Annotated in this window: 27 protein-coding genes, 1 tRNA gene and 1 pseudogene (2 of these 29 running past the window's edge); 10 read left to right on the top strand and 19 right to left on the bottom strand. The window is 65.3% G+C overall.

Annotated elements, in window-relative coordinates:
* The 10 genes and pseudogenes from HG800_RS12385 to HG800_RS12340 form a co-directional block, all read right to left on the bottom strand.
* Positions 1 to 773, bottom strand: the 5' portion of a protein-coding gene (locus tag HG800_RS12385; RefSeq protein ID WP_169977152.1) for a DUF1501 domain-containing protein. It extends 706 nt beyond the left edge of the window; 773 of the gene's 1,479 nt are visible here — the first part of the coding sequence; it begins with the start codon at positions 771 to 773; its stop codon lies beyond the left edge, outside the window.
* 40 nt (positions 774 to 813) lie between these two features.
* On the bottom strand, positions 814 to 3,630 hold the full coding sequence (locus tag HG800_RS12380) for a DUF1553 domain-containing protein (RefSeq protein ID WP_169976943.1): 2,817 nt from the start codon (positions 3,628 to 3,630) through the stop codon (positions 814 to 816).
* 218 nt (positions 3,631 to 3,848) lie between these two features.
* Positions 3,849 to 10,220, bottom strand: a complete 6,372-nt coding sequence (locus HG800_RS12375; RefSeq protein ID WP_169976942.1) for a hypothetical protein — start codon at positions 10,218 to 10,220, stop codon at positions 3,849 to 3,851.
* 344 nt (positions 10,221 to 10,564) lie between these two features.
* Complete coding sequence (locus HG800_RS12370; RefSeq protein WP_169976941.1) at positions 10,565 to 11,539, bottom strand: amidohydrolase family protein; 975 nt, start codon at positions 11,537 to 11,539, stop codon at positions 10,565 to 10,567.
* Between the two features lie 194 nt (positions 11,540 to 11,733).
* Positions 11,734 to 12,195 carry an alkyl hydroperoxide reductase gene (locus HG800_RS12365; RefSeq protein ID WP_206352244.1) on the bottom strand — a complete coding sequence of 154 codons (462 nt, stop codon included), beginning with the start codon at positions 12,193 to 12,195 and terminating at the stop codon, positions 11,734 to 11,736.
* A complete protein-coding gene (locus HG800_RS12360; protein WP_169976940.1) occupies positions 12,192 to 12,539 on the bottom strand; it encodes a DoxX family protein in 348 nt (115 codons plus the stop codon). The genes HG800_RS12365 and HG800_RS12360 overlap by 4 nt, the downstream gene beginning before the upstream one ends.
* Before the next feature lie 440 nt (positions 12,540 to 12,979).
* Positions 12,980 to 16,219, bottom strand: coding sequence for an efflux RND transporter permease subunit (locus HG800_RS12355; RefSeq protein ID WP_169976939.1), 3,240 nt, complete (start codon positions 16,217 to 16,219; stop codon positions 12,980 to 12,982).
* Positions 16,220 to 16,300: 81 nt separating this feature from the next.
* Positions 16,301 to 17,593, bottom strand: coding sequence for an efflux RND transporter periplasmic adaptor subunit (locus HG800_RS12350; protein ID WP_169976938.1), 1,293 nt, complete (start codon positions 17,591 to 17,593; stop codon positions 16,301 to 16,303).
* A gap of 623 nt (positions 17,594 to 18,216) precedes the next feature.
* Positions 18,217 to 19,733, bottom strand: a pseudogene (locus HG800_RS28410) (type I restriction enzyme endonuclease domain-containing protein); the annotation flags it as partial.
* Between the two features lie 207 nt (positions 19,734 to 19,940).
* Positions 19,941 to 20,014, bottom strand: a tRNA-Met gene (locus HG800_RS12340).
* A gap of 741 nt (positions 20,015 to 20,755) precedes the next feature.
* Here HG800_RS12340 and HG800_RS28215 point away from each other — a divergent pair.
* The 6 genes from HG800_RS28215 to HG800_RS12310 all read left to right on the top strand — a co-directional run bounded on the left by HG800_RS28215 (position 20,756) and on the right by HG800_RS12310 (position 36,801).
* A complete protein-coding gene (locus tag HG800_RS28215; RefSeq protein WP_315852025.1) occupies positions 20,756 to 24,073 on the top strand; it encodes a BRCT domain-containing protein in 3,318 nt (1,105 codons plus the stop codon).
* Positions 24,070 to 30,585, top strand: coding sequence for a HEAT repeat domain-containing protein (locus tag HG800_RS12330; protein ID WP_169976936.1), 6,516 nt, complete (start codon positions 24,070 to 24,072; stop codon positions 30,583 to 30,585). The genes HG800_RS28215 and HG800_RS12330 overlap by 4 nt, the downstream gene beginning before the upstream one ends.
* Positions 30,582 to 32,480, top strand: a complete 1,899-nt coding sequence (locus HG800_RS12325) for an SWIM zinc finger family protein (protein ID WP_169976935.1) — start codon at positions 30,582 to 30,584, stop codon at positions 32,478 to 32,480. Before HG800_RS12330 ends, HG800_RS12325 begins: the two co-directional genes overlap by 4 nt.
* A 59-nt stretch (positions 32,481 to 32,539) precedes the next feature.
* Positions 32,540 to 33,409: a 16S rRNA (cytosine(1402)-N(4))-methyltransferase RsmH gene (gene rsmH, locus HG800_RS12320; RefSeq protein ID WP_169976934.1), complete on the top strand. Its 870-nt coding sequence runs from the start codon at positions 32,540 to 32,542 to the stop codon at positions 33,407 to 33,409.
* 35 nt (positions 33,410 to 33,444) lie between these two features.
* Positions 33,445 to 34,764, top strand: a complete 1,320-nt coding sequence (locus HG800_RS12315) for a reverse transcriptase family protein (RefSeq protein WP_169976933.1) — start codon at positions 33,445 to 33,447, stop codon at positions 34,762 to 34,764.
* A gap of 261 nt (positions 34,765 to 35,025) precedes the next feature.
* Complete coding sequence (locus HG800_RS12310; RefSeq protein WP_169976932.1) at positions 35,026 to 36,801, top strand: FHA domain-containing protein; 1,776 nt, start codon at positions 35,026 to 35,028, stop codon at positions 36,799 to 36,801.
* Positions 36,802 to 36,838: 37 nt separating this feature from the next.
* On the opposite strand, the gene HG800_RS12305 is transcribed toward HG800_RS12310, so the two are convergent.
* A complete protein-coding gene (locus tag HG800_RS12305) occupies positions 36,839 to 37,093 on the bottom strand; it encodes a zinc-ribbon domain-containing protein (RefSeq protein ID WP_169976931.1) in 255 nt (84 codons plus the stop codon).
* 166 nt (positions 37,094 to 37,259) lie between these two features.
* Here HG800_RS12305 and HG800_RS12300 point away from each other — a divergent pair, with 166 nt between their 5' ends.
* Positions 37,260 to 38,393: an NAD(P)/FAD-dependent oxidoreductase gene (locus HG800_RS12300; RefSeq protein ID WP_169976930.1), complete on the top strand. Its 1,134-nt coding sequence runs from the start codon at positions 37,260 to 37,262 to the stop codon at positions 38,391 to 38,393.
* A 19-nt stretch (positions 38,394 to 38,412) separates the two neighbouring features.
* Here HG800_RS12300 and HG800_RS12295 read toward each other — a convergent pair whose 3' ends face one another.
* Both HG800_RS12295 and HG800_RS12290 read right to left on the bottom strand, forming a co-directional pair.
* Positions 38,413 to 39,795 carry a DUF1501 domain-containing protein gene (locus HG800_RS12295; RefSeq protein WP_169976929.1) on the bottom strand — a complete coding sequence of 461 codons (1,383 nt, stop codon included), beginning with the start codon at positions 39,793 to 39,795 and terminating at the stop codon, positions 38,413 to 38,415.
* Positions 39,796 to 39,962: 167 nt separating this feature from the next.
* Positions 39,963 to 41,315: a sulfatase family protein gene (locus HG800_RS12290; protein ID WP_169977150.1), complete on the bottom strand. Its 1,353-nt coding sequence runs from the start codon at positions 41,313 to 41,315 to the stop codon at positions 39,963 to 39,965.
* A 344-nt stretch (positions 41,316 to 41,659) separates the two neighbouring features.
* Between HG800_RS12290 and HG800_RS12285 the strand changes: the two genes are divergently transcribed.
* Positions 41,660 to 43,543 (top strand): thiamine pyrophosphate-binding protein, encoded by a 1,884-nt coding sequence (locus HG800_RS12285; RefSeq protein WP_169976928.1) that lies wholly within the window; start codon positions 41,660 to 41,662, stop codon positions 43,541 to 43,543.
* A 124-nt stretch (positions 43,544 to 43,667) separates the two neighbouring features.
* On the opposite strand, the gene HG800_RS12280 is transcribed toward HG800_RS12285, so the two are convergent.
* The 4 genes from HG800_RS12280 to HG800_RS12265 form a co-directional block, all read right to left on the bottom strand.
* On the bottom strand, positions 43,668 to 44,468 hold the full coding sequence (locus HG800_RS12280) for an SDR family NAD(P)-dependent oxidoreductase (RefSeq protein ID WP_169976927.1): 801 nt from the start codon (positions 44,466 to 44,468) through the stop codon (positions 43,668 to 43,670).
* Between the two features lie 21 nt (positions 44,469 to 44,489).
* Positions 44,490 to 45,539, bottom strand: coding sequence for a sialidase family protein (locus tag HG800_RS12275; RefSeq protein ID WP_169976926.1), 1,050 nt, complete (start codon positions 45,537 to 45,539; stop codon positions 44,490 to 44,492).
* A gap of 776 nt (positions 45,540 to 46,315) precedes the next feature.
* Entirely contained in the window at positions 46,316 to 47,656 is a 1,341-nt protein-coding gene (locus tag HG800_RS12270) for a hypothetical protein (protein WP_169976925.1), read from the bottom strand.
* Between the two features lie 180 nt (positions 47,657 to 47,836).
* Positions 47,837 to 49,303, bottom strand: a complete 1,467-nt coding sequence (locus tag HG800_RS12265) for a hypothetical protein (protein ID WP_169976924.1) — start codon at positions 49,301 to 49,303, stop codon at positions 47,837 to 47,839.
* A 694-nt stretch (positions 49,304 to 49,997) separates the two neighbouring features.
* Here HG800_RS12265 and HG800_RS12260 point away from each other — a divergent pair.
* Positions 49,998 to 51,323: a lactate racemase domain-containing protein gene (locus tag HG800_RS12260; protein WP_206352242.1), complete on the top strand. Its 1,326-nt coding sequence runs from the start codon at positions 49,998 to 50,000 to the stop codon at positions 51,321 to 51,323.
* 125 nt (positions 51,324 to 51,448) lie between these two features.
* Complete coding sequence (locus HG800_RS12255; RefSeq protein ID WP_169976923.1) at positions 51,449 to 55,261, top strand: CHAT domain-containing protein; 3,813 nt, start codon at positions 51,449 to 51,451, stop codon at positions 55,259 to 55,261.
* A gap of 42 nt (positions 55,262 to 55,303) precedes the next feature.
* Here HG800_RS12255 and trmB read toward each other — a convergent pair whose 3' ends face one another.
* Positions 55,304 to 56,155: a tRNA (guanine(46)-N(7))-methyltransferase TrmB gene (trmB, locus tag HG800_RS12250; RefSeq protein ID WP_169976922.1), complete on the bottom strand. Its 852-nt coding sequence runs from the start codon at positions 56,153 to 56,155 to the stop codon at positions 55,304 to 55,306.
* Between the two features lie 99 nt (positions 56,156 to 56,254).
* Positions 56,255 to 57,671: the 3' portion of a DUF7133 domain-containing protein gene (locus HG800_RS12245; RefSeq protein WP_169976921.1), read on the bottom strand. Its footprint extends 2 nt past the window's final position; 1,417 of the gene's 1,419 nt are visible here — the last part of the coding sequence; only part of the start codon is in view: it crosses the right edge, with 1 base visible at position 57,671; the stop codon is at positions 56,255 to 56,257.

The raw sequence follows: 57,671 nt of genomic DNA, 5'->3' as shown, positions 1-57,671 counted from the left end.
AGCAGGGCATCACGTGCGGCAGTGTCGGTCTCAACCGACACGTCGTTCGGGCGAGCAAGATGGCTGACCGGCTTGGTCGTGCTGAAGGGGGTTCCCTGAAAGGCGGCGGGAAGGAAGCCGTTGGCCCAGTTGTTCGGGCCGGACTGGGGCATCCCGCGAGGATCCTCGATGGCGACAAATGCAGGGAGTTCCTGGTTTTCGCTGCCCAGTGCATAGGTGAGCCACGAGCCCATCGACGGAAACCCTTCCGTCGTAAACCCAGTGGACATGACATTCTCGCCCGGCCCGTGCGTGTTCGACTTCGTGGTCAGGGCGTGGAGGAAGCAGAGGTCGTCGGCCAGCTCCCCCAAATGCGGCAAGAGGTCGGAGGTCATCTTGCCCGACTGTCCGCGAGGCCGGAATTTCCAGAGCGGCGCAGTCAGATTTCCGTTTTCTCCCTGAAACGAGACGAGCCGCTCGTTGCCCGGCATCGGCTTACCGTCGTACCGGATCAAATCCGGCTTGTAATCAAACGTATCGACGTGACTGAGAGCCCCTGCCACGAACACGACGATGACGTTCTTCGCCTGCGGCTCGAAGTGCGAAGGGCGAGGAGCGTGGGGGCGTCTCGGGTCGATCTGGGGGCGGTCAGCAGACTCACTGGCGGCGAGCAGACGGTCTTGCGCAAGCATCGCAGCCATCGCGATCCCGCCGAGTCCGTCGAATGTTCTGGAGAGGAAGCTGCGTCGATCGAGCAAGCGGAGGCCGCTGAGTGACGGTCGGAGTTCGGGCATGGCGACGCTCACGAGGGGCAAGACGCTCATCCTGCAGAAATCAATCGATGAGCAAAAACGCGTTGGTGTTCAAGAGCACGCGACAGACCTGATCCAGGCCGTGTTCCTGGCCGAGCGACAGGAGTTGCTCTGCCTCGAGCTCGGTCGGGGGTCGACTCAGCGCGAGCTGGACGGCCCGATCGATCTGATCGGCGAGGTCCGCCCCGACTTCAGCCCGGACTCGATCCGCGAAGCGACCGGCCTGCCGCATGACGAAGGTGCTGTTCCAGAGGCTCAGGGACTGGATTGGCGTGATCGACTGCGTTCGCTTCGGCGTCATCTGGCCGGCGTCGGGGCAGTCGAACGGGCCGAAGACATCAACCGCCTGCATCCGGATCTTGATCGCGTAAATCATCCGACGCCAGCCGGAGGGATCGTCATGATCGACGGGGATGTAGTCCGACAGCCCTCCCCGTTGATTGAAGAAGTCGAATCCAAGTCCGGTCATCTCTCGATTCAACGAACCGCTTACGAGCAGGATTGCATCGCGGATCGCCTCTCCTTCCAGGCGTCGGGGAGGGAAGCGCCAGAGGAGGCGAGCATCGGCGTCGATCGCGAGCGCATTGTCCCGAGGGGTGCTCTCCTGACGAAAGGCACTCGACGAGAGGATGATGCGGTGCAGATGTTTCACGGACCAGCCGCTCTGAATAAATTCATCGGCCAGCCAGTCGAGCAATTCCGGATGCGAAGGCGGTTCTCCCATCCGGCCGAAGTCGGAGGGAGAAGACACCAGGCCAGTGCCAAAATGATGTTGCCAGATGCGGTTGACCATTACTCGGGCCGTCAACGGGTGATCGGGGCTCGTCAGATGCCGAGCGAGGGCCTCGCGGCGCTGACGATCTTCCGCATCGGTCGAGAGTTCAAGTGAGCCAAGCACGGTGGGGGTATTCGGCTCCACCTCCTCCTGACGTTGCATCGGATCGCCCCGGCGGAGTAAATACGTTGGCTCCGGTGCGACGAAGCTCCCGGCAAAGACCTGGGGGCCGGCGGCCAGTCTCCCCTGTTCGGCCCTCCCCTCGCGAATCTTCGCCACGAGGGAGACGAGGCGTTCGACCTCCTCAGGCGAAAGGCCGTCGATGGTGATGTCGGCGGCGGCGCGGCGGTCCTCCTCATGGAGCATCCGGGTGCTCGTGTCAGCAACCGTGATCCAGGAACCATCAGGGCTGCGCACCTCGATTTCATAGGAGACCGGGAAGCCGTCGAACCCACGTCGCCAGACAATGCGGTCAATCGTCACCGCCTCGGGCAGATCAATCTGAGCCCAGGCCGGTCCAGAACGCTCGGCGATCCAGGGAAAATACCCCTCGGCAATGGACCTGCCGTCGATCAGGTTGTCAGGGTGCCGCGTCTGGTTTTCCAGGGCGAAGCTGGACGCCGATGCCCTCCCGCCTCGATCGGCCAGGGCAACGTTGACCGATTCAGTCTCGGCCGACCAGGCCTCCAGTTCTTCGAGCGACGCTCGACCGCCGTTATGGGTAGCTGCAACGGCGATCCGGAGGGCCGTGGCCTCGATCGGCTCGAAACGCTCCTCGTGCGACTCAGGGGTGACCGACGGTTGTAGGCCGAGCGACGATCGCTCCGCGTCGAGTTCCTCACGGAGCCGCGCGACCGTCTCGCCAATCTCAGAGGCCTGGGCCATCCAGCGATCGTTTTCAGGGCCTCGGAAGCGACGATCTGCGTAGCGGAGCCCGGAAAAGACGGCCTGAAAGGTGTAATAATCGCGCTGGGTGATGGGATCGAACTTATGATTGTGGCAGCGGGCGCAGCCGACCGTTAGCCCGAGGAACGCCTCGCCGACGGTCCGGACCGATTCGTCTAGCTCGTCCTGGCGAGCTTGCCGCATCGACTCCTCATCCTTACCGATCTGCCCCGGCAGGTTGGCCGGTCCGGCCACGAGGAACCCGGTGGCAGCGTCGATGCCGATGGTATCGCCGGCAAGCTGCTCGAAGACAAACTGGTCGTAGGGCAAATCGGAGTTGAACGCCTCGATCACCCAGTCGCGATACGGCCAGGCGTTCGGCCGAGCGGAATTCGTCTCAAAGCCCCAGGTCTCGGCCCATCGGATCACGTCGAGCCAGTGCTGCGCCCAGCGCTCGCCGTAGTGGGGACTGGCGAGCAGGCGATCGACCAGGCGATCGGAGGCGTCGGGCGCCTTGTCGCGGAGGAAGTCATCCACCTCCTCGGGAGTCGGCGGCAAGCCCGTCAGGTCGAGGCTCAGGCGACGAATCAAGGTTGCGCGATCGGCCTCGGGAGCGAACCCAAGCCCTTCGGCTTCGAGCCGATCAAGCAGGAAGGCGTCGATCGGCGACCGGACGCGATCGTTGTGAGCGACTGCGGGGGGCTCGGGACGCTCAATCGGCTTGAAAGACCAGAAGTCGGTGTCTTCCTCGGAGAGGATCACGGTGCCGGGCGGTGGAATCTCCTCCGGTTCGGGGCGGAGAGTTGGCGCCCCGGCGTCGATCCACGCGGCGAGGGTGGCTTTCTGATCGGCAGAGAGCTTGGCGTCTCCGGGGGGCATCTCGTCGGCCTCGACCCGATGCCAGAGGAAGCTACCGTCGCGGTCGCCGGGCACGATTGCCTCGCCGGTCAGGCCGCCGTCGATCATCGTACGGACGAAGCGGAGGTCGAGCCCTGCCTTCGGACGTTCTTCCTCGCCGTGACAGTGAATGCAATGCTCGCGGAGGATCGGGCGAACGTCACGCTCGAAGCTCACCGAAGGTGCTTCGCGAGTCTCATCCATGAGGGCCGCCGCCCCAACCGAGGCCGAAAGCAGGGCCGAGGCCACCGAGACGATCGCAACGCACCATCGAACGGGCATGGCGGCGTTCTCTCCATCGCGAGAAGGTGGATTAAGTGGCGACTCGGTCCAGAGCACGCCAATCGCGTCGACTCACCACTGACTTCGGGCGAGCTTGGGAAACGTTCCCATGTCAAACCCAAGTTTAACCGTGATGAGCGTCAGGGAGCAACGCGGCAGGACATCGGAGCGGAGGAGATCGCACCAGCGCCTCCACCGCTCCGATCACACCAGACGCGTTACGCTTCCCAGCCTTTGAGGCGTTCAACGACCTCCATTACGTCTCGCCTCCGCTTCTCGAACAGGGCGAAGGCCGCGAGGATGAGAATCCCGGCCACGATCCCGCTGGCGGCCCAGATCCAGGTCTGACGCAGATCAACCGCGGCGTACCAGATCATGGCGAAGATCGACAATCCCAAAAACGCCAGGCCCAGGAACAGGAACCCCCGGACCCGAAGCGCGATCCCGGCGAAGATGCCGAGCAACGACAAGCCACCCAGGACCAGAGGGAGCCACGGGTCCTGCGCCACGCCATTGAGGATCAGGTCGGCCGTCGAGGAGAGATACACGGCCCCCGCCGCCACATGCCGCACCGAGGCCGATTGCGCCGCGCTGAGTCGATCGCGGCTCAGATACGCCCCGACCAGCACACAGAGCGCCGGCGGGACGATCCAGAATTGCGGGTGCTCCAGCAATCCGAATCCCTCGCGACGGCCGAGAACCGTCCAGAGCCCCGCGTTGAACGCCAGGGCTGCTACGGCTCCGAAACCGATCGACGACCGCAAGAGGGCGAGCGCCGCATACACGCCACCGGCCAGGACAAAGAAAACCGTGTCCTCTCCCGGCGTCGGCTCCAACCAGAAAGCGCCGAGCAACGGCAAGACGGGCAAGACCGCCCCGGTGCGCTCCAGGGGGTCAGCCAGCACAAGCCTCCCCTGGCGTCGGAACAGCTCTCCCAGGCCCACCCCGGTGAACGCCAGGCCGATCACGATCAACGGCCAGTAGCGGGCAAAGATGCCCGTGAACAGCCAGGGCATCGTCAGTCCCAGGTGCAAGGCCAGCAGGGCAAGCAACCCTTCCGCCCCGTAGACGTAAACCGTCCTCCGAGACTCAGGAAGCCCCAGGGGGTCGCGACCGGGGACGATCGCCGCGATCAGGCTTGCGACCACTGCCCCCAGCAGCGTCACCGCGACGGCCACGAGCCCCGGGGCCGAGATCGCCACGGCCGACCCTTGAAGCTTCGCGAACAGCTCTCCGGCGATCACCACAAACAGGGCCACCGCCGCCAGGCCCAGCAAGGGCGCCACCAGGCGTTGGGCGGCTCTTGCCCAGTGAACGGCTTGGGGGGCGAGCTTGACCAGCCCGACCCCGTATCCGGTGGCTGTCGCCAGCAAGGCGACCATCACGGCGACGCCTCGATCGAGCACGACCGTGGCCGAACCGGGATCGATCCAGGCCCATCCCCAGGCCACCGCCCCCGCCGAGCCGAACCCGAGTGCCGTGGCCCGGACGATCGATCGCCGTTCTCCCCTCGCCAGCAAACCCACCGCCAACGCCGTCGCCAAGGCCGCCTTCCCTGCGGAGAATCGTGGCACGAGATCCGGATTGGTGACGACGACCCCGAAGGCGAGCCCCACCACCACCGCCGACAGCGTAATATTCGCCGGAATGAGCCAGCCGAGACCAGCGTCCGGGTCGCCAGGCTCGTCGGATCGCGGCACGCTCAGGCGGTCGCCGAGGCGTCGGAAGCCGGTTCGGGCGCTCCAGAATGCCCCGGCGATCACCGCGTACACCGCCAGGATCACCGCGCCGATCCAGGCGAGCATCGATCCGGGCAGATCGAACCCCGCGACGAACCAACCCGCTGCACAGAGCCCGAGCAGGTAGAGGCCGGCCACCTCGGACCGGGATCGTTCATCCCAGAACCCGGCCGCCAGGGCGATCCCCACCACGCCGATCGTCACCGGCCAGGCCAGGCCCAGCGTCGGCCCGTCCCAGCCGCCTCCCGCATCCCCCAGCACATGGAACAGCACCATGACAGCAAGCACCAGCACGGCGCTCCAGGCCGCGAACCGGTGAAAGGGGACCACCCCGCGACGCCATTCGAGTGCTCGGGCCGGTCGTATCGCCCAAAGCTCAATGAAAAGCCAGAGCGGCACCGGCAGCGCCAGAGCAATCACATTGATGATCACAAATCCATGAACTGATCCCCGGAGCCAGGCTCCCGAGTCTTCGAACCACCAGAGCGTGGTTGCCAGGTTCAGCAAGAGTCCGGCCACGTACAGAAACCCTCTGCCCGCCGACCATCCTGCCAACGCCGTAGAGAGCACGACCGAGGCACCCAGGCCACCGACCGTCCACCAGAGCGGGTGTTGGGGGTCGCTGTCGTAGGCTCGCAGAGCGAACAGGACGATCACTCCGGTCGTAATCGCGGTCCAGCGGGTCACTCCCTTGCCACGACCTTCGAGCGGCACCGCCGCCCGCAAGCCGCGCCGATTCCAGGCGATCAGGAGCAGTCCACCGGCCGTGACTGTCTGAACGATCATCATTGCGTGGTAGGTCAGCCAGTTGCCCGCATCGCTCCGAGCCGTTCCAAAGGCTAGCAGCGCACCGACCGTCAGCGCCCCGGGTGCGATCTGGTCGATCGAGAACGACAGGGCAGCTCCCTTCGCCTTCCCGAACACCGCACCGAGGGTCAAGAGCACGGCGAGCCAGCCGACCGGATCGGCAATCGCCTCCCGAGCGGGCATTGGCAACGGCTTGACGAGCAAACCGAACCCACCGACCAGCACCACGAGCCCGATCAACGCCACTGGCAAGGCGACCTGCACCGCCAGCGCGGTCCCTCCAGACGCCGGCAGCTCCTGGTTCCATCGTCGCCGACCGACCTCAACTGCCCCCATCCAACCGATCGCATACGCCGAACCGACAATCGCATTCATTTGCGCCAGCCGAAGCCAGAGCATTGGATCGTTCGGCACTGTCGGCACGGTCCCTGAGAGCAAGAGACCGACCGTCGCTCCGAAGCTCAAGAGTAGGCCCCCGGCCAGAGCAAATTCTGACGATCGCTCCCGAATCGCATAGCCGACCAGTGTCAGGGCCACCAGCAGGATCGGCGGCGCGTACGACCCCGCCAGACCAATCCGTCCGAAGAACGACCCTGGCGACGGGCCGAGAATGGGATCGCCCCTCAACACCGAGCCAACCACCAGGGCCGACACCGACACCAGCGCCAAGGCCCCCATCGCAATCATCAGGCCGCCGGCGACCCGCATCACCCCCGATCGGGCCGATTTCTCCTTCGACTCCCACATCCTGGCTATCGCAAGGCTCAAACTCCCAAGCAGGGCCAGCACGATGAACACCACACCGGCCAACTCCCACAGATCCGACAGGTCTGAATCGATCGGATGCACCCAGAGGGCCGCGCTGGCGACAAACGAGGCCATCGCCATCACAGGAAGGGCGGCAATCGCCACCACCAGACCAATCGCCATTGGCCCGAGCCCACCGAGCCGCTCTGGCTCGATCCGCCAGCCGATCCGATCAGCCACCGAGCCCAGCCACCCCCGAGCCCAGATCGGCACCGAAAGCACCAGCAACGCCATCGCTCCTCCCCATCGCAGAGCCGAGGCCACTGCCACGTCTCCTTCCCAGCGGCCCGCCACCAGGGGGACGGCCATCGAGGCCACGAGCATCGTCCCGAGCAGGTCGAGCCTCCGGAACCGCTCCCACTGCCCGAGCACGAGCGTCAGCAGAACCGATCCGAGCAAGAGCCACGATCCCAGGCCAAGCGCCGCGTCATGGGCGATCCCAGGAAGTTCGAATGCCCGGGCCGCCGGCACAAGCCGTCCCTCGATCGTCTCGTACCCTCCTTGAAATGCCGCGAAGTCGGCAAAGATGCGCGGTGAGAGTTCTTGAGCCACCCCCGGCACCACGCCGTACACGGCCAGGCCGACCAGCACCCCCACGGCACTCCAGAGCGCCAGTCGGTCGAACGTTGGCCAGGAGGGCTCCATCAGCCTTCGGAGCGCGACCAGGCGATCCGACTTCGCCCACCGCTCGGCCACCGCTCGAATCCCGATTCGCACGCCGACCCAGCCCAGGGCGAACAGGGCCAGAGCGATCCCCTCGGACTGAAGGGTGCGCGGATCGAGCCAGAGCGTCGTTTCATCGACGAGCCAGGAACGCTGATCCGCGAACCACGGACGCCCTTCAATCCAAGACGCCACAGCGAAGCCAACCGATCCGGCCATCGCCGCCTGGAACGCCCAGAACATTCCCGGCGACACAAACCGCCAGGCCAGCACTCCCCAGACCCCCGAGAGCCAGAGCAGCTGCACCGCCAGATCGATCGGCGCGGCCGTCGGCAAGAGCCAGACCAGGCGAACCACCACAGCCACCGAGGTCAGGAGGGCGGAGCGCACAAGAGCGCCCCCGATCAGTCCAAAGTCGCCGGTTCCTCGCCATCGGCGACCGAGCATCGTCGGCACCAGCGCGGCGATCGTCGCGTGTCCGAGCAGGCTCGACGACCAGGGCAACGCCAGTCCCCACGCCTCGCCGTACCGGAAGACAAACCCCTGAACCAGAGCCGCGAGCATCAATCCCGAACCGATCCAGCTCAGGGCGACCGGCTCCGAGACCCTGCCCAGACCGCCCGCCGAGGGCATCCGAGACGCCACGACCGCCCCGAGCATTGCCCCGATGGCCAGGGCACCATAGGACCACGTCGCGCCGGTCGGATCGCCTGGTACTCCCAGGCCGTGCCACGTCACCAGCCCCACCCCAAGCAAACCGGCCAGAACCGAGACAAGGGCAATCGCCCGGGCTTCCAGGGTCCGACCGAGGCGAATGACTCCCACCACCACCGCCTCGAACAGCAAGGCAATCCCCACCAGGGCCGAACCGCTTCCGGCAGAGGTTAACGCCGCCGCCATTTCCGCCGATTCGCCTCCGGTCCAGGGCAACTCGCCGGTGATCACCAGCGTCACCACCACCCCCGCCAGGGCGAGCGAGGCCCCCGCGAGCGCCAGAGCGGCAGGCAAGTCGAAGGCCAGAGCGATTGCCACCAGCACCGCGGCATTGACGGCGGCGACCACGGTGATCCCCGCCGGTTCGGGCCAGGCCAGAGCTACGCCGCCAAGCATCACCAACGCCCCGGCCACGGCGATCGACCCACCTGCGATCCGATGCACGACCATTGACGATGACGCCCGTCTCCATCCCATCAGGCCCGCTGCCAGGCTCGGCATGCCGGCCAGCGGAGCCAGTACGGCCAGTTGACGCAGCACGCTCACGGTCGATCCTGACCGTTGCAACAACGCCCCGATCGCCACCGCCGCGGCGAAGGCCGTCAGCCCGAGCGTTCGAAAAAGACGATCGGCCGACGCCTCATCAAATTCCAGGGTGCGACGCTCCGCGAACATCCCCCCGAGGGTCGCCCCCGCATGAGCCAGCAAGGGCAGAGCCCCGATCACCAGCAGCCACATCCCCTCCAGGCCCGATCGCCCCCACCAGCCGACCGCCAGAATCGCCGCCGACGGTACCACCACTCCCATCGCCGTCGCCCAGGGAGTCGACGCCCGGATCGCCTGCGACCCTTTTCCGATCAACACCGCAAAACCTGTGAGTACGACCAGCTCTCCGACAATCAACGGAAATCCGATCCCGTCCGTACCCCGGGCCAGCACAACCGTCAGCACGCTGAGCGGTACGAGCAAGGTCGCGATCCCCAGCAACCCCCCCGCCGTCGTCGCCAGGCCCCACCGCCGATCGGCATGACGACCGACCCCGAAGAACGCCGCCACCACCCCATTCGCCAGCGCAAATCGGAGAATCGGCCGCTCGGCGATCCGGTCCCAGTAGCCGATCACCAGCGCCAGCGAACAGCCGACGATCAAGAGGCCGCCGACCAGCTCTCCCCATCGGATATTCCGCTCTTCCATGAACGCCGCAAGCAAACCGCCGAGGCTTGACCTGCGTTCCGTCGTTGCGGGCTCCTCGGATGCGGCCACGGAAGCGGACGCCGGCTCCACCTGCTTCGCCTCGCGGTAGGCCCGAACGCGGGCTGCGACATCTGGTCGGGGAGTGATCGCCTCCTGAGACGTTTCCGACACCAGAGGGAGTTCTGGCTGGGCTGGCGCGATCGGCCCCGGAACGGGCTCGTTTCTCTCGATCGGAGCCGGAGCGATTGGTCGGGGCGTCTTGGCAGTCGATGGTGCTTTCGCAACATCGGCCGACGGTTCCGTAAGCTGTTCCCACTCGGCAATCAATCCCTGCGCGATGCGATCGCTGTCCTCGGCTGAGAGCAAGCCAACCTCTCGGTAGTGACGAAGCCGCTTCAAGAGCCGTCCGACCAGCGCCCGGGTCTGTCGGGAATTCCCTGGAGTTGGAGGGTCCGGCCATTGGCAGACGAGACAGCCGCGACCATTCGGCCGCACCTCCCAGACTTCTCCGCATTGCGGGCACAGCGGGATCGTGATCGGCTGCAACCGCTCCGAGCCAATTGCCCTTCTGATCGCCCGGACGATTGCACGAACTGCCACCCAGATCCCGTGTCCTACAAGAGCGATGATCACCAGCAAGATCAGGATCCAGATCAGCTCGTCCATCGCTCGTATCCCTCTCTCACAATCCCAACTCCGATCTCGGAGTTGGTCGGGTTGCCACCAGCTCCGATCCGCCCTCGCTCGTGAGCCAATCGCGGTTCACCGTGTCTTCGTCTTCGGAAGCTCGCGCACGACACTCCTGAGCGCAGACAGCCGCATCACCCCCTTTTTCTGTCAATCGAGACAGAAGACGTGCCACCACCAAGTGCCTTCGAAGGGCTTCAGACGAGAAATGACGGAAACGCCCACGTTCTCAGGAGAGGACTCCATTCCTCTCCAAGGGACTCTGAATCGTGATCACGGCGGCTTCGCCTGATCCCCAGGTAATCCCGAGTCGCACGTCCTGGTCAACCAACCAGACGATAGACCCTTATCGCGTTGTCGTGGAACAACTTCTTGCGATCGGTCAGGCTGCGATCGGCGACCACGACCTTCAGGGCCTCGGTCCACTGGCGAAGGCTGGCGGCTCGGGTGCAGACGGGCCAGTCTCCTCCGAAAACCACGCGATCGGGGCCGAAGCAATCGAGGACGTGGGTGATGATCGGAGCCAGGTCATCCGGAGTCCAGGTCTCCGGGTTGGCCGAGGCGACAATCCCCGAAACCTTGCAGACCACGTTCTCTCGCTCGGCCAGCTTCGCCAGATCGTCTCGCCAGGCGGAATGGTCGGCCGCCTGGACGTTCGGATTCCCGCAGTGGTCGAGAATAAAGAACGTGTCCTGACAGGCATCCACGAGCTGGGCTCCATCGCGCAGCTCTCCGGATCGCATACAGAGGTCGAAGCTCAAGCCCCGATCCCCGAGCAGCCGGATGCCTCGGATGAACTCCGGCTCCAGGCACGTTCCCGGCGGCGTGCCCCCACCATGAAGCACCTGACGGACCCCTTTGACCTCCGGGCTGTCCCTGAAGTGATCGAGATAGGCTTCGAACGCGTCGGACGCCGGCCTTCCGCCAATGACGGCACCGACGAGCGGCTCGCCCCCTCCTCGGCAGAGATCGACCACGTACTCGGCCTCGGCCACATGCTGCGCCGGGTCGACGTCTACCTCCATGTAGACCCCTTTGACCACGTTCAACCCTTCGGCGGCCTCCCGGTAATCGTCGGGCAGGTAATTCCGGGCCAGGGGACCGCCTCCCTCTAGCCAGGGCAACCGAAAGCGGCCGAGATCCCAGAGATGCACATGCGTATCGACAATCGGCACGTCCCCCTCGCTCGGGCGAGCCACCGGGCCCTCGTCACCCGAGGCCTCGGCCCGTCCTCCCAGCCGTGCGCCGCAGGCGGCCAGAAACGCCGCACTTCCCAGGAATCGTCGTCGGTTTGTCATCGTCCGCCGCTCCCCGATCGTTGCCGGTCGGGCCGGAAAGGAGAGACCACGCCTCGCCACTGGTGGCCGACCCGGGCCCAGGGCTCAGCCCTCGTAATCGCTCATCCTACCACCGAACCGACCAAGTTCCGAGGACTCACATTTCTCGAGGGAAGAGACGGAGAACGATGATGAATTTCCACCCGGGAAGGCACTCAGGTCGCCTCGACCACTTCCGAACGGGCCAACCCTCGCCGACCTCGCATCCCGTCCTGATATGCTCCCCACAAAATCAATGCGAAGGGAATCCACCACACCAGGTCGTTCGAGAGCAAGATCGCCCCAAACTTCAAAGGGAGCGATCCCTGCCATAACGCCTGAGCAAACCCGATCGGCCCAAACACCTTGCCCAGGAAACCCACCAGCACGATCGGCCAGTGCCGATACGGATCAAACGCCGCAATGGCATAGCCAATGCCGTAAACCCCCACGATCATCCCGATGCACTGCCACAGTTCCGGATAATTCGGCGCCTCCATCCCGGCCCAGGTAAACAGGGCACTCGGAAAGAGCACCGCCCAAGCTCCGAACACCAGGTTGTACGCTGCCGCGGCCAGCAGCCACCCCTTCATCCAGGCGGCTCCGGACCGCGGTCCCTTGTCCTCTGGTCTGATCATCGCTGCTGCTCCTCCCAGGTCAGTCGATAGGCCGCGGCTACGAAGACCGCCTGAAACACCAAACGCCCCCACAGCAGGGCAGGGTCTCGAATGCCAAACATCTCGATCCCGTTCCAGGCCACATGCACGTGGGCCGGCAGAATCGCCACGAAATAGGCCACCAGGCACCACGCCGTGAGCTTCCGGAGCCGAGGCACCCACAGCCCCACCGCCGCCGCCAGTTCCAGCACCCCCGTCACATAAATGATCGTCAGATGCCAAGGCAAATACGGCGGCATCGCCGGCTTGAAGACGTTCGGAGCAATCAGATGCACCACCCCGGCCACCGCCAGAATGCCGCTCATCACCCCTCGGATCCGCTGCTCCATCATCCCCCCCAACCGTCATCGAAATTCCCACTCCTTCGTTATGCACCTCCCGTCCAGTCCCCCCCCAATCCCCCCCTGATCTCGCCGAGATCGCCTGGGCTTGGCCGACTCTACCCGAAGCCGTAAAGGCTGGCATCCTGGCGATGGTCCGCGCCTCCTCGGGTGGAAAGGAGATGCGATGAGCCGTTCTCGATCCCGAGCGCGTGCGTCTTCTCCTCGAAGCGCTTCGAGCCGACACATACATCGAGACCGCTTGCCAAGCGACCGGGATCAGCCGAAGCACGCTGCACCGATGGCTGGAGTGAGGACGATCAAGATCCCCTCGATCGAGCGTTTCGACGGGAGTACCGGGACGCATCTGGCTGGCTGGGGAGTGACCGTGACCGGTCGAGCGTTGGCCGAGGACGGCGGCCGGCTTAGGAGGACAAGACCGGTTCCGACCGATCCGCCTCGAGGCTCGGCTCCTCGGACCGGGCCGGGGCCGGTCGACGACGGAACAACCCGCTGAGGTCATCCAGGTAGGAATAGATGACCGGGACGGCCAGCAGCGTGAGCAGCAGCGACATCATCTGGCCGCCAACGGTCAGCACGGCGATCGACCGCCGTTCCTCGGCCCCCGGCCCCGTGGCGATAAGCAGCGGCAGCAGGCCGGCCACGAAGGCGACGGTGGTCATCAGGATCGGCCGCAGGCGGTCCCGGTTGGCCCGGATAATCGCATCGTACCGATCGAGACCCTGGGCCCGGAGCACGTTCATGTGATCGACTTGCAGGATTGCCGCCTTCTTCACCACACCGAAGAGGACGAGGATCCCTAGCGCCGAGTAGACGTTCAGCGTCTCCCCGCCCCAGGCCAGGCTGAGCAGGCCAAAGGGGATAGCCAGCGGCAGCGAGAGGAGGATGGTGAAGGGGTGAATCAAGTGCTCGTACTGCGCGGCGAGCACAATATACATGAAGACGAATGAGAGGACGAAGGTCCATCGGAAGTCGTCGAAGGTGCGCTCCAATTCCCGACCGCCGCCGAGGACTCGGGTCTCCATCTCGGGGGGGATGCCCATCTCGACGGCGGCGGCCTGAAGGGCCTCGATCCGGCCGCCGAGCGAGTAGCCGGGCGCGATGTTGGCCCGGACGGCGACCATCCGCTGGCGGTCGAGGCGGTCGATCCGGGCGGCAGCGTTGCCGATCCGGAAGGAGACGACGTTGTCGATCCGGGTCAGGACCGGTTCGGTGGGGGCCTCCCGGGCGGCCGAGGCGACGCCCCGGCGGTCGATGCTGGGGTTGGCCCTTACGAAGAGCTGCGAGATGGACTGGACGTCGCTCCGGTCGACGCCGACGAGCCTCAGCTCGACGTCGTAGGCGTCGTCGACCGTCTCGTCGCGGTACCGGGAGACGCGGTCGTCGCCGCCGACGGCCACGCGGAGCGTGTCGGCGATCTCCCTCACGTCGACGCCGAGCACGGCAGCCCGCTCCCGCTTGATGTCGACCAGCAGCTCCGGCTTGTCGAGTTGCAGGGTAGTCGTCAGGTCGACAATGCCCGGGATCTCCTCGGCTCGTGCCTTCAGGGCGTCGGCGAATGCGGCCAACTGGAGCAGGTCGGGGCCGGTGATCGAGAAGTCGATGTCGACCGGAGCCCCCTGGCGCAACGAGGTCAGGTTCCGCACCGAGACGCGCACCCCGGGAACAACCTTCAAGCGCTCGCGGACGGCGACCATCTTCTCCTGCTGGCTGAAGTTCCCCCGGAATGCCTCCCCGGGATCCCCGTTGAGCAGCCCCCGGAAGAGTCGTCCGAGGGAGAAGGTCCTCGTCTCGATGTCCTGGAGCCTCACGAACATCTCGCCTCGGTTGACCGATCCCCACCCGCCGATGGTGGTCAGCACGGTCGTCACGCCCGGCTCGTCGAGGAGGAAGTCCTCGGCTACCCGCATCGCCTCGTCGGTGGAGACCAGGCTGGCCCCCTCCCCGGTCTCGACCCGGATTTCGAACTCCGACTCGTCCACGTTCGTGGGGATGTAGTCTCGTTTGACGTGATTGTACAGCGTGATGTTTGACGCGATCACCAGGACCGAGACGAGCAGGACCAGCCAGCGAAAACGCATCGCCAGCCCGAGCAGCCCGAGGTAGGTCCGCTCGATGACGCCGTAGAACCCGCGACGGGAGCCAGGGTTCTCGGGGTCCGGCATGCCGGGCCTCAGCAGCTTGCTGCACATCATGGGGGTCAGGCTAAAGCTCACGAGCATCGAGACGAGAATGGCCACCGACGCGGTGATGCCGAACTCGTAGAGCATCCGCCCGGTCACGCTGGAGAGGAACGAGACGGGAAGGAAGACGATGATCAGCGAGAGAGTCGTCGCCAGCACCGCCGGGCCGATCTCCCGGGTCCCCCGGATGGCCGCCTCATAGGGGTCCATCCCGCGCTCCTCGATGCAGTGGAAGACGTTCTCCAGCACCACGATGGCGTCGTCGATCACCACGCCAACCATCAGCACGAGTGCCAGCATGGTCATGTTGTTCAGGGTGAACCCAAACATCTTCATGAAGGCGAACGTGGCCACGATGGAGGCCGGGATTGCCACCGAAGCGATGATGGTCGACCGCCAGGACCTCATGAACGCCAGCACCGTCAGGCAGGCGAGGATGCTGCCCACGACCAGGTGGGACTCGATCTCGTGCAGGGCGGCGACGATGTATCGGGACTGGTCCTGGATCAGCTCAAGCGTCACGTCCGGGGGGAGCATCGCCCGGGCTCGGTCCAGCCGGGCCTTGACCCCCTCGACCACCCGGACGGTGTTCTCCCCGGACTGCCGCTGGACCTGGATGATCACCGCGGGGGCGCCGTTGAGCCGGGCGGCCGTGCGGACCTCCTTGGTGCCGTCGGTCACGGTCCCCAGGTCCTGAAGGCGGATCGGCCGGCCGTTGACGGTCGAGACGACGAGCTCGGGGAACTCCTCGGAGGTGCCGACGCGGCCGAGGGTCCGCAGGGCCCGCTCGCGGGGGCCCTCGTCCACCAGGCCGCCGGGGACCTCGGCGTTCTGCCTCGCGATGGCGTCCCGGACCTGGAGGATTGAGAGCTGGTGCGAGGCGAGCCGGGGGGCATCGATCTCGACCCGGATGGCCCGCTCCTCGGCGCCGGAGATTGTCACCTCGCCGACGCCCGGCGCCGACTCGATAACGTTCTTCACGGAGCGGTCGGCCAGCAGGTACAGCTCCTTCGCGGATCGGGGGCCGGAGACGGCCAGGGAGAGAATCGGCGAGGAATCGAGGTCGCGCTTCTGGACGACGGGCGGGTCGATCCCGGGGGGGAGCAGGTTGAGCACGCCGGCCACGGCGTCCCGGATGTCCTGGGCGCCGGCGTCGGAGTTCCGGTTGAGGTCGAAGGTGACGATCACGAAGGACTGGCCGTCCCGAGAGATCGACCGGAGCTCGTCGATGCCGGCGACGGTGGCGACGGCGTCTTCGATGACCTGGGAGACCTCCGATTCGACCTCGGTCGAGGCGGCGCCCGGGTAGCTTGTCCGCACGTAGACCGTCGGTAGGTCCATGTTCGGGAAGCGGTCGACCCCCAGCTGGGGGAAGGCGGCGATGCCGGCCACGACGAATGCCGTGATGAGCATCATTGCGAACACGGGCCGCTTGACGCAGAGCTCGGAGAGCCAGTACATGGGACCTCTTCCGCGAGGGGCCGGGGGCCGAAGGCTGGGGAATCGGAGGGGGGAGGACGCGACTGATCCGAGCCGATCCGGTCAGGGGCGAGGGAACTTGCTGGGGTGTTCGCCGCTGCCGCCATCATTGTGGAGGGCGGCGATCTCCATCGGAATCTCGACCGGGGCGGGGCGGCCGAGGGAGCCGTCGAGGAGGACTTGCTCGCCGGGCTCGAGGCCGTCGAGGATCTCAATGAGATCGTCTCGATGGCCCCCCAGCTCGACCGGCTGCTCGACGGCGCTGCCGTCGACCACCTTCCAGACCTTTCGAGTGCCGGCGAACTCGACGACGGCCGATTTCGGCAAGGCGATAATCCGGCGGGACTGGTCGAGGACTACCTCCCCCTGGGAGAACTGGCCAGCCTGGATGGCGTGGTCGGGGTTGGGGACGCTCGCCTCGAAAAGGACGGAGCGGCTCAAGGGGTCGATCGAGGGGCTGATCCGGCTGATCGTCACCTCGGGAAGCTCGGGACCGGTCTCCACCCGGAGCCGGACGAGCTGGCCGATCGCCAGGCTGGAGGCGAACAGCTCGGGGACCGTCCCCCGATAGCGGAGCGGGTCGTCCCGGATCAGGGTGGCGACGGGGGCGCCGACCTGGACGTACATGCCGGGGGAGACGTGGCGGTCCTGGATCCGGGCGTCGAAGGGGGCGCGGATCTCGGCCTCCTCCAGGGCCTGCCGGGCCAGCTCGAGCTGGGCGGTGCGAACCCTGGCGGTGGCGATCAGCTCCCGGACGGAATTGATGGCCGCGGCATACCGGGCCCGGGCCACCTGCTCAGCGGTCAGGGCGGTCTCGTACTCGGTGTCGGTGGCGACCTGGCGGTTGCGGAGGGCGGCGGAGCGGTCCCGGTCGGCCCGGGCCTGGTCCCAGAGGGCTTTCTGCTCGAGGACGATCGGGAAGGCTTCGGGCTCGACCTCGTCGAGCGAGTCTTGGAGGTCCAGGCCGATGGCCGCCCTCGCCTGGATCAGCTCGGCCTCAGCCTGCCGGACCTGCTCCTGAAGCTCCCGACGGTCGAGCGAGGCGAGCACGGTGCCGGCCTCGACGAAGTCGCCGAGGTCGACGTGGACCTGGTCGATCCGGCCGGCGACCTTCGCGCCGACGACAGTCGTCTCGTCGGCCACGAGGTTCCCCTGCGTGGCCACTTCGCTGGGCCACTGCTGCTCGGAGACCTCAACCAAAGTGGCCCGGATCGGCGAGGGGGTGGGCGTCACGGTGGCAGCGCCCCCCTCGGACTCGGAGCAACCGGTCGAGCCGGCCGCCAGGGCAAAGAGCAGCCCGAGGAGCAGGAACTCGGGGGGGCCGGAAGGACCTCGGGGAGTCGGGTGGCCGGGCATAGTCTTGGCGTCCTCAAGGGGGGGCGGCACGGGCCTCGGCGGGGATGAGGCGGGGCGGTTGGGCAGGCGATGCGGACGTCCTGGGGGACGCCGAGGTCAAACGCGGCCATCGCCCGCCGGGGAGGCGGTCGATCCGATACCAATAAGTGCGTCGTGAGGCGGGCGATCGGGCAGCGTTCAGATCTAAAATTGCCCGACCTGAGGCGACAGTCAACACCCCAACGGGTGGGAGACCGCCTCGGAGCGACGATGGCCACGTGAAGCGTGCCCCTGGGATTGGACCAGTACGCCAGTCAAGACTGGCCCTCCCGGGAGCAGAACGATTGCAATGTTTCTTTCTGCAATGTATCCCTTGCCTTCGGAAGGACTTCCCATTCCTGCCCGAGGGCCGTCTCCGATGGACGTGACACCCGCGGTTGGCTCACCCACCTCGTCGAACTTTCTCACTCAGTTCGAACTTGGTAATCATTGAGCACCGCATTCCCTTAGCGGTGGATGGCCTTGACCGCAAACCTACTGGTCTCGGGGAGATCGAAGGGGTAGCTCGTGGTGGAGTCGAGGCGGGACCACTGGACCTCGACGAGATCGATGATGGACTCCCAATACGCAATCCGGGGTGATTGACCATTCGTTGTTGAAAGCTCGGCTTGTTTCAAGAAAAGCTGTGTCGCGTCCTCGGAGAAGTCTGGCGGATAGCCGTACAAGGCGAGCAGGTGCCGAACCTTCCGACGGAGGTCTGCGCGGACGGACTCGCGTTGCCTCCAGTCGAGCTTGACCATCTCCGCCAGTTCGCGGGCCTTGTGGCGGAATGTTTCGGACTTCAAGACCTCTTGGGCCGATCCGTTCTCGGTGAGGGCATCAATAAACGCGGTTTCCTCGGCTGAGAGGCCGAGTTCCTCGCCGTGCTTCTGTGCCTCTCGAACCCACTTCGCGAGGTCAAGGAGCTCAGAGATCTTCTCGGCTGGGGTAATCGCCTTGTTCGTGTAACGGAGCAGGGCTTCATCGAACGCTTCCCTGAACTTCCTGCTCTGAACGATGTTGGTTCGCTCGTTGCTCCGGATCTGATCGTTGAGCAGCTTGCGAAGCGTTTCGAGGGCAAGGTTCGTTGTGCTCGATCGCCGCGAAGCGAGAGAGGAACTCATCCGAGAGGATGTCGAGCCGGGCCTCGTCGAGTCCAGCGGCGGCGAAAAGGTCCATCACGTCGTCCGCATCGACGGCGCTGCCGATGACCTGGCGAACGGCTGCATCGACGTCTCGCTGGGTTGCTCGTCCTTCGCCGATCCCGGATTCATCGGTCAGACGCTTGCGGACCATGGCCGCGATGCGTTGGAAAAACGCAAGATGATCGATGATCGCCTCGGTTTCCAAACGCGGCACGGAGAGCCCAAAGGCCGAGAACCGTTCCTTCACGAGCCTCCGGATACGCTTCCAGCCGTCCTCCTGGGCAAAGACATGATCGATTGCCTGATGGTAGACCAGAAGGATGTATTGCGGCTCCGCTGGCAAAGCGGCCTCGTACTCGCAACCGTGTAAGAACGAGCGAAGCTTCTCGAAGGCAGCCTCCATCGCAGGGACGGCTTCATCCTGGACGCGCTTGACTGCATCGCCCATACCACCTGCCCGCGTGTCGGTCGCGAGTGCATCAGCCAGGTGATCGGCCAGGCCGAACAGGTCGACGATGAGATCGCCGGGCTTCTCGCCGTAGACCCGATTGACGCGGGCGATCGCCTGTATCAGGTTGTGCCCGGCGAGCGGCTTGTCGAGATACATCGTGTGGTCCGAGGGGCAGTCGAAGCCGGTCAGCCACATGTCGCAGACGATGGCCAGACGAAGGTTGCTCTTGGGATCCTGAGAACCGCTCGGCCAGCAGCTTTCGGGCGGCCTTTGTTCGAACGTAGCTGCTGAGCAGTTCGTTATCGTCCCGGTCGCCAGTGACAATGACCTTCATGTGGCCCTGGTCGTCATCAGGATGGTGCCAATCCGGCCGGAGCGTCTCGATGGCTCCATAGAGCCGTGCGGCGATATCGCGGCTCATGGTAACGACCATCGACTTGCCTTCCATTGCCGCGCGTCGCTTCTCCCACTGCTCGACCATGAACGCGGCGAGACGCTCGATGCGATCCGGGGCCCCAACCAGCGAACCAGCCCGAGGGACCGAGACCGAGGGACAGAACGTCCGGGGAAATCCTGCCTCTGAATTACCCCATCCAGGCGATGGTTTGAGTCGGTCCAAGTCGGATACTATCGCGACCCACTACATGAACTTCTTCACATATGATCAGCACAAATCAAAACCCGGGGCGGGTTTAGTCGCCTCGGGCCAGATGGAGTTGCAAGCTGTCGTGAATAGCGGCGGAGGGACTCGAACCCCCGACACGCGGATTATGATTCCGCTGCTCTAACCAACTGAGCTACGCCGCCGATTGTCGTCGAAATTCGAATGGGCAATCGACTGTTGAGATCGGAATCATACGGCAAGCACAGAGGTTTTTCAACACCAAGGAGGCGCAGTTCAGGAAAGCGATGGGGAGAGGGGGCCTGCGGAATCCAGATCATACCAGACCCTGGAATCCAGTCGAAGGCTCGGTTGGAAAAGCCCCAACCGTCTCTGGAAAGACCCCAAAGCTGAACCAATTTGCGAACACCAACGCAGAAATTAGGGTCGTGTTGAGTGGATTCGACAAAGTGTACAAAAAATCTGTAGTACCCTATTGCGAGTCATGAAAGGTCGCGATACAAGGGTGTCCGTCGAACCAATCGACGGAGAAGCAACAGACAGGAGCACAGGTCTAGCTCGACGCTTCGGCGTCGGGGGCGGCGTTGCGCCGCCCGTGGAAACGATCCGCTTCGCATCACAACGAAGGCTGTTTCAGGCCCGCTGATCGCCCCGGGGGTGATCCAGTTGTGGGCGGGCCTGGTCCAACCGCGCCGATCGCGGTTCCGCCCACAACTGGATCACCCCCGGGGCGGCGGGCCAGTGAGCCTTCGATGTCCCAGGTCTGGTGGTAGACGCTCCTTTGTCATCCATTCGCTTCACCGGGCGAGGCAAGACCCGGAGCGGGCAGCCCGGCCAGCCGCAAACGCTGGTCGGGCTACTCGATCCCTTCAACATCCATGTCGTGTGATGCACCAACCCAATCCGGCTCGACGGAGCGTACCGCCGTGGCGATTCGACGCACGATCGACGACGTCCGTCGCGCCTGGGAGGCTCGCGACCCGATCCTCGTGGATCTGATCGTCGCCCTCGCCTCAGAGCCTGACCCCGAGCCCGAGGCACCTCTGCGAGAGGGGGCGCCGACGTTCGATCGCGTCCTCGCCGACACGCAAACCAAGGCGTTTCGCAAGAAATCGCTGGATCAACAACGCATCGAACGAATCGAACGGTTCGCGGCGGTCGAAGCCCCCGACGCCGAGGTGCCGTTGCCCGATCGGCTCCGCCTGCACGAGGTGATCCTCGGGCTCTGGACCGACGGCTCGCCATTCGCCCGATCCTGCCTGCTCCGCGTCATCGACCTCGTACCGCTAACCTACGGCCCCTGGCGCGCCCTAAAGCGCATCTTCAAGGAGGCCGAGACCCAGCACGACCTGGAAGTCTTCGCCGCACTGGCGGCCCGGTTTGATGTGGCCTATGCCACCCGCGACCACACGATCAGCCGACGGACGATGGCGTACCTCGTGCGACGGGCCTGGCGATCGCTTCGAAGGATCGGGCAGGCCATGCCTGTGGCTTATCCCGATGCCGCGTCAGCGGTCCTGGCCCGTTACCCGGAATCCTGGAGCACCTGGCGGGCTCGTACCGAAGGGGCCTGGGTCTTCAACCATATCTTTTATCATACTTCCAAAACACGAGCCGGTTCAAAGCCGTACAACCGCAGTCGCTTCGCGTTCGGAGCGACCCACAACGACCCGTTGACCACCCGGGCCTTCCCCGATCTCTGGCGTCGCAGCCCTCGTCCGTTGTTTGGCCTGCTGGAGCGAGCCCGCTGCAACATCGTCCGAGGATATGCCGCTGAGGCCTTGAAGAAAGACTTCCGAGCTGCCCTGCGCGAGGTCGAACCCGCCTGGGTCATCCGTCTGATCTCCTCATCAAGCGAGGCGGTGCATGATTTTGTCGTCTGGATTCTCGGCAACGTGCCGAAGTTCGAGCAGGGAAGTTTTCGCGAGTTGGGCTTGCACGACCCCGTGCTTCGCCTGTTCGACTCACCAAGTGACGAGGCGCGATCTTTCGCCGCCTCTTACGCTCGGACCCACGCCCGAGACCTTCCCGTCGCCACCTTGATCCGCCTGGCCGACAACCGCAGCGAGGCCGTCCGGAAGCTCGCCGCCGACCTACTCGGCGAACGCGATCCCAGACGCGACATCGGCCTCGACGCCTGGGGACGCCTGCTCGAAACCGATCACGGCCACTCCTACGCCGCCGAGGTCATCCGCAAGCATTTTGGAACGAAGGAGTTGACGCCCGATTGGTTCGCCAACCGCCTCTTCTCGCCGAGCGACGAGGCGTTCGAATTCGTCTCGGAACTCCTCCCCAAGATCCACCCGCCCAAAACGCTGGGAGACGGCTACTTCCGCGATCTTATCGACCGCGACGACCGGACCGCCGAGGAACCCGCCGGCGACGTGCTCGGCTTCGCGATGGACCACCTCGCCCGCTTCGATCCCAACACCTTCGACCCCGAATTCCTCTCCCTCTTGCTCCTGCGACCCGGGACATCCTGGGAGACCGCCGACTGGATCGACGAAGGCCGGCTCAAGGCCGCCTCGATCCCCCTCGACCTGCTCAAGGCGCTGGCCTTCCACCCTGACTGGGACAAACACCCCACCGTCCGCAAGGCTCGCACCCTGGGCAAACGCTGGGGAAGTGAGCTGGCGTTTGACGAAGATCTGGCCGATCGGGTTTTGGCGTGGCTCCGAGACGTCCGACGCTTCCTTCCAGCCGATCTCGGCTTCGACTGGCTCATGACCCTCGTCCGACGGGCCGAGCCGCGCTATCACGACTTCGCCGTCGAGGTCATGATCAAGGGGTTTGTCCCGGCCGATTTCGCCCCCTCCGATTCACCTCCCGAATCCGAAAAACAGCCTGCGTCCGAGCAAGAGATCTCCGTCGATTTCGGCGGGGCCTCGTTCCTCTTCACCGGCAAGCTCGCGACCATGCAGCGCAAGGAGGCCGAAGGGAAGGTCCGCAACGCCGGCGGGTCGGTCGGCTCGGGAGTGACGGCCAAGCTCCATTATCTCGTGATCGGGGATGAGGGCTCTCCCCTCTACGGCAATGGCAAGAAAGGCTCGAAGCAGGTCAAGGCCGAGCAACTGAACGCCGAAGGGGCGAACATCCGAATCATCTCCGAAACTGCCTTCCTTCAAATGCTCACCGGCCGCACCCGTGAAGTCTCGGCCGACGCCACCTTGCTCGGTTGCGAACGGCTCTGGCAACTGGCCGTCGGCGCCGGTCCCGAGGATGCCCGTCTTGGTCAGTTCGCTCGCAAATACCTTCGGCGTCATCATCCCGAGATGGCCCTCGATGAGACGGATCGGCCCGTCGATCCCGGCGCTGAGATCCCTCCTGAGTTCCTGAGCTTCGATCGCGTCCGCCCCTTGTTCTTCGAGTCCAGAGAGCCGCTCCGATCGTTCGCTCTGGCGATCGCCCGCTACGAGTTCGCTCGCTGGTCCCCCCCCGGGGCCGATCTGGTCCGTCTGGCCGAGGCCCCCTTCATCGACGTTCGCCGCTTCGTGGCCGAGGCCCTGCTGGCCGAGGCCGCTCCCGAGCATCGCCGCTACCGGATCGACCCCGACTCCCTTAGCCCGGCCGCCGTGTATCGCTTCTGCGAGTCGAGCGATGACGCCACCCGAGCCCTCGGTCTGAAGCTGATCGCCCGGTCCCCCCGGCTCCGGCTCCCTCAGGAACTGTATCGCCTGACCGAAAGCCCCGACCGCGCTGTGCGGGCCTTTGTCTTGCGTGCCCTCTGGTCGCTCTACCGCGATCGCCATATCACCGACGGCTGGGCACCCTTCGTGGCTCCCAGGCCGACCATCGGCCCCGTCGCCCGAAAAAAAGCGGCCGAGGCGGCCACCGCCCGCGGATCTGGTCCCCCCGCTCGTCCCGAGCAACCCCCCGCACCCGCGATACGCATGAGCGACCTCCTGCGCCGGATGCTCTTCGAGTTGCCCCCCGGTCGCCTCAGGCGCCGATCCGTCTCGACCGATGGCACTCGTGATGGACAAGGCGAGGGCTTCGACCGTCTCCGACCACTCTCAAACCGTCTGGCAAAGCTGGCCATTGTGGAAACCGTGCGCGATCTGGCGATCGAGGACGAAGCATTCGCCCGGGCCGCCTTGCCCCCCTTGATCGAGTTCATGGCGTCAATTGGCAAGAGCGAACATGCCGCGTGCCTGATCGCCGTCACCCGGATTCGCCACGCCCACCCCGGCCTTGCCGTCGTCGGAGGCGTCTCGGCGAGCCTCGGGAAGGAGGCCACCTCGTGAGCGTCCAGGAAACCTACCTGACGTACCGGGGAGAGATCCGGGCACTCGCCTCCTCGGGTAAATGGCTCGCCTTCGTCACCGAGCACCCCGAACGACGCCCGACCGCCCTCTATCGGCTCGACTGCGAATCCCTGACTCTCGCCACCGACCCGATGCCGACCGGGGCGAAGTCGCTCTGCCTGATCGGCGATGACCTCTGGATCGGCGGGACCGACGGTGCGTGCTACCGCGGATCGCTCCAGGGCGGCCCCCCAAGCCAAGCCCTAGTGATCGAGGGCGGCCCCCTCGTCGCCCTGGCCCCCTTGGCCGGCAACCGACTGGCGATCGCGTCGGGGCAAACCCTCACGATCGCCGACATCAAGAATTCCAAACCCAAGGCGCTCCAGTCACTCGATCTCCCGGCCGAGATCACCTGCCTCGAAAGTGATCCGACCGGCCTCTGGCTCGTCGCTGGAACAAGCAAAGGGGACGTTTCCGTCTTCTCGGCTGAAGGGCGCGATGACTTCATCCTCAGCGAGTCGAGTAAGTTGCACGAGGGGACCGTCTCGGCCTTGCGGTTCGATCCCGACGAACTTCGATTCCTCTCAGCCGGGGCCGATCGCAAGCTCCTCTCCACCCTGGCCCGGGGGACGCTCGAACCGGAAGACCGAGGCAAGAGCAACACACATGAGGATCTCATCACCAGCATCGTCTGGGCTCCAGGAGATCGGTTCCTCACCGGATCACGCGACGCGACCGTCAAGACCTGGCCCCGCACGGGTGGCAGCCGCCCCGCAACCCTCAAAGACGGCGTGGCGAAGGTGCGCGGCCTTGCCATCGTCACGGTCCACGACCGTCCCCGGCTCGTCATCTCCTGCGAGGACAACACGCTTCGCCTCGTCGTGCTCGACGCTGCCGGCAAGTTCGGCGACGCCACCGCCCGGGTCTTCGACGGCCTCGCCCGAGCCCGGCATGAACTCTCCCAGAGCGACCCCCGACGCCGAGAGGCCGCCCTCGTCAGCCTTTCCGAAGCCACCGATTCCGCCTCCATCGAACTGCTCGCCGAGCACTGCCGCGCCGACACCGACCCGGAACTCCGCCTCGACGCCGCTCGACGCCTTGGCCAGGCTGATCATCCCCGCGTCGTCCCCTTGCTCGAAGGGCTGCTCGATCACCCGGATGAACGGGTCCGCGTGCTCGCCTTCGAACAACTTCGCTCCCGCAGTGACGCGGCCGACCTCCGCCCGATCGACCTGGCCCTGAAGACCAACCATCCCGAAATCGGCCGCCTCGCGGTTCAGGCCCTCGAACCGCTCGCCCAGCGCGACGAACAGGCCCTCGATCGCCTCCTGGCCACGCTCGACGCACGCCAGTGGGAGGTCCGCCGCTCGGCCGCCGAGACGCTCGAAGCCATTCACCCCCCCGATGTTCCCGAGGCCAACCTGATCGCCCTCGGCTCGAAGCAAGCCGACCTGCGTCGCTGGGCCCTTGTCCGGTTGCTCCATCGCGACCTGCTCGACCGCTCCGAGGTCGCCACCGCGCTGCGTCGCCGCGCGGACGATCCCGACGCCGACGTCCGCCGCGTCGCCTTCCTGTTGATGCTCCACACCCGCCCCCGGCTCCTCACCGCTCTTCGTTCGCGCGATCCGGAACTCGACCGCCAGCTCAACGACCTTGCCACCGACACCGGTAAGCCAGGGCAGGGGGGGGCCAGCGAAGCCAAACCGCCTTCTCCCGAGCCGAAGACCAAAACCAAGCCCGCAAAGCCCTCGAAACAATCCAAAAAGGCCGATACCGAGCCAACCTCGACGATCGACCTCGATCCCGACGATCTCGCCCCCTTGCTCAACGCCTCGGCGAGCCGATCGCTCGACACCTCCCTTCGGGGAGCCCGCGGCCTGGCTTTGCTGAGAGATCCGAGCGCCTTCGGCCTTCTCCTGCAACTAAGTCGAGAGGCCGAAGCCTCAGCCCGGGTCGAGGTCTGTCGCGCCCTGGCAGCCCTCGGAGACGACGCGGCGAGCCATCGCCTCCGGTCGCTCGTGCATGACGACGCCCCGGAAGTCCGCGACGCTGCCTTCTCCGCCCTGAGCTCGATTGACCGCGACGCTCCCCTCGACGCCGCCGAGGCCGGCCTGAACGCCGACCATGACGACGTCCGCCACCGCGGCCTGCAACTCCTGCTGGCCGAGGCCCGAAAGGCCCCCCCGAAGTCCGCAGACGGACCGATCGGGCGCCTCCTCGTCCGCGCCCTCAATGACGGCTCTGCTCCGATCCGGGCCGAGGCGTTCAAGGCCTCGCTCAACCTGCCCGTCGCGGGAGGAGGGGCCGGGGCGCTCCGATTCGCCCGGCAGAGCATTCACGCCGACGTCCGACGTGAAGTCCTGACCGAGGTCCTCGCCCAGCTCTCCGAGCCCTGGGCCTGGGATCTCCTGCTCGAAGCCTTCGACGACCCCGCCCCCGAACTTCGTGCCGATGCCTTCGCCGCCGCTTCGGCCAAGGCCAAGGGGCTCGACGTGCTGGAGGCGGCCCTTGGCGCACGCTTCGCCGACGTCCGATCGAAGGCCGTCGCCGCTCTCGTGAAAAAGCACTCGGCCAAGGCTCATGCCATTCTTGCTCAGGCAATCAACGACGAGGACCCCGACGTCCGGCTCGCTGCCATCGACGCGCTCGTCTCCCACGATGCCCGCTCCCTGCTCGCGTCGGCGCTGGCCGCTCCTCACGCCGATGTCCGCGTCCGGGCGGCTCGGGCGCTGGCCCGGCACGGCGATCGCGTTGCCCTTGGGCCACTCGTCTCCCTTGCCGCCGCTCCCGAACCGACCGAATCGGAACGCCGCGCCGATTGGCTCGACCTGGCCGGGCTCGCCCTCAACGGCCTCGCCGAGCTGGGAGATGCCGAGGCCGTGCTTCCCGTCCTCCCCTTGCTCGACTCCTCCCATCCCCCGCTCCGCAAAGGGGCTGCCGAAGTGCTGGTCTGGTGCGTCACTCCTGAGGCAATCGACCCGCTTCGCCAGGCCCTCTCTCATCCCGACCCCGAGGTCAACTATCGGGCCGCGATGGGCCTGGCCCTCCGCGGAGAGGCTTCGACCGTCCCCCTCATCGAGTCGGCCGAAGGTGCGAAGTTCCTCAATCGAGACAACCGCCTTGCCGCCGCCGTCGCCCTGGGAAATGCGGGCGAAGGGCGCATCGTGCTGGCTCTCGATGACTCGAACGACGCCATCCGAGACCGCGCCTTGCTGCTCCTGATGCTCCGTGAGCACCACAGCCCCGGCGGTGACGCGGCTCGACTGATCGCCGCCTTGTCGAGCCGGTCTCCTCGCGTCCGACTCGTCGCTGCCGACGCGTTGCAATCCGCCCACGACCCGGCCGCGCTGCTGGCCACCATCACGCGACTGATCAACGACCGCGACGAGCAATCCGCCTGGACAATCCCCGAAGCGACCGTCAATACCCTGGCCGATCTCCTCGTCCTCGCCCCTCCGCTCGTCCGGGCCAGGGGGGTGATCCGCCTCCTCCCACTCCTCGGACCTGACGAAAAGGAACAGAAGGCGTTTGAACTGGCCTTCGCGGCCTTCTCTCAACGATTTGGTGCTTCAGTCACCGCAACCCCGCTGGATCAATCACCCTCTCGATCTGAGCCGATCTCGCCCCTTGAACTTCGCGCTCGGGCCTTCGGCGCCTATGTCGGCCTTGTCCGAGAGCAAGCACCCCCACCTGCGTCCGGTCGTTCGAAGAAGCGCGCGGCCCCCACGAATCCGGCCGCCGAGGCCGCCGTCGTCCGCATCCGTCGTGCCGCCCTCGATCGCCTTCGAGCCCTGGCCAACGTCGACCCGAGCCTCACCTCCGCCATCGTCCCGGTCATGCTTCAGGCTCTGGCCGATCCGAACCAGCTTGTCCGATTCACCGCCTTCGATCACCTGCACGCCCTCGGCACCGACCCGGCGATCCTGGGAGCCGAGGCCCTCGCAGCCGGCCCGACCGATGTGGGTGTTCGCGGCCTCGAACTGCTCAGCGGCAGCAAGGATGACCCAAGCGGCCAGTCGGTGCTCGAACAGGTGATGATGACCCGCAAGGACAACCTTGCCTCCGAGGCCGCTCGCCTCCTCGGCGATCGCCTCGGCCGCGACTCGGTGGCCGCCAGAGCCCTCGATGCCGCCTCCGGCCCCCTCCGTTTGCTCGCTGTTTCCTGGCTTCGCGAGGCCTCGGAAACCAAGCCGGATGCTCTGAAGACGCTCCGTCATGCCCTCGATTCCCGCTTCGCTGCGGTTCGAAGCAGGGCCGCCTTCGCCCTCGCCGATCGGAAAGACCCGTCGGCGTTTGATGCCCTCGTCCGACTGCTCCAGACTGCGGTCGAACCCTCGGATCGGCAAAATGTCCTCGCCGCCTTCGACTCGCTCGGCGACCCCCGAGCAGCCGGCGTCTTCCTCGACCTCATCGAGGACAATCCCTCCGCGACCGCCCCGGTCGATGTCCTCATTCCCGCCGCTGCGAAGTTCCGCCGCCCCGATGACGCCCCGCGATTGCTCGCGATCATGGAGCGCCAGCCCAAAGCCCGGATGCTCTGCTTCCAGGCCCTGCTCACGATCAGCGGCCACGATCAGTCCATCGACGACCCGCGCGATGAACGCCCCAACGATCGCCGATGGATGCAACAGCAGCACCCGAGGCGAGACGATCTCCTCGCCTCCCTCCTCGATCGCTGTCTGTCCCTCGGTGAAACCCGGCTCCTCCAGCGAGCCATCGTCCCGGCGTTTTGGGCCCTGGGATCGGAGGTCGATGAACCCCTCGGTCTTGCCTCCGCTCATCCCGAGGAAGCCCCTCGCCGCGAGGCCATCGAGGCCCTCTCCTGGAGGCTCCGCAAGCGCAACGGCCCGGCCGACCCTTTGCTCAAGGCCCTCCAGCATCCCGACCCAACTTCCCAGTTTCTCGCCGCCGAGGGGCTGGCCCTCGGCAAGCGTCCTGAGGGGATCGGCGTCCTGCTCTCAGCCGTCGATTACCTCTCCGACCTTTCCCTCCGTCGCCGCGCCGTCATCGCCCTCGGCGAGTTGGAAGACCCAAGAGCCTTCGACCGCATCCTGCAACTGGCCGGCGAATCCGGCCACGCCCTGCAAGATGTCGCCGCCGAGGCCCTCGGCCACCTCGGCCGGGGCCCCCGATCGGCCGACGTCTTCAAGCTGCTCGATCGCCAGAGCCGATCCTCCGGCTCGGTCGCGGCAATGGCCCTGCGAGGGCTCCGGTGGCTCGGCACCCGTGAGGCCTGGGCCCGGATTCGCGAAATCGCAAGCACCGAGCATGACCGAGCCGATCTCGTTCCAGTCTCCCTCGATCTGCTCGCCTTCGACGACGAGCCGGCCACGCGAGACCTCCTGCTCCGGCAGCTCCGCGAAGCCTCCTGGCCCGAATTCTATATCGCCCTCCGAAGCGCCCGGAAGCTGTTCGGCCCCGAGGCAATTGAGCCCGACGAAGCCTTCGTCCAGAATCCGTTTGACCAGTTCGCCTCGGGACGGTTCTCCTGGTCCGAACTCCAGCAACGGTTCGACATCCCCCTGGCCGAGCCACTCGAACGACTCCGCGAACACGCCGATCCCGCCCGGCTGTTCGCACTCATTCCCCGTTGCCAGGAACTCAACGCCGAGGCGATCGGTGCCATCCTCCTCGACCTGCCGAAACCTCCGCTCGCCGAGGCCCGCGCCGCGATCGACTCTGAGAGTGCCCCGGCCGTCGCCACCGCGGCCCACCTCCTGGGCCGGACCCGAGACCTGAAGTCCGGCCCGAGCATTGCCAGGGCCCTCTCGCGGTGGACCGCGTTGAGGCTTGCGTCTCGCGAAGGCGCCAGACGAGTCGAAACCCGTGCCGTCGGCCTTTGCCGCGACGACGAGGCCCGCCTCATCGCCACACTCGCCTGGGCGGCAGGTCGAACGGAATCGGCGGTGGATGAGCTGATTCAGCTCATTGCTTCGGAACGCCTGGCCGATCCCGACGAGACCGATCCGCGCGTCCTCCGATCGGCCGTCGAGGCCCTGAGCCTCTTCGCATCACCTCCTCCCACCGTGTTGGACACCCTTGCGACCCTCGCCCTCGACGGCCCGGCCAACCTCCGCCCCCTCGCCGCCGACGCCCTCGCCCGCTTCGATCCGAAACGAAGCGCCGCAGTTGCCCCCGACCTGATCGGCGACCCGGTCGGGTTCGACCGCCTCTCCCACCACCTAGGCAAGACCCTCGACTCACCTCTGGCCGAAGCGGCCCCGAACCTGCATTCCCAGGGGGTCGCGCTGCCACTGCTGGTGGCCCGAGGTCACATCGAACCCCTGGCAGCCGCCGCCGCCAATCACTCCCTTCCCGATACCGCCCGGCTCGGAGCCGTTGAGGCCCTCGCCAACTTCGCCAACGAAGCGGCCGAAGAACCGCTCAGAACGGTCGGCCTCGACGATGCCAACGACGAAACCCTTCGCAAAGCCGCCTGGCGCGCCCTCCGCCGCTCGAAGCGTCTCCGCGATCGCTCCCGCAAACCCCGACGCCACGAGGTCACGCCATGAGCGACGCCCCCGACCTTTCCCAGGCCCCGAGCGAGCCCGAACCGCCGGAAACCGTTGAATCGCCGACGCACACCGACGTCGATCTCGCCTACGCCGCGCCCAGCACGCTCGTCTCCGACGACGACCACGCCACACTCACCCTCGTCGGCAATCTCAAGCGCCCAGCCGTACGATTCGAGGCCACCCTCACCGACCCGCTCCGCTTCCGCGAAGCGATGGGAGCGCTCTACGCCGTCGTCGGCAGCGACTACCGCTACGTTCCCAAAGACCGGACCGCCTATCTTGCCTACCGTCGGATGCGCGCCGAATCGGCGAACCTCGGCCTCTGGGAAGGGCAGCGAGCCTATTTCTCCTGGCTCATGCGCAACGATCCACTCGCGTATGTGATCCTCGATCCGGTCGTCTCCGTTCATCCTGACCAGGTCTTCTTCGAGGTCTTCAGCAAGGACGAAGGGACATACGCCAAGCTCGGCGTCGATCTCGACGCTTTCGAGCACGATCCGGCCATCACCCCCCGCTGGGGGACCACAAACATCGACTTCAGCGAGGCGCTCCACCTCGGCCTCGAACAACTCCGCAGCGAGCGGCCGACCCGCCTGAGCATCGGGCAAGACGGGGTCTCGGTCCGCACCGAAGGAACCAGCACGGTTCTGGAGAAATCGATCCGGGTCCCTGATTCGTGGCTCCGCGGCTTCCTCCAGGTCCAATCCGCCGCGGCCTTACCGCGCGACTCTTTCACGCTGAACCCGATCGACCTCTACAATGCCCTGCGTCATCTTCGAATGCACGCCGATCGCAAAGGGAAACGCCGAGGGCTTCGGATCGAGTTGGTCCCCGGCGAGCCCCCTCGGCTGGTCCTCGAACCCTGGGAAACGGTCATCCCCTGCTCAGCCTCGTCTTACCAGGGCAAGACAGCCAAGGTCGTTCGAGTCTGGGGACGACGACGCCTGTTCCTCCTCCGGCGATTCCTCCCGCTCGTCGAGGAGGTCGAAGTTCACCTGCTCGGCAGCGGCCTGCCCAGCTTCTGGGTCCTCCGCGCCGGGCCGTTGACCCTGACCCTCGGCCTGACCGGCTTCACTGCCGCGAACTGGTCGCAAGCCATCCGGTTCGATCTGCTCCTGCCCCGAAAGACCCAGGACACAACCGCCGAACTCGACCTCGTGCTCGCTCACCTGGCCAAGCACTGGAAGGCCGGGGCCGGCGACCTGCTCAAGGCCACGAAGCTGAAGTGGGACGCCCTGGTCGAGGCCCTCCAGCTTGGCTGCCAGCAAGGTCGGATCATGTACGACCTGGCCGCCGACGTCTACCGCCTTCGCCCCCTGACCGATGCCCCGATCGACCTCTCTCGCCTCGAATACCGCAACGCCCGCGAACGCACCGCGCACGATCTGATCGCCCGCCGGGGGGCCGTGGCCATCGTTTCCGAGTCTCGGATCGCCACCTCCGGCCTGGAGCTGACCGGCCGGGTCGAGGTCGCCGAAGACCGCCGCGAGTACCGCCCGGTCCTGCTCCTGACCGACGAGGGCCAGGTCGCCAAGGCCGAATGCACCTGCCCCTTCTTCCGCCGCCAGGGGCTCAAGAACGGACCGTGTGCTCATCTGATCGCCCTTCGACTCTCCCACGCCGAGCGCGAAGCACAACGCCGTCGTGGCCAGACCCCCACCGAAGCCCTCACCGCCGAGACACGGTCCTTCAGCCGTCGCGACCCCCAGGGAGAATCGGTCTATCAACTGGCCCTCGATCGTCAACGCCTCACAATCCACTGGGGCCGTGCCGGTCAGCCACTCCGCCGCCAGCGCCTGACGTTCAACTCCCTTGAGGACGCTCGGAGCGCCTACCTCACCCGCGTCTCAGAACTCTCAACGGCTGGCTTCCTCGATGCCTCGGACAGCTAACTCCTTTCCCCAGTCCGCGAAACCCCGACCCTCGTTCCCGAGTTGAACCCCGGTGCTCGATGACTGCCGTCCACCGCCCCGTCTTGCTCGACGAAGTGCTCACCTGGCTTGCTCCGAAGCCCGGGGGAATCTTCGTCGATGCCACCGCCGGCGCGGGGGGACACTCGGCCGCTCTCGCCGATCGCGTCGGACCGGAAGGACGGGTCATCAGCGTTGACCGCGACCCGATGATGCTCGACTTCGCCCGAGATCGCACCAGGGGCCTGCCGGTCACGCTCATCCCTTCGGCCTACGACCGGATCGGTGAGGTGCTCGACGCGCTCGGCATTGCCCAGGTGGACGGTATCCTGGCCGACCTCGGCTTTGCGTCCGATCAAATGGACACCCCCTCCCGCGGCTTCAGCTTTCAGCGCGAGGGGCCGCTCGACATGCGCTTCGACCCCTCGCAGCCGATCACTGCCGCCACTCTGGTCAACGAACGCTCGGCCGATGAGTTGTTTGCCCTGTTCCGCGACCTGGGAGACGAACCCCGAGCCCGAGCCATCGCCAACCGCATCGTCGAACAACGACGCCAGGCACCCATCACCACCACCGACGAACTGGCTTCATTGATCCGAGGCGTCTACGGCCACCGTCGCGAACGAATCGACCCGAGTACCCGTGTCTTTCAGGCGCTCCGGATCGCCGTCAACGACGAACTGGCGATCCTCGACCGTTTCCTTGCCGTTGCCCCCGACCGGCTCCGACCCGGCGGCCGGTTCGTTATCATCAGCTTCCACTCGCTCGAAGATGAACGCATCAAGGCCGCCTTTCGTCATGACGACCGACTCCGCCCGTTGACCCGAAAACCCGTCATCGCTGGCGACCGCGAACTCCGTCAGAACATCCGGTCCCGCAGCGCCAAGCTCCGCGCCGCCGAGCGGGTCTGATCCCCGACGTGTTCCCCTTCCAAGGAGAGGCCCCCATGTCCCGCGCCACCGACCTCCTCTCGCTCTGGCGGGCCATCGAACAGGCCGGTGGCATCGATGCCTACGTGAACAATCAGCTTGTCGAACGCGGCTTCCTTGTCGCTCGACGAGACATGGACACCATGTCCGACCGCGAGCGCACCGCCTACAAAAAGCAGCTCAAGGAGGAAGCCGCCCACCGCCGGGAACTGAAACGCGAGGCCTGGAACGCCTATCGTGCCCGTCACATTGTCCACCTCGGCGAAGGCATCTACTGGAACGACCAGGCGACCAAGGATCCCTGGGACGCCCCCGACGCCGAGGAACGTGCCGCCGAGAACGAGCTGCCCCCGCTCGACTCCCCTCGTGATCTGGCTGAGGCCCTCGGCCTAACCATCTCTCAGCTCCGCTGGCTCGCCTTCCACCGAGACGCGGCCACCTCGCTCCACTACCGACGCTTCACCATTCCCAAGCGAGACGGCTCGGAACGGGCCATCTGGGCCCCCATGCCGACCCTCAAGGCCGCCCAGCACTGGATTCTCCGCAACATCGCCGAGAAGCTCCCCGTCCACGGTGCGGCCCACGGGTTCCTGGCCGGCCGATCGATCCTCTCGAATGCCGGCAACCATCTCAACTCGAAACTCGTCGTCAAGATGGACGTCAAAGACTTCTTTCCCTCGGTCACATTCCGACGCGTGAAGGGGATCTTCCGCCGGGCCGGCTATCGCGAGCAGGTGGCGACCCTCCTGGCCTCGATCTGCACCGAATCCCCTCGCGAGATCGTCGAGCAAGATAAGACGACCTACTACGTCGCCCTCGGCCCTCGATGCCTTCCGCAAGGCGCACCGACCAGCCCGGCCTTGACCAACACCCTCTGCCTCCGTCTCGATCGCCGCCTCGATGGCCTGGCCCGGTCGCTCGGCTACCGCTACACCCGCTACGCCGACGACCTGACCTTCAGTCTCCCCCGCGCTCACGAGGGAGACACCCGGCTCGGCACCCTGCTCGGATCGGCCCGTCGCGTGGTCGAGTCCGAAGGCTTCTCCGTCCGGCTCGAAAAGACCCGCGTGGCCCGCCCCGGAGCACGCCAGCAGGTCACCGGCCTGGTCGTCAACGGAGATGCCTCCCCCCGCACTCCCCGAAAACTGCGCCGCCAACTCCGGGCCGCAGTCCACAATCTTCAGACCGGTCGTCCCCGAGCCGACGCCGACACCCCCCAACGGCTCGCCGGCCTGATCAGCTATCTAGCCATGACCGACCCGACCCTCGCCCAGACCCTTCGATCTCAGTGGAACACCACAGCCGACCGGCCCCCCGCCACCGAGCCACCGGCCTGACCCGTCTCCGTTCACACTCATTCTTCTCAATTAAGCTAAAGGAACGTCCACATGCCTGCATGTCGAAAATGACAGGAATTCTGAGAATTCCGCTCAAATTCATCCCGGGGGGTTGCGTCAACCTCACCGAAGATGTAGACCTGAATGAAATCTACCCGCCCTCCCCATGCGACCGTCGATGCTGCCGGTCGGTGCTTCGAGGCCAAGGCTTGGTCCCGCAGCCTTATCTTTGGAGGGCCTGAGGGCCCCGGAGGCAATCCCATGGAGGTCCGGCTCGTCCAGCTCAGCGCATACGGGAATGAGCAGTTCCGCATGACGGAACGGGAATGCGTTATCGGTCGCGAACCCTCGTGTCATCTTCGTCCCGACCATGGTCGGGTCAGCAAGCGACACTGCCGACTCTACTGGCAAGGAATCCGCCTGTTTGTCGAAGATATCAATTCGGCCGACGGCACCCTGGTCAATGGCGATCGAATCCACGTCCCGACGGAATTGCACGACGGCGACGAGCTTTGTGCCGGACCGGTCCACTACCTGGTGATGATCGCCGACGCCGACGAGATGGCCCAGCGTGACGCTTCCTGGGTGGCACGAGCCATCAAGGCGCGTCAGGGGCTCCAACCGGCTGCCAGCCCTTCGGATTCAAACATTCCCCTCTCGCCGGCTATGCGGACCGCTCGATCCATTCTCGACCGCCTGGCCCACGAACACGAGCACGAGCACGAAGGGGAAGCGCACCACGAGCACGCTCCCTCTCCCTCCCAACATGGCCTGGCGATCGAAGACCAGGACGGCATTGCCCTGGCCCGCATTCTCGATCGCGATCTGATCGACGAGCAGGACATCCGCCGGGTCACACACCAGCTCGAAGAGTTGATCCTCGCCGGGAAGGTCCGCATCGCGCTCGACTTCCGCAACGTGGAGCACTGCTCCAGCCAGGCCTTGAGCACTGTCCTCCGCGTCTACGACCGTTGCCGTACCGAGGGCGGAGCGCTGAAAGTCTGTACCGTACAGCCGGCCGTCGCGCAACTCTTCTTTATGACCGATCTGCACAAGCATATCGAAATCTTCCCAGACACCCGCCCGGCCCTGGAAAGTATCTGGCCGCAACCACGCCCGCACCAGGACGAATCCACTTCCGACGAAGCTTCGTTCGGAACCTCGGCCCCCGATCCCACCGCCGGAGCCCCTTGCGTGCGATTGATCGTCGCCGTCGGTAAGGCCAAAGGGCGCGCCATCGAGGTCAAGGGCCGTCGCTTCGTCATTGGTCGCGATGCCCGATGCCAGCTTCGCCCCAACAGCGAAACGATCAGCCGCATTCACGCCATCATTGAACGCCGAGACGGCAAGGTCTTCGTCCGTGACTATGGCACCAAGAACGGCACGATCCTCGCCGGTCGAACCCTCCGTGGCGAAGAGGCCGAAGCCCACGACGGCGATTCCCTCCAGGTCGGAGTTCTCGGTTTTTCCATCCAGATTCTCCCCGTCACCGGCTCGACTCCAACAACCGATGACGACATCCTCGCCTCGTGGCTGCTAGATCAGGCATCTTCAGCCAATCCCGACGCCCCGACCGCGCTCTTGATCCCCACCCTTCAAGGAACCTCATCCCCGTCGACCACTCCCGGCGACCAGGAGGAGGAAACCGAAGACCCCAACGCCTCGCACGCCGATCCAGAGCTGTCGACCAACGCCCTGGCCTGCGAGGTCGTTCGCGGGGTCCTCGTGGCCCGCATTCGGGAATCGTACCTCGAAGACGAGTCCACGGTCGGCCCGCTCCGCTACGACCTTCAGACCTTCTTCGACCGACCCCTCCCGCGCCGGGTTGTGCTCAGCATGGAGAACGTCGACTACCTGTCGAGCCGGGCCGTCGGCGCCTTGCTCGCCTTCTTCCAGCACCTCGACCGTGAACACGGGGCAATGCGGGTCTGCTGCGTTTCGCCGAAGGTATTGCCCGTACTCGACTCGATGCGCCTGCCGAATTTCGTCGACCTTTATGCCTCGGTCGAGGAAGCCATCGACGACCCCTGGATCTGATCGTGATCTGACCCGATTTCCCGACCCAATTCTCGGCTCAGATCAAGGCCCAGATCATCGCTCCGATCCCCAAGAGCCCCATCGCGACCCACCACCACGGCCTTCCCTCCCAGACCCGGAGACGTCGGACAATGAACTCCCCGCAGTGGGGGCATTGTTCGGCGTCCTCATAAACCTCGGCACCGCAGGACGGGCAGGGAAGCACGGCCGATTCGTCGTCGTCATCCCAATCGTCGGGGTCCTCGTCCCAGTCTTCGGAATCGTCATCCCAGTCGCGAGAAGCGAGCCGCATGGTGACACCTCGGGAAGCGCTCGGACGAGGGACAGGCACGAATCCTCCCAGGATTGTATCGTACTCAGGTCCGATTCCCTCGTGAGATGGCCTGAAAACTGCAACCAATCCACCTTCACGAGTGATTCAATCGGTGTCGGCAGCGGCGGAAGGCGGGAGTCAGCACGTGGCAAGGCGAGCAGCAGGACGGCGGCTGGCGATTCTCGGGGCCGGCCATGCGCATCTGGACGTGATCCGAAGGCTCCGTCCGCTGACTCATGCCGGGGTCGAGGTCACGATTGTTGACCAGGACGACTTCTGGTACTCAGGGCTCGCCACGGGGATGCTCGGCGGTCAGTATGAGGTGGAACACGACCGCATCTCGGTCGAGACCCTGGCCAAGCGGGTCGGTGCCCGATTCATTCGGGATCGAATCACGCAGGTCGATCCGACCGCAAGGGTCGTCCACCTGGCCGGAGGAAAAGCGCTTTCCTACGACGTGGCCTCCCTCGACCTCGGCAGTGGCGTGCCCGTCGATCGGGTCGAAGGACTCGGTTTGAATGCCTTCCCCGCCAAACCAATCCGGCGACTGGCCAAGCTCCGGGCTGATCTCACGCGTCGCGTTCAGCCGGGAAACGGCCGGCCCCCACAGCCTCCCCGCATCCTGGTCATCGGTGGCGGGGCGACTGCCTGCGAAATTGCCCTCAACCTCCGGGCCCTGGCCGATCGCCTCAATGCGCAGGCATTCATCACTCTGGTCACCTCGGGCGATCGCCTCCTCAACACCTTCCCCGAATCCGCCTCACAAACCATCACCGACTTGCTCCATCATCGCGCAATCACTGTTCGAAGCCGGGTAGCCGTCGATCGCGTCGAGCCAGGCGAGGCGGTCCTCAGCGGAGGAGACCGGATTGGCTACGACCTGGTCGTTGCCGCCATCGGGCTCGTCGCTCCTCCCCTGATCGGCCGGCTCGGCCTACCCACCAGCAACGAGGGCCGACTCCTCCTCGACCCGTTCCTCCGATCGATCCAGGAGCCGACCCTCTTTGCCGGGGGAGACTGCGCGACCCTCGATCGCACGAACCTGCCCCGGATTGGCGTGGTCGCAGTGCGGCAGGCCCGGGTACTGGCCCACAATCTCCGGGCCACCTTCCTCGGTGGACGCCTTCGACGATATCGCCCCCAACGCCGTTGGCTCCAAATCCTCAACCTCGGTGACGGCACCGGCCTGGCCTGCTGGGGACCTTTCTCCTTCAGAGGCCGCGCCATGCTCGCCTGGAAAGACCTGCTCGACCGCAGCTTCCTCAACCAGTTCCGTTGAACAGAACGCATCAACGTAATCAGACAAGCTCACTAATTGGCTCGCCATGCGGCAGGAGCGGAATGGGCCGATTGGTCTGGTCAGGGAAGACGGCGTGCGGATCGATCCCGAGGTAGGTATACCAGGTTGCCAGCAGGTCGCTCGGGCGGAGGAAGCGATCGACCGGCTCATCCCCTCGGCGGTTGGTGGCCCCAATGACCTGGCCCATCGGCATCCCGCCTCCCGAGAGCAAGAGCGACATCGACTTGCCCCAGTGCTCGCGCCCGGGCTGCCCCTGGTGGTTCGAGAGCTTCGGCGTGTGGCTCATCTCTCCCATCACCACCACCAGGGTGTCGCGGTCCATCCCCCGAGCATGCACGTCCTCGATCAGGGCTGACACCGCGCGGTCTAGCACAGGAAGCCGGATCTTCATCTGTTCAAAGATATTCCAGACGCTCGCGTGGTCGTCCCATGAGAACGCCTTCTGGCCCGGCACGCAGGGGAAGTCGACCGTCACCAGCCGCACCCCCGACTCGACCAACCGACGGGCCAGCAGGCACCGCTGGCCGATCTCGTCGCGGCCGTAGCGGTCGCGGAGGCGAGGGTCTTCGCCCGAAAGGTCGAAGGCATCTCGCGCCGTCGTGCCGGTCAACAGCGTCAGCGCCTGCTGCTGGAAGGAGTCGAGCGACTCGACCGCCGCGGTCTCATCGACCGTCCGTCGCATCCGTTCGAACTCGTCGAGCAGACGCCCTCGGCCCGAGAGTCGAGCCCGAGGACCTTCATCGAGGCTCAGGGCCGGCACCTGGAACTTCGGATCGTTCGGGTCGTTCGTCACCACAAACGGCCCGTATGACTCGCCGAAGTGTCCCCCGCCGGTGTAGCGGACCCGAGGCAAGGCCACCCACTGCGGCAGGCCCGGTAATCGGCTCGGCAAGAGCTTATGAGCAGCCTGGAACAGGTCGGGTTGCTTCGGCTTGTAGGGCGGCGTCTCGACGATCTCTCCCGTGTAGCCGGTCATCACCGTGTGGGTGCTGTTCATGTGACCGGGACTGTCGTGGGAGAGCGAACGAATTAACGCATACTTATCCGAAATCTTCGACAGCCGGGGCAGGTGTTCGCTGATGAAGATGCCGGGGACGTTCGTCTCGATCGGGTTGAACTCGCCGCGGTACTCGGCCGGAGCCTCGGGCTTCAGGTCGAACGTCTCCATGTGGCTCGGGCCTCCCCAGAGCCAGATGAGGATGATCGACGGACCCCCTTTCGGCCCCATTCCCATGCCTGCCCCTGCTCCCGCCGCAGCCGCCTCCAGACGGAACAGATCCGCCAGCCCCAGGGTCGAGAGACCGGTCAGCGAGGCCCGCAGGAACGACCGGCGCGGCAGGGTCCCCTCGCATCGACTCAGCATCGGATTCGGGCGGGACATCGGCAGGCTCCTTGCGTCGAAGGTTTCCGGCCCTGCAACAAGCCGGCAATCCAGGGGACACTCGGGGCCGAAAAATCGGGAGAGGCACGGCCCAAACTTCCATTGCTGGTACTCTACGAGAGCCCACCATTGTTGATCAAGGGTTTATCACGAGCGAAACACTGGGATCACCGCGCCTTGTGGCGTAATCGCTCCAGAGCCTCCCTCAGCTCGGCCAGGCGATCGGCCTGTGATGGGTCGCTCGCCAGGTTGTGTTCCTCGAAGGGGTCGGCCCGCAGGTCGTATAGCTCCTCGAAGTTCCACTCAGGCCAGTAGGAGTACTTCACATCCTTGCGGACGACTGCCTCGGAGCTGGGAATTCGATCGCGGTTCGACACAGTCGGATGCTCATAAAGAAACTCCTGACGCCAGGCGGGCGGCTCGGCGTCGAGGTAGAGCGGGGCGAAGTCCCGACCCTGCATCCCCTCGGGAGCGGGAATCCCGGCGGCGGCCAGGAAGGTCGGGGCAATGTCCACGTTCAGCACGAACTCGTCGTTGACGTATCCCCGGCGCATCGGGTGCATTCGGGGGTCAACCACGATCAGGGGGACCCGGAGCGACTCTTCATACGGATACCACTTGTCGGCCAGGCCGTGCTCGCCGTGGAAGTAGCCGTTGTCTCCCATAAAGACGATCAAGGTGTTGTCCATCACCCCCTGGCGTTCCAGTTCCTCCACGATCCGGCCGATGGTCTGGTCCACTTCGGTTGCCATCCGGTAATAGGCTTTCATGTACCGTTGATAACGCTCCGGGGTGTCGAATCGCCAGTACCAGCGGATGCGGCCCTCGTTCTTCTCGGTCGCCAGGAACGGAGGCAAGGCGCGAAAATGGGCCTCGGTGGCGGTCGCGGGAACGGGGATCGTCACCCCTTCATAGAGCGAGGCACTTTCCGCTTGATACAGGTACTGGTCGGGGTGCGGGTCCTCGGCATGGGTGGCGAAGAAGGCGACCGTCAGGCAGAACGGCTGATCCTTCGGACGCTCGTCGAGGAACTGCAAGGCGTCTCGCTCGTTGCGGGCCGTCACGTGGATCTCGGTCCCATCCGGCAGGGTCATGTAGTGTCGACCCATGTACGAGGTGCCGAAGTCGAACCGGTCGCTCGGAAACGGCCCGTTGTGCCACTTGCCGACGAAGCCGAGCCAGTAGCCCGCCTCGCGGAGCAGGCCCGGATAGGTCTCGGCCCAGGGGGTCGGAATCGGCTCAGGGCTCGGGGAGCCATGCCTCGCCATCCATTGCCCGGTGAACAGGCTGGCGCGACTGACCCAGCAAATCGAGGTTGTCACCCGAGCCTGACGGAACCAGGCCCCCCGAGCAGCCAATGCGTCAAGATGCGGCGTCTGTACGATCCGGTTGCCGGCGTAGCCGAGGGTATCCCATCGCCAGTCGTCAGCAAACAGCATTACGATGTTCGGCCGGTTCCCCGCCTCTTGCTGGGCCTGAACGGTCGAGCCGGTCAGCCCCCCCCCGAGGATTGCTACCATCCCGAGCGAAACAACACGTCGAACGGCCCAGATCCGGGCCACCGTGAGAACACTGTGCATCAGATTGGCCTCGCCCTGGCGCATGAATCGCAGGTCGTTTGAACCGACGCGGACCGGTGACGAAACGTCCCCGAGCCGTGATCGTCACACCCTAGCCCACCGATCCACCCGACACAACGCCCCCGCAAAACCCGATCAACCCGACAAACCTGAACGGCCGATACAAAAAGGTCCGAATCAAACCTCTCCCCCAATCGCGAAAATTGGGCAAGATAGAGCAACCGTAGCGATCCCGTTCCGCTAGCGATCCGGCATTTTTGGTCCCAATCGCCCCGGGAGACCCCATGATGGAATTCACGAGACGCACCGTTCTTGGGACGATCGGCACCGTGGGGGCAGGTCTGGCCGCAGAGGCGGCGGCCCAGGATGCCCCACCCGCTCCAGATCCGAGATTGCCCCTGATCGCCGTTCCTCCGGAGCAAGGGGCAGGGATCAAGGGGCGGATGACTGGCGCGAAGGCGGCCGCCGCCGCCTTTCAGGCCGAGCGGGTGCCGTGTGTCTTTGGTGTGCCGGGGGCACAGAACAATGAGTTCTGGGACGCGATGAAGACATTGGGCGTCCCTTACATGCTCAACAGTCATGAATCGGCCGCGCCGATCATGGCCGATGCCTCGGCCCGGGTCTCGGGCAAGGTCGGCGCGTTCGCCTTGATCCCCGGCCCCGGCCTGACGAACGCGATGACCGGCATCGGGGAGGCGTTGCTCGACACCGTGCCGATTGTCGGCCTGGTGACGGACGTGAAGCGCGGCCCGGCTGCTCCGCTCGGCCAGGTGCATTCGCTGAACAACGCGGCGATCCTGCGGACGGTCTGCAAGCACGTGATCGAGGTGCACCACCCCGGCCAGATCGCCGCGGCGATCCACCGCGCTTTTCAAATGGCGAAGGCCGGTCCTCCGGGGCCGGTGGGCGTGGTCGTGCCGTATGATCTGTTGTCGATGACCTGGGATTATGACGACCCGATTCCGCTGGAACTGGCCCCCCCCTGGGACGAGGCCGCGGTTCGTAAGGCCATCGACATCCTGCGCGATCCGACTCGTCGGGTCGGGATCTACGCCGGCCTTGGTGCGGCCGAAGCAAGTGCCGCCCTGGTCGCCGTGGCCGAGTTGCTCCAGGCCCCCGTGGCGACGAGCGTGAGCGGCAAGGGGGTGATCCCAGACGACCACCCGCTGGCCGTCGGCTGGGGCTACGGCACGTTCGGCACCCGGGCGGCCGAGCGGGCCTTCAAGCAGGTCAACACGGTCCTGGCGATTGGGGTCCGCTATAGTGAGGTCACGACGGCCAATTACAACATTCCCAAGCATGAAAACTTGATTCATGTGGACATCGACCCCGCCGTGCTTGGGCGTAACGTCCCGGCATCGGTGAAAGTCCATGCCGAGGCCGGGGCCTTCCTCTCCCGGGTGCTCGCGGAAGGAGAACCGCTCCGACGGCCTCCCAACGTGAAACTCGTCCGGGCGATTCAAGACGATCGTCAGGCCGAGCGGGCCGAGCATGTCGCCGTTCAGGTGACGGAAGGGGTGGACCCGATGCGGTTCCTGGCCCTGCTCGGCGAGGCGATTGGGCCGGAGGGATTGTTGTTCGTTGATGTGACGGCATCGACCCACTGGGCCGCCGAAGCCGTGCGTCGCCAGGGGCCAAGGCGCTTCATCACTCCGGCCGACAACCAGAGCATGGGCTGGGCGGTTTCGGCAGCGATCGGGGCCCAGCGGACCCGGCCCGACCTTCCGGTCGCCTGCGTGACGGGAGACGGTTGCTTCCTGATGTCGGGCCTGGAAGCCTCGACCGCGGCCCGAGCCCATCTGCCTGTACGTTTCTTCGTGCTCGACGACGGGGCGTATCACTACATGCAGATGCTTCAGGAACCCTTGTTCAAACGGACGACCGCCACCCATCTGGCGAAGCTCGACTACACGGCGCTGGCGCGCGGCATGGGCCTGTCGTCGCTGTCGATCGAGTCGAACGATCAGGTCCTTGGCGGCATCGCCACGGCATTGTCGCACCCGGGGCCGATCCTGGTGCGGGTGGCGATTTCCTACGAAGGCCGCAACCTCCGCTGGCTGGACTCGCTCCGCACCTCGTACCTCGACAAGATGGACACCGGCCAGAAGGCCCGCGCCGCGTTTCGGCTGTTCGGACGGGTGGCGAACCCCTTGCTTGAGAATGATTGAGGCATGTGGATCGGTCATGGTCGTGAACGGCGAGCGGTGACGAGGCGAGCGGTGAAATCCGGGGGCTCCTCCGGATTCATCGGTTGGTGATCGGGAGAGGGGGGATTGGGGGCGGGCCTGCTCGTCAGAAGCAGACGTCGACGATCCCCCCCTCGACACGATGGGCTGCGCCGCTGGTGGCCGAGGCCAGGGGAGAGCAGAGGTAGACGGCATGTGCCGCCACCTCCTCGGGGGTGGCGAAGCGTCGGATGAGGGAGCTGGGCCGGACCATCGGCACGAACTCGGCCTTCATCGCCTCGGCGGTCGTCCCGCGTTGCTCGGCCATCCGCTGCACGAAGGTCGCCACGCCTTCGGTCCAGGTCGGGCCGGGCAAGAGGCAGTTGACCGTCACGCCCGTGCCGGCGAGGGTCTTGGCCAGCCCCCGGGAGATGGCAAGCTGGGCGGTCTTGGTCATGCCGTAGTGGACCATCTCTTGCGGGATGTTGATGCCCGACTCGCTGGAGATGAACAGAATGCGGCCCCAGCCGCGGTCGCGCATCCCTCCCATCAAGGCCCGGGAGCAGCGGACCCCGGACATGACGTTCACATCAAAGAAGCGTTGCCAGTCGGCGTCGGGAATCTCGTCGAACGGCTTCGGCTCGAAGATGCCGACATTGTTGATCAGGATATCGACCGGACCGACAGCCTCGGCCCCCTTGAGCAACGCATCAACACCTTCGGCGGAATCGAGGGCACAGGCGACCCCGTGCACGGCACCGCCCCCGAGTGAGGAGAGCTCTCGGGCGGCCGCCTCGACTGTCTCGGGGTTGCGACCGTTGATGATGACGGTCGCCCCTTCGGCGGCAAGGGCTGCGGCGATCGCCTTGCCGATCCCTGCCGTGGAGCCGGTGACGAGGGCGATCTTGTCGGAAAGCTGCATATCCATGAGAATTCCCTTTTGTGTCGATTAAATCTGGTTCGGGTCGAGTTCCACGTGCTTGATGCGGGTGCGGTTCCAGGTATAGGTGATGTGGATCGTGCCGTCTTTGGCCTGGATGACGGCGGGGTAGGAGTACTCGCCGGGTTCCGACTCCAGGGTGTGAATCATGGTCCAGCTCTTGCCGTCGTCGCTGGAGATGGCCACGTTCAGGGGGGATCGACCGCGTTCGGTGGCGTTGTAGACGAGCAGGTGGCGGCCATCGGAGAGGGTCACGGCGTCGGTCCCGGAGTTCGGGTTCGGCAGGTCGGTCAGGGTCATCTCGGACCAGGAGGAGCCGCCGTCGGTCGAGACAGCTTGCCAGAGACGGGCCTGTCGGCTGCGGCCGAGGGCGACGAGCGAGCCATCGGCGCGGGTGAGGATGCTTCCCTGGATCGCGCCGATGGATTGACCATCGTTGATCGGTCCGGTGCGGATCCAGGTGAGGCCGAGGTCGGGGGTCGTCTCGAAGTGGACGCGCCAGCCGTCGTCCTCGGTGCTGGTCGGGCAGAGGAGGGAGCCGTCGGGCAGGGCGATCGGCTTGTTCTTGATTGGGCCGAGGATGCCTTCGGGCAATCGTCGGGGGGTCTCCCAGGAGGAGCCGCCGTCGAGGCTGGTGGTGAGCATCCCCCACCAGGTGCTCGGACTGGGGCCGACCTTGTAGAAGAGGAGCAAGGGGCCATCCTCGGCCTGGAAGAGGACCGGATTCCAGCATGGGTGACGGACAACCTGACCCTCTGGGGTGGTGTACTGGACGCCGTTGGCCACCTCGGCGGGGGCCGACCAGTTGGCGCCAGGGGCCTTGCGGGCGACCCAGATGCCCACGTCAGGGTGCTTTTCGCGGGTCCCGCCAAACCAGGAGGCGACAAGGGTGCCATCGGGCGTCTCGGCGATGGTCGAGGCGTGGCACTGAGGGAACGGAGCCTCCTCGTAGATGAACCCCTCGGACCGGACCGGATCGTCGGCCCGGATCGCCGGCGGGGCTGGTACGAGCAGGAACCCCAGCGGGATGACGGTCAGCACCCTGGCAGCAATCGACATCGAGACGTTCTCCCGACAATACGAACCAGTCGAGTCGGGCCGACCTTCGGCCCGGACCGACTCCCAAGAATGCCGCCGGAGGCGCCAAATCGCCAGGGGGCGCTACTCCGCTTCGGGGGGAGCCACCCGCTAGGAGGGGTCGGAAGCAGCCCGGTGCGCTTCGCGCGAACGACGGAACTTCAACGAGAGCAGGCACTTTTGCTTGCTCGTCGTCATTCGTTTCGGGAATCGCGTTGATGCCGGGTCAAGCGAGGAGGATCGAGAGACAGGGGGCTCGGTGCGCAGCCGAAAAAGGGTCTGGTGCGCCTCGATGCGCGGGACGATGGAGTCACAAGTCGTTTCCCAATCGAATCTTTCGAAAGAAAGGCCCTGTTCGTTTCGGGAAATCGAGCGCGCCGAGGAAGACGGGACAGGAAGCGGTTGGCCCGGTCGAACGGAGATTGCCAGGGGCCGGGAGTGAGTGCGCAATGGGTGCGCGGCCGGTGCGCCAGGAACATCTGACGCAACCTCTTTTCATGAATGGGCTTGCCGCGAAACGCTCCGTTCGTTTCGGGAATCGAGGAGGAGGATGATCCTCCGAGCTTGCGAAGAAGGGGCTGCGAATCAAGGAGAGGCAAAATTCGGATTTCGACAGACCAAAACGATGTCTCGCGACTCACACAATCGAGACAGGACAGGCCAGATTGAGAAAGATCAGGGGTCGGAAGGAGCGCGTAAAGGGACATCTCAAGAAGAAAGGGCACAACCTTCATCATCGTTCCGAGAGCGAGGGGTAGTCACACAATCCGGGACGATTGAGCGAAACGGGCTCGGGAGACAATGCGGGGCGCTCGAGAAGGGTGCGGGGTCGGGGAGGCGGAGGCCGGGTCCTGGAGGTGTCGGATCAGGGCGAGCGAGGCGAGGGCGTGGAGCAGGGCGAGGGCGAAACCGAAGGGGGGGATCCAGGAGGAGAGGCCGGTGAGCTGGAGTGTGCCGAGGGCGATCGAGCCGATCAGGGCGGCAACGGGATTGAGCGCACCGAGGGTCCAGGCGCGGACGCGGAGACGGTCGGGACGGGAGAACTGGTTGGTCACGAGTTGATTGATCGGGTTGCGAAGGCCGAAGCGCAGCTCGGTTTCGAGCAATCGGCTCCAGACGGCCGCCAGCAGGGTCAGCTCCCAGAGGTTCCGCCCCATGCCGATCAGCAAGAGCACAACCGTCAGCGCCACCGCTCCCCGCAAGCCCGCGGAACGAACCAGGCGATTGACAACAAACAGTTGCACGACGAACGAGGCGAGCAAGGCCCACTGTGTGTACCAACCGAGGAAGGCGGCGAGCTCGGCCTCGGAGGAAAAATGGTGTTCAAAGAAGTGGTTGTATTCGTAGTTGAGAAACCATCGGACGATCATGAACAGGCCCGAGGAAAGGACCAGGCATCGAAAGAGGGGAGAACGGGCCAAGCCACCGGAGGCGTTCGCAGAATCGGAAACCGGGGTGATTGGATCGTCCGGGGCAGGGGGGAGGCGTTTTGCGAGGATTGCGACAACAAACGCACCGGCAAGCATCAAGGTTGAGATGACGGGAGCGAGCTGAAGGACCCCCAGGGCCGGGCCAAGGTGTTCGAGCATCGCGCCTCCGGCCAGGCCGCCGAAGCGGCCTCCAGCGTAGACGATGGGCAAGATGCGGTTGAGGTCAACTCGGGTGAAGTATTCCTGTAGGAATGTGCCGAAGTGTGCAAGCACCAGCACGAGCGCGATCTCGCGTGCCGCGAAGAAGACAGCTGGGGCCGCGCGGCCTGGAGCATCGCCGAGGAGGCCCAGGCCTGCCGCCCAGGAGATCAGGAAGACCCCTGATACGCCGATCAGGATCGACTGGAACACCCCCGGAGCCGATCGGTGCCGGGCCATCCGGAGATACGCCCCTACCGCGACCATGCTCCCGATCGCCGTCAGGCCGTAGCTGAGGGGGAGGCGATCGGCCCCGACACGCCCGAGAAAAAGGGTCAGGGCCATGCCATCGGCCATCGTCAGGGCCGCGAACAGAATGGCGTAGAGAACGAAGAACGGACCCAGGCGCGACAGGTCGCCTGGTGCGAGACAGCAAAGCGCGGCGATCCGTCGATCAATCCAGTCGAACACGAGCAGAACAACTCCTGAGACGAGAACGAGGTGGAGCGGAGCGGGAAACCGCGACCAAGATCGTTGAGCGGTTGAACGAGGTCATCTTGACGGACCGGGAAGACGACCCCGTGGGGCGAGTGGGGGCCGGGAAGCGGCCCCTCAGCCCTCTCCGCCGATCGGCGAATGGGTCGGAGGTGGTCAGGCGACCTGAACGAGGGAACGATTGCCGGCGGTGGAGCGGAGTCCGAGGGGAGCCGGCACAGAGGCGGGTTCGAGCGCCTCAAGGACCGACGCGACATAGCCGGTGCAAAACCGGCAGAGGTCGGTGAGTTCCGATTCCTCGATGCCGAGTGTTGCCAGCGTTTTCTCGTTCGAGAGGGGAAGGACGTACTCACGACCGGGCCGGGAGGTGACCGAGGACGAGGCAGTGACATTATTGATGAGCATGCCACGATCGATCGCGGCCGCGTCGAAACGCGAGGCGGACACCTTGGCAATCGACGGGAAGGGGCGGAGCCGGTCGCCATCGCGGTAGACGACCACGCGAAGCTCGAACTTGTGACCGAACAGGTCGTGCATCGGGTCGTCGATGACCGCCGAGTCGAGGTATTCGCAGACGGTGTAGGGAAGGCCGCCGCCCTGATAGTCGTAGTGCTCCTGAATGAAGGCGATCGAGCGATCGATCCGGGAAACAATGGCAGCGGTCGGCTCATCAGCGTCGAGGAAGAACTCGATGCCGTGTCCCAGGCCGGTCGCCATTGGCTTGATGACGGTCCGACGCCCGGCGCGGACCCAGGCCAGGACCGTTTCGATCAACTCAACCCGAGAGTGAGCGCGGGCAAAGGGGATTGCGTGATCGACGAGCGGAAAGGCACCAGGAGCGCGCGTCGCGTTGTAACGGTTGAAGAAGTCGTAGGCGGTCGCCTTGTCGGCCCCAGCCACGAAGCAACGGTTGGCGGTGAACCAGCGGTCGAGGTCGATTTGGCTGTCGAATCGCTTGACCAGATTCATGCAAAAGCGATCGTTGACGGTGGCCGAGACGGGCGATCCGAACAGGCGAAGCCGCCCCTGAGCGTCGCAGGTGATGGCCTCGGCCAACTCACGAAGATGACCGAGCACGACCGTGGGACGGGTTGGCTGCCAGGTGCCCATGCGGGCGAGTTGATCCCAGCTAAGGAGGTCGCAACGCTCGCCGAGGCAGGCAAACCCCCGAGCGATGGCATCGGCATAGAGGATCTTCTCATAAAAGAGCCGGTTGACGCGGGGAGCTTCGCGGTTCTCCCGCCCCGATGAGGCGATGACGATCAAGGGGGGTGATCCCTCATCGGAAACAGGCAAGACGTCGGGAATCTCGGAAAAGGCGTCGAGCACCGAGGCAACCGCCGGCTCGGTCATGTTCGTCAGGCCGCCGATTCCGGTTCCGTTGAGTTCAGCCACCTGAAAGCGAGGGCGGCCCCAGGAGTCGCGATGGACGAGAATATCGAGCGGAGCGACGAAGAAGTGACGACGTGCAAGGGCCGCCGACGGCATGAACGAACTCGCATGTGAACCCATCCGATCCACGAGTGAGTGATCCTGGCGTTCCCGGACGGCGGCGCGGCTTTCCTGGGCTTCGCCAAACATGGACGACGCCGCGACAAGCGTTTCAAGCGCAATCGAGACCACGTGCGATCACCCCCAGAAGGGGCCCTCGGTGGGTTCGAAAAAACGAAAACAGGTTTTCGCGTTTCGTGTTCGAGCAGACCGGAAGAACGCCGGAATCGGCGAGTCGGGAGCAATGAGACGTGAGCGGCCGTACCGAGCGAACGGGAAACGCGGTCGATGTGAAACCGTCAACGCGAACGGCGTGCCAGAACCTCGGTTCAACGCCACCGTTATACACAGACGGACATACAAGGATTCTGGAACACGATTCCTGAACCTTTGTTACGATCGTGCTCCGAACCTGTTGAGCGGCAAGACGCTTGGGAGGTTGAATCGAGGTTGGATCACGCGGCGAGTCGGGAGGATTCAACACATTGGGCTCCCGGATCGACGCACGGTTGAGGTGAACCCGTCCGGTCGGAATCGGGAAAAACTACAATCGGCGAAACACCGAGCACAGAGATTCAAAATGGCGCAGGCGTGCATTGATCGACGAATTCACATGACGGAAACCGCGGAACCATGTCCGGCTGGTTTCCGATAGGATCGGATCATTGCGAAGCTCGGGACCCTGTCGGCGGTCCGCGTTCAAAACGATTCGGCGTTCAGAGAGTGTAGCCTTGCAATCGTTCTGATCTCGATGGGGGGGCGCTGACGGTGGGAGGGTGGGGCGGTAGGATGAACAGGCCCGCCGAGCCGGGAAGGAGCCCACATCATGTCGCCGATTTCGATTGAGTTTCCCAACGTCGCCCGAGTCCGTCAGCGGACCGCCTTTCCTGCGCTCAACGACGCTCCGAGCGCAGTGGCCGAGGCGATCCGGACGAGCCACATCACGGCCCGGATTCCGAAAGGGGGACGGGTGGCGTTGACCGTGGGCAGCCGAGGGATTGTCGGGATTGACCGGATTACTCGGGCGGCGGTGGCCTCGCTCAAGGGGCTCGGGTTTGCGCCGTTTGTGGTGGCGGCGATGGGGAGTCACGGCAAGGGGACGGCGGAGGGTCAGCGGGCCTTGCTGGCCGAGCTGGGGGTGACAGAGGAGTCGATCGGCTGCCCGATCCGGTCGGAAATGGAGACGGTCAGCCTGGGGACAAACTCCTTCGGTCTGCCGATCCACTTCGACCGCAACGCGTTTGACGCCGATGGGATCGTCCTGCTCAACCGGATCAAGCCGCACACGTCGTTCACCGGCCGCTATGAGAGCGGCCTGTTGAAGATGCTGACCATTGGGCTGGGCAAGCAGGAAGGGGCGGCGCAGGTACACAAGCTCGGCCTGCCGGGGTTGCGGGCCTTGCTGCCGGAGGTCGGGGCATTCTTGCTGCGAAAGACCCCGGTGGCGCTCGGCATCGCCTTGCTGGAGAACGCCGAGGAACGGACGGCGAAGGTTGAGGCAGTGGAACCGGAAGAGCTGCTGGAGGTTGAACCGCGATTGCTCGACGAGGCAAGGCAGATGATGGGGCGCTTGCCGTTCGATCAGATTGATGTGTTGATCGTGGGAGAACTGGGGAAGAACTACAGCGGGACCGGCATGGACCCGAATGTGATCGGTCGGCAGCGGGTCGAGACAATGCCCGACCTGCCGAGGCCGGTCATCACTCGCCTGGCTGTGCTGGACCTGTCTCCCGAGACACAGGGCAACGCCACCGGGATCGGACTGGCCGACCTGACAACCGATCGCCTGGTCCGGCAGATCGACCCCGAGCCGATGCGGGTTAACTGCTTCACCAGCAACTTCTTGACCCGAGCGCGAATTCCGCTGGCCCTGCCCACCGATCGGGAGGTGATCTCGATGAGTCTGCAAACCTGCTGGCGCCTGGATGGTTCACAGGTAAGGATGGTGGTGATCCCGAATACACTGGAACTGGAAACGATGTACGTCTCGCCGGCACTGGCCGACGAGGTGAGCGGGGGAGAGACGCTGAGCTTCGCCTCGGACTTCGCTCCACTGCCGATTGGGCCCGAGGGGATGCTCGATCAACGGCGGATGTTTCCGAACAGTGTGCAGGGAAGGCGGCAGGTGTCGGAACCAATTCACCACATTTGAGCGAAAAGAAGTTGCACTCGGGCAATTTGCGCAGAATGGTAACAGTGTGAGGATCGCACTGCATTTCCGGTTGATGAGCACTTCGCGCGCACTTCAAAAAGCACCAGCAACCGGGCACCGTGATCATGAGCGCATCGAACAGGAACGGGACCAGGCCCGGCGAGGGCCGGTCTGGTGAGCGGCGGCCTCACGCCATCATCGAGCGGTTTGAACGAGCCTCAATTGACGAGGTTGAGGCGATCTTGTCGAGCCCGACGTCGGAAGACGAGCGGGCCTTGCGGCGTTATCTCGGCGACGATCGGTTTCGACGGATGCGAGCGCTGGCCGTGGCGCAACCGTCGAGTACGAGGGGATCGCGGTCGAGCCCTCGGGGGAACGTGGTGGTGCTGCCCGGCCTGATGGGAAGCGCTCTGCACGCGATCGACCGGAGAGGGAACGATCAGGAAATCTGGTTGAACCTCTGGCGGCTGGCTCGAGGGGGGATCGGCCGCCTGCAACTGGCAAGCGATGGGGTCTTGCAGGCGGACCCGGCATTTTCGACTCGGACCGGGAATGTCTTGTGGAAGTACTACGGGGAGCTGGTGCTGGCGATGCGCCGGGACTGGCGGGTGGTCGTGTTTACGTATGACTGGCGGAAGGATTTGCGGCTGGCGGCCGACGCCCTGCTGGCGAGCATCAATACGCATTTTGGCCCCGATGAGCCGGTGCATCTGGTGGCACACTCCATGGGAGGACTGGTGGCTCGCAGTTTCATTGAACGTCATGGAGACCGATGGCGGTCGATGTGGTCGGGAGGTGAGGAGCGTCGGTCGCGGGGAGGGCGACTGGTCATGCTCGGGACACCGAACCACGGGTCGTACCTGGTGCCTCAGGTGCTGTGTGGGCTGGCAAACACGGTCTGGATGCTGGAGCGGCTGGATCTCTCGCGAGACATGGCGGGGATGATGCGGGTCGTGCATTCGTTCCCTGGAGTGTATCAATTGCTGCCGTCTCCGCTCGTCGATGCGAATGCGGAACCGTTATATGATCCCTCAACGTATGGGTCGACGGGGGTGTCGAGCCGGCATCTGGCGGGGGCTCGGGCGTTTCATGAGGGGCTGGCGCGGTCGCTTGAGGAGCCGGAAGTGAGGCAGGCGATTGAACAGCGCTTGATCTACGTGGCCGGGAAAGGGCTGGAGACTCCCGACGGGATCGCGCCGGGCAAGCTCGATCACCTGGCCCGCGTGCCGCAGCCGAAGGGGTTTGACCTGGCATCGCATTACCTGTTTACCACCGAGGGAGATGGAAGCGTTTCCCGGCGCCTGGGGCAGTTGCGCGATCGGGAGGGGAATGTGATCCGCGTGCGAACGTTCACAGTTCAAAATGAGCATGCGGCAATGCTTGAGAACCCGAACGTTTTGAATTCCGTAAACGAGGTGCTCCAGTTCGGCGACCTGCGGAGCCGGATGACGCGCAGTGCGGGGCAGTCGGTATCAGGCTTGCCGGGAGCTGTTGTGGAGCACGATTGGAGCGACCCAGCCGAGGCGCCAGGCCTTGAACGGCACGCCGATCGTGAGGCGGCCCGACGGTGGTCGGATCGACACGAGGCGCAGCGGGCGGCCTTCGAGGTCTCGTTGAACCGGACCCGATCGCAACGAGCGGCCTTGAGAACGATTGAGGAGGCCGATGGGGATCTGGAGTCGATCGAACCGACGCATGAATCGCGGGTCCTGGAAGAGTTGATCCTGGGACAGGTGGTCGCGGCGACGGGTGGACCGGCGGAATCGCAGGGGGGATCGTCGGTGGCGAATGAGCCGCCCAGAATCAGCATTCACCTTGCGATTGATGAAATTGCGGCGATCGGCTCGCGAGCGTTACGGGTCGAAGGGGGGAGCGATGCGCCGCCAATCGACGCGATCGCCCTGGGACATTACACGGGAGAGACACCGAGGCCAGGTGATCCGGCCTGGGAACTGGATGATTGCGTGAGCCGGTGCCGATGTCCTGAAACGATGAGTACGGGTGAAGCAAACAGTGGCTCGCCGGCGCTCTCGCATGCACACCGGTTTCTGGGACCGATGATCGAGCGGGGGCTCGCGCAAGGGGCGGTCGGGCAGCCGTATTTCGTGCCGGACCCGAGAGAACCGTCTCGGGTCATCGCCCTCTGTGGGATGGGAGTGCCGGGGGGGTTCGGGGCGCCGGAGCTGACGGTGCTGGCCAGAGAGTTGCTGTGGGCGCTCGGGAAGCTGGGGAAACAGCATCTGGCGGCCGCACCGATCGGGACGAAGAACGCGAATCTGCCACCAGCCGAGGCGGCGGAGGCGTGGGTCAGGGGGATCAAGCTGGCGTTCGGCGGGCTTGACGTGGCCGACAACCAGCGGGTCAAACACCTGACGTTTGTGCTGTCCGACCCTCGGATCGTACCGGAAGTGGACCGGACCTTTCGGCAATTCCAAAAGGAATTTCAACGGACGAATCGGCTGGTTCTTGATTATCAGCCAATGAGTGAGGAACAACTGAGTGCGCTGGAGGATCGGGCCATTGAGTTCGAGCGCGAAGAGTTTTCCAGGCAATGGGCCGAGCGTCGGCAGCGGTGGCGGATGAACGGGAGCATGGGGCCAAAGGGGGACGGCGAGGGGGACGATCCGGTGCGGATCACCGTCCGTTTTGGTCCGGGAGACATGTCCAATCGTCGGGTCTTTCGGTTCGGGGCTGTGACGCGATCGGCGGCGTTGCCGATGCGAGAGATCGACGTGGACCCGTCGCTGGTGGCCTCGGCCAATGACGAGCTGGCGACCGAGTACGACCCGGATCGGCAGTTTGCTCGGGGCCGGTTCCTGGGGCAACTGGTCTTGCCGCGCGACTTCCGGCCGTTGCTGCGGACGGGGGGGCCGCTGGTGATGATGCTCGACGCGACCTCGGCGCGGATCCACTGGGAGATGGTGGCCCGGCCCGAGCTCTGGAACCAGGGCGACGCCATCGAGGATCAAGAACCGTCGATTCGAGGAATGCTTGACGGGTCGGCCTTCCTGGGGACGAGCAGGGGCCTGACGCGGCAGTTGATCAGCGGATTCGGGGCGCCTCCGGAGCCGCCGCCGCCGAAGCGGAGATTCTTGCGCGTGCTGGTCGTGGCCGATCCGGCGGTCGATGCACCGTTGCCGGGAGCGAGGCGCGAGGGGATCGCGACGGTCGAGTTGTTCCGGGCATTCAATACGGCCTGGGGGCACTCAGGAAACATTGTGGAAGTGGATGCGTTGATCGGACCCGAGGAGGCGACTCGAACCAATGTCCTGCGTCTGTTGATGGGACGGACGTACGATGCCTTCCACTACGCCGGGCATGCATTCTACGAGGAAAACGATCCGGCGAGATCTGGATTGGTGTTTTCAGACGGCCAGGTGATCTCGGCTCATGAGATGAGGAGAGTGGACCGGGTACCGAGATTTGTGTTTGTGAATGCGTGCGAGTCGGGAGTGGTGCCGTCGCGCCTGGAGCAGGGGGTGGTCGGCTACCATCCAGGGTTGGCGCCGAGCTTCGCGGAGTCGTTCTTCGAGCGGGGGGTGTCGAACTTCGTCTGCACGGCCTGGCCAGTGCACGACGAGGCGGCAACGGTCTTCTCGCAAACGCTTTACCGAGGGTTGCTTGGACTGGCAGAGGGAGACGAAGGGCGGATCGAGGGGTCGCGCCCGCAGGTGATTCATCGGGCGATGCAGGCGGCCCGACTGGCGGTGGCCCGATTGGCTCAGGTGCCGGGAGGGGCGCTGAGTTGGGGAGCGTATCAGCACTACGGGAACCCGGAATTCGCCTTCTTTGATGGATCAAGGATGGACCGGGGGGAGGCAGCGGTGGTGGCGTTCGAACCGGGATCAGCCGGAGATTCAGGTTCGAAAGGGGAGCCTCGCCGGGGACCGTCGAGACGATCGCGCCGACCGCCCCGGCCGGAGGAGGGGCTGGCCTGATCGGTTGAGTTCAGGCCTGTGCCCTCCTCCCATTGTGAGCGATCAGGAGGGTCGGCGACGGCGACCGGAGGGCCGGGAACGGCGTGGGCCGGGGCGGCTGCGGCTGGGGCCGGCGTCGCCCTCGCCGGCTTCCAGAGCGTCGAGTTCGGCGGAGGGGCCTCGGCTGACGAAGTCGGGGCGGGGGAGGTTCTGGACGAGTTCGCGGATGTCACCCTGGCGAAGGTCGTCGCGACGAGTGCAGACGGCTCGGAAGATGGGAAGACCGCGGCTGCGGGCGAGGATTTCGCGACGCGAGCGGCCTTCGGGGGCATCGGGCCAGGGGGAGGGGTGGGGCCGGACGGTGAAGAAGGAGGGGAGAATCTGGGTCATGTACTCCCAGTACTCGGGGCTGTCGGTCTGGACGACGAACAGGCCGCCGGGTTTCAAGGCGCGATGGATGTGCTTGAGCACGGCGGGTGTCACGAGGCGCAAGCGAGCGTCGTTCGGGTCGTGGTAAGGCTGAGGATGATAGAGGTGGATTTCGGAAACGCTTTCGTGAGGAACATACGAGCGAAGGAACGATTGTGCATCCTTAACGGCCACGCGAACATTATGGAGGCCGCGCTGATTCGCGCGCTTGGTGGCGTAGCGGACGACGGCAGGAACAATGTCGATAGCGACGTGGTCGTGATCGGGACGATTCAGGGCACTGAGCAGGGTGAAGCGACCGTTGCCGCAGCCGAGGTCGAGAACGATCGGGGCCTCTCGGCCGAAGATCGCAGCCCAGTCAAGCGGGCCTTCCTCGGGCGGGGGGAGGCGCTTGATGGCCGTGCGAGCCCATTCGGACTCAGGAAGGACGCGGCCGGGAATGGGTACGCCAAATTCGGTTTCGAGGGCGGAGGAGTCGTGTTCCATTGAGGATACCGGGAAAGGCTCGAACGAGGTCGTCGAGGTGAGGAGGGAGGCAGAGCGCGGTTCCGAAGCGGGGCAAACGAATCAACGAATTCGAGAAAATCAGGGTTGGGGAATGCGGTGCAGGGTGTAGTGGGCGATGTCGGGCTCGGCTCCGGGAAGGTCGGCACGGATCTCATAGATCCGGCCGGGAAGGAGCGGTTCGCGGAGGGTGAGTCGGACGGAGTGAGGCTCGTCACCCGGCTCGACCGAGGCAACAGAGAGGAACTCGATGTCGGTCGGCGGGGAATGATAGGCGCCCTGGAAGACATGGTGGTAGCGTTTGACGGCGTAGCGAGTTGGATCGAGGACGAGGTCAGGATCGGGGGGATCGGTGAAAAAGCAGAGGGTGAACCCGTCGGGCTCGGCCGTGGCCTCGGCGATGCCGAAGACGGGGTCGCCGGCAAACCGGACGCGGTAGATCGCGCCTTGCTCGGGCTCGGCTCCCCAGGAGGGTTCGCGGATGCTGCCGACGTAGAGAGTGCCGTCGGGGGCAAAGGCGAGCGTCAAGGGGCCGAGCAGGCTGCCGAGGAACGGGTAGCAGGCCCCCTGGATTTCTCCGTCGACCTCTTCAAGCGAGGCTCGCAGAATGAAGCGGTTGTTATATTCGCAGAGCACGAGCTGACCTTCGAGCGGTCCGAAATTCCCTTCTGTCTCGGCGAAGGCGAGGCCGTTGACCGATCGGGCCCAGGGATAGGGGATGAGGATGTTCGGCGTATAGAGGGGGGCGTCTTCGGGGCCGGAGGGGGGGTCGGCCTGGCTCGGGTAGCCGTACCAGTGGCCGGGGCGGAGGACATTGATCTCGCAATTGGTTTTCTGCTGTCCCTGGTTGTCGGTGAAGACGACGAGGCCGTCGGTCGATCGGGTGGCCCAACCGGTCGGGTAGCGGAGGCCGTGGGCGAGGATGTCGACCGATCCGGTTTCGGGATCGACCTTGATCGCCTTGCCGCGGAGGTGGTGACGGCCTTCGACGGAGCGCTCGCGGACGTCGTCGGTCACGGGGCTGACGACGTACGAGCCGTCGGGCCAGCGGGCGATGCCGGTGGTCCAGTCGTGGTGGTCGCGGGTCACGTCCCACTCATCGGTGATGGTAAGCCAGCGATCGGCCCAGTTGTCTCCGTCGGTGTCTGAGAGGCGAATGAGGGCCGACCGGGTGGCGACGATCAGGTCGTCTCCCTCGGCGATCATCCCGAGCGGCCAATGGGGCAGGGTGCCGGCCCATCGGTGGTAGGCGTCTGGGATGCCGTCATCGTCGGAATCGAGCAAGAGAAGGATATCGCCATCCATCGAACCGACCGCCAGAGTGCCATCGGGGCGAACGGCCATGCAGCTTGGCAGGACGTCGGCGGGCAAGGGGAGACGCTCGGCGCGGTAGCCGGAGAACTCAAGGCCCTGGGCGATCGCAGTAGCAATCGCAGCAGGGCAGAGGGTAACCAGGCCGAGGAGGAGCAGCGGGATTGGGTTGAGTCCAGAGCGAAGC

The sequence above is a fragment of the Tautonia rosea genome, from assembly GCF_012958305.1.
Classification (GTDB): Bacteria; Planctomycetota; Planctomycetia; order Isosphaerales; family Isosphaeraceae; genus Tautonia; species Tautonia rosea.
The sequence above is the reverse complement of the archived record's forward strand: the minus strand, read 5'-3'. Positions and strand labels throughout refer to the sequence as shown.

Bases quoted from the DNA above. Each gene is read 5' to 3' on its own strand.
- HG800_RS12380 (WP_169976943.1), bottom strand. From the start codon at position 3,630: ATGCCCGTTCGATGGTGCGTTGCGATCGTCTCGGTGGCCTCGGCCCTG.
- HG800_RS12375 (WP_169976942.1), bottom strand. From the start codon at position 10,220: ATGGACGAGCTGATCTGGATCCTGATCTTGCTGGTGATCATCGCTCTT.
- HG800_RS12370 (WP_169976941.1), bottom strand. From the start codon at position 11,539: ATGACAAACCGACGACGATTCCTGGGAAGTGCGGCGTTTCTGGCCGCC.
- HG800_RS12365 (WP_206352244.1), bottom strand. From the start codon at position 12,195: ATGATCAGACCAGAGGACAAGGGACCGCGGTCCGGAGCCGCCTGGATG.
- HG800_RS12360 (WP_169976940.1), bottom strand. From the start codon at position 12,539: ATGAGCGGCATTCTGGCGGTGGCCGGGGTGGTGCATCTGATTGCTCCG.
- HG800_RS12355 (WP_169976939.1), bottom strand. From the start codon at position 16,219: ATGTACTGGCTCTCCGAGCTCTGCGTCAAGCGGCCCGTGTTCGCAATG.
- HG800_RS12350 (WP_169976938.1), bottom strand. From the start codon at position 17,593: ATGCCCGGCCACCCGACTCCCCGAGGTCCTTCCGGCCCCCCCGAGTTC.
- HG800_RS12325 (WP_169976935.1), top strand. From the start codon at position 30,582: ATGAGCGACGCCCCCGACCTTTCCCAGGCCCCGAGCGAGCCCGAACCG.
- rsmH (WP_169976934.1), top strand. From the start codon at position 32,540: ATGACTGCCGTCCACCGCCCCGTCTTGCTCGACGAAGTGCTCACCTGG.
- HG800_RS12315 (WP_169976933.1), top strand. From the start codon at position 33,445: ATGTCCCGCGCCACCGACCTCCTCTCGCTCTGGCGGGCCATCGAACAG.
- HG800_RS12310 (WP_169976932.1), top strand. From the start codon at position 35,026: ATGGAGGTCCGGCTCGTCCAGCTCAGCGCATACGGGAATGAGCAGTTC.
- HG800_RS12305 (WP_169976931.1), bottom strand. From the start codon at position 37,093: ATGCGGCTCGCTTCTCGCGACTGGGATGACGATTCCGAAGACTGGGAC.
- HG800_RS12295 (WP_169976929.1), bottom strand. From the start codon at position 39,795: ATGTCCCGCCCGAATCCGATGCTGAGTCGATGCGAGGGGACCCTGCCG.
- HG800_RS12290 (WP_169977150.1), bottom strand. From the start codon at position 41,315: ATGGTAGCAATCCTCGGGGGGGGGCTGACCGGCTCGACCGTTCAGGCC.
- HG800_RS12285 (WP_169976928.1), top strand. From the start codon at position 41,660: ATGATGGAATTCACGAGACGCACCGTTCTTGGGACGATCGGCACCGTG.
- HG800_RS12280 (WP_169976927.1), bottom strand. From the start codon at position 44,468: ATGGATATGCAGCTTTCCGACAAGATCGCCCTCGTCACCGGCTCCACG.
- HG800_RS12275 (WP_169976926.1), bottom strand. From the start codon at position 45,539: ATGTCGATTGCTGCCAGGGTGCTGACCGTCATCCCGCTGGGGTTCCTG.
- HG800_RS12260 (WP_206352242.1), top strand. From the start codon at position 49,998: ATGTCGCCGATTTCGATTGAGTTTCCCAACGTCGCCCGAGTCCGTCAG.
- HG800_RS12255 (WP_169976923.1), top strand. From the start codon at position 51,449: ATGAGCGCATCGAACAGGAACGGGACCAGGCCCGGCGAGGGCCGGTCT.
- trmB (WP_169976922.1), bottom strand. From the start codon at position 56,155: ATGGAACACGACTCCTCCGCCCTCGAAACCGAATTTGGCGTACCCATT.